A 57,406-nucleotide genomic window follows, 5' to 3' on the forward strand; every position below is an offset into this window, starting at 1 on the left:
CCACGGTGGCCGCGCCGAGCGCCAGCGCCACGGTCCGCGCGGGGCGGACCACCGCCGCGCCCGCAGGCGTCGCGTAGAGCGAGGCGGTGAGCCGCAGGTAGTACGCCAGGCCGATCACCGCGTTCAGCGCCACCACCAGCGCCAGCCAGCCCGCGTGCCCGGCCAGCAGCGCGCGTACCACTGTCACCTTGGCGAACAGCCCGGCCAGACCCGGGGGCAGGCCGGCCAGCCCGATCAGGGCCAGCGCGAACGCGCCGCCCACCCACGGGTGCCGCCGCGCCGCGCCGCGCAGGTCGGCCAGCGTGCCGCCGTCACCGTCCGCCGGGCGCAGCGCCACCACAGCGGCGAACGCCGCCAGCTCCAGCAGCACGAAGAAGATCGAGTACGCGACTGCTGCCGCGTACGCGGCCGCCCGCGCGTCGCCGGTGCGCCCAGCGGCCAGCGCCAGCGCGCCCAGCGGGGCCAGGATGTACCCCGCCTGGGCCACCGACGACCAGGCCAGCAACCGCACGGTACGCCGCTGACGCAGCGCCACCAGGTTGCCGACGGTCATGGTCAGCACCGCCAGCGCCGCCAGCACCGGGCCGGTCATGTCGCCCGGCAGCGCGCGCTGCACCACCGCCAGCAGCGCCACCACGCCACCGAGCTTCGAGGCAGTCGACAGGTACGCGGCCACCGGCAGCGGCGCGCCGTCGTACGTGGCGGGGGCCCACGCGTGGAACGGCACCGCGGCGACCTTGAACGCCAGCCCGGCCACCACGAGCGCCACCGCGACGCCGGTCAGCGGCAGGTCGGTCAGGTCGTCGCGGGCGGCCAGTGTGGCGCCGAGCCGGTCCAGGTGCAGCGTGCCGGCGACCGCGTAGAGCAGCGCCGCGCCGAGCAGCGTCACAGTGGTGGCGACCACGCTCACCACGAAGAACGTCACCGCCGCCTCGGCGCCGGCGAGGCTGCCCCGGCGCAGGCCGACCAGCACGTACAGCGGAAGCGTCAGCGTCTCCAGCGCCACGATCAGCGTGATCAGGTCACCTGCCGCGCCGAGCACGACGCCACCGGTCATCGCGCAGGCGAGCAGGAAGCAGTACTCGCCGACCGGGGTACGCCCGGCGCGCAGCAGCGGGCCGGACAGCGCCAGCACACCGAGCGTGAGCAGGGCGATCACGGCCCCGACCAGTGCGGCCCGGCCGTTCCACACCCAGGAGCAGTCGTCGCCGACGCAGAACGTGCGCCGCTCACCGGCCGCCCCGACCAGTGCCGCGCCGGCCGCGGTGCCGGTCGCGCCGAGCGCCGCCACGGCGACCGTGACGGCGGGACGCGCCACCAGCAGGTCGACCAGCAGCACCAGCACTGCGGTGCCGGCCGCCAGGTACGCCGGCAGCATCGCCAGGTTGTCGACAGGCTGCACCAGGCTCATGGGACGACCCCCAGCAGCGCCTCCACCGGGCCGGAGGCGTAGGACAGGACCAGTGCCGGGGCCAGGCCGACCGCGAGCGCGAGCAGCACCAGCGGCGCCCACGCGGTCAGTTCCGCGCCGGCCACGCCGGGTGCGAGACCGGCCACCGCCGGGCTGGGCCGCCCGTGCGAAACCCGGCGCAGCAGCCGCAGGAAGTACGCGGCGGTGAGCGCCCCGCCCAGCGCGGCCAGCACGGCGAGCGTCAGCCAGAGTGGGCCGCCCCGCTGCACGGCGGCCACCACGGCGAACGCCTCACCCCAGAACCCGGCCAGGCCGGGCAGCCCCAGCGAGGCGACGGCCGCGAAGCCGAGCAGCCCGGCCAGCCGGGGCGCGGTCTCCCGCAGCCCGGACAACTCGGCCAGCGAGCCGGTGTGCGCGCGGTCCTTGACGGCGCCGGCCAGGAAGAACAGCAGGGCGGTGATGACGCCGTGGGCGATGTTGCCGATCAGCGCGGCCTGGAGCCCGGTGGCGGTGAGCGTGGCGATCCCGAGCAGCACGAAGCCCATGTGCCCGACGCTGGAGTACGCGATCAGCCGCTTCAGGTCGTCCTGCGCCAGGCAGACCAGGCCACCGATCAGAATCGCGGCGACGGCGAGCACGCCGAGCACCGGCGCGGCCCAGCGGGCGCCCTCCGGGGCCACCCCCACGGCGACCCGGATCATGCCGTACGTGCCCATCTTGAGCAGCACCCCGGCGAGGATCACGCTGCCGACGGTTGGTGCCTGGGTGTGCGCGTCGGGCAGCCACGAGTGCAGCGGCCAGAGCGGGCTCTTGACCGCGAACGCGAGCGCCAGCAGCGTGAACGCGGCGAGCTGCGTGCCCCGGGACAGCCCGGCGCCGCCGGTGAGCGCGACCAGGTCGGCGGTGCCCGCGGCGGCCACCACCACGTAGACGCCGACCAGCAGCAGCACCGAGCCGAACAGCGTGTAGAGCGCGAACTTGCGGGCCGCCCGGCGACGGTCCGCGCCGCCCCAGCCGGCGATCACCGCGTACATCGGCAGCAGGACGACCTCGAAGAACAGGAAGAACAGCACCAGGTCGAGCGCGAGGAACGTGCCGAGTATGCCCACCTCGACCACCAGCAGCAACGCCACCAGCGCCCGCCCGCTGCCGCCGCCGGGCGGCACCCGCCACAGCGTGTACGCGCAGCACAGCAGCGTGAGCAGCGCGGTCAGCACCACGAGCGGCCAGGAGATGCCGTCCACGCCCAGGTGGAAGCGCAGGTCGAGCCCGGGCACCCACTGCTGGTCGACCTGGTGCCACGGCTGCACCGCCGGGCGGGGACCGTACCCGAACCAGCCGTGGTCGCCGCCGACCAGCGGCAGCGTCGCCAGCAGCGTCAACGCGGCGGCGACGGTGCCGACCACCCGGCCGGCCCGGTCGCCCGGCACCACCGCGGTGGCCAGCGCGCCGAGCGCCGGGAGCGCTACGACGGCGACCAGCAGGACCTGCCCGAACGTCATGACGTGACTCCGATCAGGGCGACCGCGAGGCCGATCAGCAGCGCGCCTGCCAGCACCCCGGCCGCCGCGCGCGGCAGCGCCGCCCGGTGCAGCGCGGCCAGCCCGCCGCCCACCTCGACCGCCGCCCGGCCGCTCCCCTCGACCAGCCCGTCCACGCCCAGCTCGTCACCGGTACGCACGACCCGCGCCAACGCGCCGGCCGGGCGTACGACAACGGCGTGCTGGACGTCGTCGAGCCGGAACGCCCGGGCGAACACCGGCCGCAGCGGACCCAGGAAGCGGGCCGGGTCGGCGGCCGGGTCGCGGCGCCAGCCCGCCCAGGCGACGCCCGCGCCGACGAGCAGCAGCAGGAACGGCAGGATCAGGTTCGGCGCCAGGTGCACCAGCTCGACGGCCTCGCCGCTGTCGTCGCCCGGCACGCGCAGGCGGTCGGCGAACCACTGCGCGAACGCGGCCAGGCCGAGCAGCGCGGCCGGGACCGTGAGCAGCAGCACCGGCCAGCGCAGCAGGCCCGGCGGGTCGTGCGGCCGCAACAGCGGCGTGCGGGTCGCGCCGAGGAACGTGCGCAGCAGCAGCCGGGTCGCGTACCAGGCGGTCACCGCCACGCCGAGCAGCCCGGCCAGCCAGACCAGCCAGCCCACCCAGGCCGCTGTCGGCCCCGCGCCGTCGAGCGCGGCCGCCTCCGCGGCAGCCAGCACGCCGTCCTTGCTCCAGAAACCGGAGAGCGGGGGTACGCCGGCGAGCGCGCCCAGGCCGACCACCATGCACCAGAACGTCACGGGCATGCCGGTACGCAGGCCGCCCATCCGGGACATCAGCGTGGTGCCGACGGCGTGGATCACCGCACCGGCGGCGAGGAACAGCAGCGCCTTGAACGCGGCATGGGTGAGCAGGTGGAACAGCGCGGCGGCAGGTGCGCCGACCGCCAGCGCGCCGGTCATGTAGCCGATCTGGGAGACCGTGGACCAGGCGAGCACGCGCTTGATGTCGTCCTGGGCGGTGGCGGCGAACGCGCCGAGCAGCATCGTGATCGCGGCCATCACGCCGAGTACGGCGAGCGCGGCCGGGGCGCGTTCGAACAGCGGGAACAGCCGGGCCACCGCGTACACGCCGGCGGCGACCATGGTGGCCGCGTGGATCAGCGCGGAGACCGGCGTCGGACCGGCCATCGCGTCCGGTAGCCAGGTGTGCAGCGGGAACTGGGCGCTCTTGCCGGCCACCCCGGCGAGCAGCAGCAGGCAGGCGGTGGTGAGCGTGGCCGTGCCGTAGTCGTGAGCCAGCACGTCGGCGATCCGGAAGCTGCCCGCGCCCACGCCGAGCAGCGCGATGCCGAGCAGGAACCCGACGTCACCCACCCGGGTGACCAGGAACGCCTTCACCGCCGCGCCGGGCGCCTCGGGCAGCCGCCGGTCGTGGGCGATGAGCAGGTACGAGCAGATGCCCATCACCTCCCAGCCGACCAGTAGCATGATCAGGTCACCGGACACCACCACCGTGAGCATGGCGGCGGTGAAGAGGCTGAGCTGAGCCGCGTACGGCGGGTAGCGGTGGTCGACGTCCACATCGTCGTGCGGGCCCCGGCGCAGGTAGCCGATCGAGTAGACCTGCACGGCCAGCGCGACAGCGGCGACCGCCGTGGCGACGAGCACCGCCACGCCGTCCAGCCGCAGGCCCAGCGTGACCCGCAGCCCGCCCAGGTCGACCCAGGTGGTGGACGCCTCGACCGGGGCGTCCACACGGACCAGCAGCGCCAGCGCGGCCAGCAGCGACACGGCTGCCCCGGCCACGCCCAGCGCGACCGCCAGCCGCCGGGCCGAGGCCCGGTCCTGGTGCGGAGCGGGCGGCAGCAGCAGGCCGAGCAGCCCGGCGACGAGCGGCGCGGCCGGCAGCACCGCCGCGAGCCACAGCGTCGGCGTGCTCACCGGACCGCTCCTTCCGCATCCGGCCGCCCGGACGCCGGGCCCGCCGCGACCGCGGGCGCCGGCTCGGCCAGCGGCACGTCGTCGACTGTGACGCTGGCACGCAGCCGGTAGAGCTGGAGCACGATGGCCAGTCCGACACCGATCTCGGCGGCGGCGAGCACGATCACGAACAGCGCGAACACCTGGCCGGAGTGCGGCAGCGCGGCCTTGACAGTGGTGTCGGCGGTGACCAGCACCAGGTTCACCGCGTTCAGCATCAACTCCACCGCCATCAGCACCAGGACGGCGTTACGGCGGCGCAGCACGCCGTACACGCCGAGGCCGAACAGCAGCGCGGCGGTGACGTACGGGATGACCGGCCTCACGGGCGTCCGCCCTCGTCGGCGGGCTGCGCGGCGTCGGCGGACCGGCTGCCGATGTCGGGGCGGGAGAGCACGATCGCGCCGACCAGCGCGGCCAGCAGCAGCACCGACAGCACCTCGAACGGCAGCACCCAGGAGCGGAACACCTGCTCGCCGATGCGCTCGGCGGTGCCCGCAGCGGGCAGGTCCACCCGGGACCAGCGGAACGCGTCGATGAGCAGCACCGCCAGGCCGAGTCCGCTGCCGCCGCCGACGAGCGCGGCGGCCCAGCCGGGCCGGTCCAGGTCGTCCGACGGGCCGATCGGGGCGCGGGTCAGCATCACCGCGAACAACAGCAGCACCACCACCGCGCCGACGTAGATGAGCACCTGCACCCAGGCCACCAGCTCGGCGGTGAGCACCAGGTAGTCACCCGCGAGCGCGCCCAGGCAGACCACCAGCCACAACCCGGCCCGGACCAGGTGCCGGGTGGCGACCACCAGCGCGCCAGCGCCCACCGCCACCGCGCCCAGCGCGAGCAGCAGCACGTCCGCACCGGTCATGAGGCAGCGCCTCCGCCCGGATCGGTGGCGGCGTCGGGGCGTACCCGGGAAGGAGCCGGACGGGCCGACGGACCCGCCGCCTTCCGGGCGGCGGTGGTCTCCTCCTTGGAGGGGTCGCCGAGCGGGTCGTGGGCCGGCGGCGGCGGGACGGTGGCCATCCACTCGCCCAGGTGGTCCTTGTCGTGCAGCAGGTCCTTGATGTCGTACTCGGCGTACTCGAACTCCGGCGACCAGTAGAGCGCGTCGAACGGGCAGACCTCGACGCAGATGCCGCAGTACATGCAGAGCGAGAAGTCGATGTCGAACTTGTCGAGCACGTTGCGCTGGCGGGGACGGGCGGCGCCGGGCACCGCCACCTCCTCCTTGTGCGAGTCGATGTAGATGCACCAGTCCGGGCACTCGCGGGCGCAGAGCATGCAGACAGTGCAGTTCTCCTCCAGCAGCGCGATCACGCCACGGGAGCGGGGCGGCAGCTCGGGCGCCACATCCGGGTACTGCTGGGTGGTCGAGCGGCGGGTCATCGTCTTCAACGTGACCGCCAGGCCCTTGACCAGACCCCCGCCGGGCACTCCACCGTGCTCGCTCATGCCGCCCATCCTGCCCTGTGGCCCGGGCGCGCGCGACCACCACCCGGCGCTTTGGCCCGGGCGTGCGGCCGGATCACGCCTCGCCGGGTGTGAGCGGAGGCAGCATCTCCACGCCGAGCTGCTGGAGCACCTGGAACAGCTCGTTGACGCTCCACACGTCCACGATCCGCCCGTCGTCGTCGAAGCGCAGGAACGTCGCGCCCGAGTAGCTGACCACCCGGCCGGTCGGCGGCACCGGGCCGAACTGGCCCGCCTGGGTGCCGGCGGCCCGCCAGCGCACCGCCACCCGCGTGCCGGTGGCCACCACATCGACGATCTTGTAGCGCAGGTCGGGGAACGACGCCCGCCGGTCCCGGTGCCAGGCCAGCATCGCCGCCGGTCCGGTGCCGCCCAGGCCCGGGCAACCCGCTGCCACCAGCTCGTACGCGCTCTCCTCGCGCCCGGCGTTCCACACGTCGGCGACGAAACGCCGGGCCGCCGTCTCCACATCGATCACGGCGGGCAGCCTATGCCCCTTTGTGACGCGCTCGACCTGCCGGGAGCCGCCCGAGCGACCATGATGGGAGCGAAAAGCGAACTCGGAGGTGGGCGTGGGCGGCAGCGACGACGAGGTCCTGGACCGAACCGGCGGCAAGTACGTGGAACCGGGTGGCGAGTTCACCCGGGACCAGCGCTACATCGCCACCCGGATCACCGCCGACGGGCGGGACGGCTGGCCGGTGGAGCCGGGCCGGTACCGGCTCGCGGTCAGCCGGGCCTGCCCCTGGGCGAACCGGCTGATCATCGTCCGGCGGCTGCTCGGGCTGGAGGACGCCATCTCGACGGCAGTGGCCGGGCCCACCCACGACAAGCGCAGCTGGACGTTCGACCTGGACCCGGACGGCAAGGACCCGGTACTCGGCATCGAGCGGCTGGCCGACGCGTACTTCGCCCGCTTCCCCGGCTACGAGCGCGGCATCACCGTGCCGGCGCTCGTCGACGTGCCCACCGGGCAGGTGGTGACGAACGACTACGCGCAGATGAGCCTGGACCTGACGACCGAGTGGACGGAGCACCACCGGCCGGGCGCGCCGGACCTCTACCCGGAACCGCTGCGCGCCGAGATCGACGAGGTGAACGCTGTCGTCTTCGCGGACGTCAACAACGGCGTCTACCGGTGCGGCTTCGCCGGCAGCCAGGAGGCGTACGACAAGGCGTACCACCGGCTGTTCGACCGGCTCGACTGGCTGAGCGAGCGGCTGGCCGGGCAGCGCTACCTGGTCGGCGACACGATCACCGAGGCGGACGTACGGCTGTTCACCACGCTCGTCCGCTTCGACCCGGTCTACCACGGGCACTTCAAGTGCAACCGGCAGAAGCTCAGCGAGATGCCGGTGCTGTGGGCGTACGCCCGGGACCTGTTCACCACGCCCGGGTTCGGCGACACCGTCGACTTCGACCACATCAAGCGGCACTACTACGAGGTCCACCTGGACATCAACCCGACGGGGATCGTGCCGCTCGGCCCCGACCTGAGCAACTGGCTCACCCCGCACGACCGGGAAAAGTTGGGCGGCCGCCCCTTCGGCAACGGCACCCCACCGCCACCCCCACCCCCGTCCGAGCGGGTGGACCCCGCCCACACCCCGCTCCCCTGACCCGCCCCGCCCGCCCTCTCCTCGTTGATCTTGTACTTCCGGCCCCGGAGCCGCGCAGATTGCGCCTTTTGCCGGGGCAGAAAGTGCAAGATCAGCGGGGAGAGGGGGCGCGGGCGGGGTCAGAGGGCCAGGCGGACTGCGGCGGTCAGGACGAGCTGGGCCAGGGCCAGGGGGACCAGGACCAGCCAGCAGAGGCGCTGGAGCTGGTCCTCGCGCAGCCTCGGGTAGCTCACCCGCAGCCAGATGATCACGAAGGCGACGGCGAACACCTTCAGCAGCGTCCACAGCCAGCCGAGCTGCGCGTCGGCGAACGGGCCCTGCCAGCCGCCGAGGAACAGCACAGTGGTCAGCGCCGCGATCACCACGATGCCGACGTACTCGGCGAGCAGGAAGAACGCGAACCGCAGGCCGGTGTACTCGGTCATGTAGCCGAAGACCAGCTCGGAGTCGGCCACCGGCATGTCGAACGGGGGACGGCGGATCTCCGCCAGCCCCGCCACGAAGAAGATCACCATGGCCGGCGCCTGCCACAGCAGCCACCACGGCTGCCACGCCTCGACGATGCCGGACAGGTTGAGCGTGCCCGCCGCCATCGCCACCGAAGCGGCGGCCAGCACCAGCGGCAGCTCGTAGCCGAGTAGCTGGGCGGCGCCGCGCAGCCCGCCGAGCAGGCTGTACTTGTTGGCCGACGCCCACGCGGACATGAGCACGGCCAGCACGCCGACGCCCACCACTGCGAGCACGAAGAACAGACCGATGTCCAGCGGCTGGGCGACCAGGTCACCCGGCCCGAGCGGGATCACCAGCAGCACCAGCAGATACGGCACCAGCGCCACCGCGGGCGCCAGCCGGAACACCTGCCGGTCCGCGTCGCGCGGGGTGACGTCCTCCTTCTGCACGAACTTGATGCCGTCGGCCACCAGTTGCGCCCAGCCGTGGAAGCCGCCCGCGTACATCGGGCCCAGCCGGCCCTGCATGTGGGCCATCACCTTGTGCTCGGCCTGGCCGACGATCAGCGGCAACGTGAGGAACGCGACGAGCACCCCTGCTACGCGCAGGATCAGCTCCAACCAGTCCGGCATCAGCTCTCCCCCGCCGCGTCGGGGTCCGGCTGCTGACGGGGCGGACCGGTCGGCCGTTCCCCTGGCAGCGGCCGACCGAGCGGACCCGCCTCATCGACCGCCGGAGCAGCATCGGACCCAGGCCCGGCCTCCCCGCCGACGGGCGTCTCCGGAGCCTCCCCGGAAGCGGGCCCGGCCGCGCCGGCAGCCGGCCGAGCCTGACGCTCGCCGGAAGCGGGCTGCGCCGGGCCCTCACCGGCCGAAGGACGGGCAGCACGCGCCGGACGCTCCCCCGGAGCGGGCCGCGCCGGGCGCTCCCGGGCCGGGCGGGCCGGCGTACCCCCGCGAGGGCCCTCACCGGCGCCCGCCGCACCGGCCGGCGTGGGCGTGGTGCCCCACTCCCCCGGCGCCGGCACGCCCGGCGGCCGGACCGGCCGTCGTCCGCCGCCGGCCGCCGACTCGCCCGGCTCCTTCGCGCCGGGCCACGGCTTGGCGACGCGGGAGGCCAGGACGAACTCCTTGCGCAGCGGGTGCCCCTCGAACTCCGGGGGCAGCAGCAGCGGCCGCAACTCGCCGTGGCCGGCGAAGTCGATGCCGAACATCTCGTGGGTCTCCCGCTCGTGCCAGGCCGCGCCGGGGAACAGGTCGACCACCGAGGCGACGACGGGCGCGTCGCGGGGGACCCGGGTGCGCAGCAGCAGCCCGTGCCGGCCCCGGACCGACCAGAGGTGCAGCACCACGTCGAAGCCGTCGGCCAGCTCGTCCACCGCGGAGAGCCAGTCGAGGAAGTCGAAACCCAGCTCGGCGTCGTCGCGCGCCGCACGCACCGCGTCCGCCCAGCTCGCCGGGGGTACGTCGACGGTGGCGCGGGCGTACCCCTGGCCGCCGGAGACCGACGCGGTGGCCTCCACGGGCGCGAGCAGCTCGACCACCCGCCGGCCGACCTCTTCCGGAGTCATGCGCTGATCCTATGGCCGACGGCTGCGGACCGGGTCGGGCCGCCCGGGCGGGATCGTCGCTTTGCCGGACGGGCGGCGGGAGCGCGCGGAAAGATGAGGTACGTGCGCGCTGTGACTGTGACCCCCGGTGTCCCGGACTCGCTGCGGCTGGTCAACGACTGGCCCGAGCCGGCGCCCGAGGAGGGCGCGATCCTGGTGGAGGCGCTGGCGGTGGGCGTCTGCGGCACCGATCACGAGATCGTCGCGGGCGAGTACGGCGAGGCGCCGCCGGGCCAGGAGCGGCTGGTGCTCGGGCACGAGTCGCTGGGCCGCGTGCTGGAGGATCCGACCGGCACGCTGCAACCCGGCGACCTGGTGGCGGGCGTGGTCCGCCACCCCGATCCGGTGCCCTGCGCGAACTGCGCGGTGGACGAGTGGGACATGTGCCGCAACGGGCGGTACACCGAGCACGGCATCAAAGGGCTGGCCGGTTTCGCCCGGGAGCGCTGGCGGCTGCAGCCCAAGTTCGCGGTCGGCCTGGACCCGGCCCTCGCGTCGGTGGGCATGCTGCTGGAGCCGGCCAGCGTGGTGGCGAAGGCGTGGGACCACATCGAGCGGATCGGGCTCCGCGCCGAGTGGAAGCCGAAGAGCGTGCTGATCACCGGAGCGGGGCCGATCGGTCTGCTCGCGGCGCTGCTCGGCAGCCAGCGTGAGCTGTCGGTGCACGTGCTGGACCGCAACACCTCAGGCCCGAAGCCGGACCTGGTCCGGGCGCTGGGCGCCACGTACCACACCTCGTCGGTGACCGAGCTGGACCTGAGCCCGGACGTGGTGATCGAGTGCACCGGCGCGCCCACAGTGGTGCTGGACGCCATGTGCAAGGCCGCGCCCACCGGGATCGTCTGCCTGACCGGCGTGTCCAGCGGCGGCCGGACCATCAACTTCGACGCCGGGGCGCTCAACCGGGAGCTGGTGCTGGAGAACAACGTGGTGTTCGGTTCGGTGAACGCCGGCCGGCGGCACTGGGACCTGGCCGCCGAGGCGCTCGCCCAGGCGGACCAGTCCTGGCTGACGTCGCTGATCACCCGCCGCGTACCGGTCTTGGACTACCGGGAGGCGTACGCCCGCACCGGCGAGGACATCAAGGCGGTGCTGGACTTCACGCAGTGAGGCGGGGCGCCGCAGCCGGCGCCCCGCGCCCTCAGATGCCGGGTAGCCGGCCGTTGCGGAACAGGTCCACGAAGAGCTGGTGGTCCTCGCGCGCCCGGATCCCGTACCGGTGGGCGAAGTCGACCAGGTAGTCGACGAACCCGTCCGGGTCGGCGTCGACAGCGGCGACTATCGCCTCCTCGGTGGAGTAGTCGACCAGGTCGTGGCTGGACTCGTCGTCGGCCACCGAGTGCATCCGGGCCACCGCACGTCCCAGGTCGGCGAGCACGCCGCCCAGTTCCTCCGGCTCGTTCACGTCGGCCCAGTCGAGGTCCGCCGCGTACGGGGAGACCTCGGCGACGAGCTGACCGACGCCGTCCAGCTCGGTGAAGCCCAGCCACGGGTCGGCGTGTGCCTGCAACGCGCGCTGCGACTCGGCGGTGCGGTGCCCCTGGTGCCGGAAGTACGACCGGACGCGCTCGTCGTCGACGTACCGCGCCACGGCCGGCACCTGCGCCTGCTTCATGTAGATGACGACGTCGTTCTCCAGCGCCTGGGTGTGCCCCTCCAGCAGCAGGTTGTACGACGGCAGCCCGGCCGAGCCGATGCCGACGCCCTTGCGCAGCACCACGTCCTTGATGCCGGTGGCCACCGGGCGCATCCGGGTGGTCGAGTCCGGCAGCGTGTGCAGGTAGTCGGCGAACGCGGCGCAGACCTTCTCCCGGGTCGCGGCGTCGATCTCGTGCACGCCGACGGCGAGCGAGAACCGGCGCTCGTAGTTGTCGACGGTGGTCTGCGCGGCGAGCAGGTCCACCCGGGTGTTCAGCCGCGCCTGCTGGAGCACCCGGCGCAGCACACCGTCGGCGTTGTCCAGCGTGATCGAGCCGATCGCGTCGTCCCCGCCGGCCGCGATGGCCCGCAGCTCGGCCAGGTACGACCGGGCGAAGCCGGTGACCAGCTCGCCGATCACCCGGTCGGAGAGGGCCTTGGCGTAGCCGATCAGCGCCACGCTCGCGGCGAGGCGCTTCAGGTCCCAGGTGAACGGCCCGACGTACGCCTCGTCGAAGTCGTTGACGTTGAACACGAGCTGCCCGGAGGCGTTCATGTAGGTGCCGAAATTCTCGGCGTGCAGGTCGCCGTGGATCCACACCCGGCTGGTCCGCTCGTCGAGGAACCGGTCGCTGCCGAAGTCGCCGCGCTGGTCGGCGTAGAACAGCGCCGCGCTGCCCCGGTAGAACGCGAACGGTGACGCCGCCATCTTGCGGAACTTGCGGCGGAACGCCGCCGGGTCGATCGCCATGGACGCGCCGAACTCCTCGGTCAGCACGCCGATGATGAAGGCGGAGCGCTTCTCCGCGAAGTCGGTCATGAGCCGCAGGCTAGACCGGCGGCGCCACCTGACGGCTCAGCCGAGCGGCGGACGTACCGGTGGCGCGGTCAGCGCCTCGACCGGCCGGGGGATGACGTCCGCCGGGGAGGCGAGCGCGTCGGGGCGGGGCACGCCGCCGACGCCGGACTGCTCGGCGGCGATCTTCTCCTGGAGGCGCAGGATGCCGTGCAGCAGCGCCTCCGGGCGGGGCGGGCAGCCGGGCACGTAGACGTCGACCGGAATGAGCTGGTCGACGCCCTTGGTCACCGAGTAGGAGTCCCAGTACGGGCCGCCGCAGTTGGAGCAGGCGCCGAACGAGATCACGTACTTCGGCTCGGGCATCTGGTCGTAGAGCCGCTTGATGGCCGGGGCCATCTTGTCGGTGACGGTCCCGCTGACCACCATCAGGTCGGCCTGCCGGGGGCCGTGGGCGAACGGGATCACGCCGAGGCGCATGAAGTCGTGCCGGCCCATGCTGGTCGCGATGAACTCGATGGCGCAGCAGGCCAGGCCGAAGTTGAACACCCAGAGCGAGTAGCGGCGGCCCCAGTTCAGCACGAACCGGATCGGCTCGCCGAGCACGCCCGGCAGCTGCATCTCCGACCTCCCCGCTGTCCGCGAACCCCGAGCAGACAGTCAACCACAGCGTTCCGGTGTCGTACCCACGACAGGGAACCCGCGCAACGGTCCCCGGCGCCGGCGGGTGTCACCACTGTCGGGCGGACGGAACGACCGCCGCCCACCACGGGGATCACGGAGGACCTGTCATGACCACACGCACGGCACGAGTCGCGACCGCGCTGCTCGCCGGGGCAGCAGCCCTGTTCGCGCTGGCCACCCCCGCTGCCGCCACGAGCGGCACCGCGGCGGCACGGCTGACCGTCGACACCGGGCCGCTGGTGCTGACGCCCACCGACCGGGGGTACGTCGGCACGCTGACCGCGACGATCAGCAACCGGGGCCGGGCCGACGGCGTCGCCGACCTGCTCATCACCGAGCCGGCCGGGGCCTCGTTCATCGGCCTGGACGACGGCACGCCGTGGTTCACCGAGGATCTGGTGGACAACCGCCGGGTCATCGGCAGCTTCGGCGGCCGGGTCGCGGCGGGCGACAGCCGGGCCCTCCGGCTCAACTTCCAGGTCTGGACCACCGCGCGCGCCTACCCGATGCTCACGCTGGGCGGCGCGATCGCGGTGGTGCCGGGCGGCGGCACCCGGGTGTCGGACCGCGACTCCTTCCCGACCGTGTTCCGGTCCACCTCGGGCAGCGTCCGCGCTCCGCGCGTCTACCGGCAGGCCACCGATACGGATCTGACCGTCAGCGGTGGCGACGTGACGCTGACCCGCCAGGCCGACGGGCGCCTGCTGGGCCGGATGCCGGTGACCGTGCGCTACGGCAACGACGCGCCGTCGTTCCGGCTCGCCGCGCGGGCGGTCCTGCCCGCCGGAGTCGAGGTGTGGAGCACCGACCCGCAGGACATGCCCAGCTTCCCGGACTCGTTCGACGTCCCGGGTGGCCGGTTCATGCCCGGCGAGGAGCGCACGTTCGACGTCGTCCTGCGGGCCCCGGCCGGAACGCCGGCCGGCGCGCTGGGCAGCGGCACGTTCACCGTCGAGGCCGTCTACGTGAACGAGCCGGTCGGGGACGTCGACCCGGCGGACAACACCACGACGTTCAGCGTCAGCGCGGCCGGCTGAGGCACCTGACGGCGCGGCCCGCCCGGTCTCCGGGCGGGCCGCGTCCACGTCACCAGGCCGGGCGCTGGAGCAACCCGACGAACTCGGCGAGCAGCCGCTCCCGCAGCCGGGCCGGCGCGGCGTCGAGCAGCGTGTTGACCACCGCCATCCGGTCCGGCACACCGGCGCCGCCGGCCAGGCCGAGCCCGTCCGCCAGCCCGGCCACCAGATCCGGGGTGAGCGACTCCGGGGTGAGGCTGCCGGCCAGCGCCAGCAGCTCCGGCGGCAGCACGACCGGTCCGGCGGCACGCGCCGCCGCGACCGCCTCGGCCAGCGCCGGGCCGAACTCGGCCACCCGGGGCGCCACCGCCGCGGTCACCGTGAGGTGCACGCTGGCCGGCAGATCGGCGTACGTGAGCTGGGGCTGGGTGTGCCAGCCACGCGCGGTCAGCTCGTCGACCAGCACGAACAGGTCGAGCCCGGGGTCGTCGGCGGTGAAGCAGACGACAGTGGTCTCCGGTTCGGTCATCAGCCGCAGGCCCGGGGTGGCCCGGATCGCGTCGGCGAGCCCGGCGACCGCGTCCCGGGTAGCGGCGGCCAGCCGCAGGTAGCCGTCCTCGCCGAGGTGGCGCAGCGTGGCGTACGCGGCAGCGATCGGCCCACCGGAGCGGGTCGAGGCGATCACCGGGTTGACCATCGTGTACCCGGGCCAGTCGGCGTACGCGAAGAACTGCGGGGCGCGCAGCGCCGGATCGCGGTGTAGCAGCACCGAGACGCCCTTCGGCGCGTACGCGTACTTGTGCAGGTCCACCGAGATCGAGGTGACCCCCGGCACGGCGAAGTCGAACGGCGGCACCGGTGCGCCGAGCCGGCGCAGCCAGGGCAGCGTCCAACCGCCGAAGCAGGCGTCCACGTGGCATCGCACCCCGGCCGCCTCGGCGACGGCGGCGATCTCCGCGACCGGGTCGACCACCCCGTGCGCGTACGACGGGGCGGACGCGACCACCAGCACGGTCTCCGGGCGGATCGCGGCGGCCACCGCTGCGACGTCCGGGCGCAGCGTCACCGGGTCGAGCGGCACCGTGTCGAGCGTGACCCGCAGGTAGTGCGCCGCCTTGGCGAACGCGGCGTGCGCGCTGGCCGGCGCCACGATCCGTGGCTCGGTCAGATCGGGGCGGGCGTCCCGGGCTGCCTTGACGGCGAGCAGCAGCGACTCGGTGCCGCCGCCGGTGACGCTGCCGACCACGTCCGGCGCGCCGGTGCCGGGGCCGCCGCCGAGCAGCCGGGCGGCGGCGCCGACGAGCGCGTTCTCCATCGCCAGCAGCGACGGGAACGCGGTCGGGTCGAGGCCGTTGACGTGGGCGCTCTGCCCGTACGCGGCCTGCGCCAGCTCGTCCAGGCCGCTCACGCCCGGGTCGTAGACGTACGCGAACAGTCGCCCGCCGTGCGTCGGCCGGTCGGCGTCCCGCAGCACGCGGATCTCGTCGAGTACGTCCGCCGCGGGCATCCCCTGTGCGGGCAGCGCGCCGGCGCCTGCCGTGTCGGTCATCGGGTGGTTCCTCTCCTGGACGGGCCGGGCGGACAGTGCGGTGCTCACGCCCGCGCGGTCGGGGCGGCGCCGTCGGCCTCGGACGCTGTGGTCCCAGGCGCGGTGGCGTCCGGGGCGGTGGCCAGCTGTGCCGGGGTCAGGGTGTAGCCGCGCAGCAGCACCAGCGGGATCGCCACCAGCAGCGCGGGCAGCACGGTGAAGCCGAGCAGGACGCCGAGACGTGCCGTGTCGGACTGGACGGCAGCGGTACCGGTGGACGAGGAGACGTAACCGGAGAGCTGGAGCACCAGCCCGTAGATGCCCGGCCCCAGCGCCAGCCCGAACGTCTCCCCTGCGGTCCACAGCCCGGTGAACACCCCGGCCTGCCGCCGCCCGGTGCGCACTGTGTCGTACGCGATGCAGTCCGGCAGCATGGCCAGCGCGAACACCTGCTGGCCCGCGTACCCGACGCCGATCACCGCGACCACCGCGTACGCCCCGGCGGCGGGCAGCGCGGGCGCGGCGACCAGGGTGAGCGCGCCCACCGCGAAGATCAGCGACGCGGCGACGAGCGATGCCCGCTTGCCGAGCCGGGCGCCGGCCCGCGACCACAGCGGCATGACCAGCAGCGCGGGCGCGACGAAGCAGGCGAACAGCAGCGTGGGGCCGCTGTCCGGCTCGCGCAGCACCTGGCCGGCGAAGTACTTCACCCCGGCCAGCACGGTGGCCACCCCGGCGGACTGGATCACGAAGCAGATCAGCAGCACCCGGAACGGCCGGTTGCGGGTGGCGACCGCGAGCTGGGCGCGCAGGCTCGGCTCGCTCTCCCCGACCGTCCCCGACGGCGCGGACCGGGTGCCGAGGAAGACGCCGACCGTGCCGACGACGATGAGCGCGGCGACGAACAGGCCCATCCACCGGTGACCTGGGACGCCGTCGCCGCCGGCGGTCACCACCGCCGGGGCCACCGCCCCGGAGACCAGGATGGCCAGCGCCAGCACCGCGATCCGCCAGGTCATCATCCGGGTACGCTCCGCCGGGTCGGCGGTCAACTCGGCCGGCATGGCCACGTACGGCACCTGGAAGAACGCGAACGCGGTGGCGGTGGCCAGGAACGCCAGCGCCACGTACGCGGCCGCGCCCGGACCGCTCGCGAACGGCGCGGCGAAGATCGACGCGAACAGCACCGCGAGCGCCAGCCCGCCGACGAGCAGGTACGGCCGGCGGGCGCCCCAGCGGGAGCGGGTCCGGTCGGAGATCCGCCCGGCGACCGGGTTGACCAGCACGTCCCACGCCTTCGGCAGGAGCACCAGCAGTGCGGCCAGCCCGGCGGCGACGCCGAGCGTGTCGGTGAGGTACGGCAGCAGGAGCAGCCCGGGCACGGTGCCGAACGCGCCGGTGACCAGGGAACCCAGCGCGTACCCGAGGTGCACCCGGCGGGGCAGGCCCGAAGCTGTCATGGAGCCGAATGCTACTCACGTTATGGCCCGCGTCACATCCCCTCGTCCGGCGACCACGACGCCGCCGCGAGGTCCACCCGGTCCCCGCGCAGCGGGCACCCCTCGGCGAGTAACCGCTCCCGGGCCTTGCGCTCGTGACCCGGCGGCAGCCGGCCGGCCGAGTTCACCACCCGGTGCCAGGGCACGCCACCCCCGTGCCGCGCCATGATCGAGCCGACCAGCCGCGGCGACGCCCGTCCCGAGCGGTCGGCGAGCGCGTCGGCCACCGCCCCGTACGACATCGCGCGCCCCGGCGGGATCCGCTCGACAAGTGCCAGCACCGCCTCGACGTACTCGTCAGGTGTCACGAGCTGCCACGATATGGGAACGCGCCGCGGCGTCACAGACCGCAGCGCGCAGAATGGTCGGGTGCGTGAAGCAGTCACCTCGGCCCGCCGGATCGTCGTCAAGATCGGTTCGTCCTCGCTGACCACCGCGACCGGCGGCCTGGACGACGCCCGGGTCGACGCGCTCGTCGACACGCTCGGCGAGCTGACCGCCGCCGGACGCGAGGTGGTGCTGGTCTCCTCCGGCGCGATCGCCGCCGGGCTCGCCCCGCTGCGGCTGCCCCGGCGCCCGCGCGACCTGGCCACCCAGCAGGCCGCCGCCAGCGTCGGCCAGGGCCTGCTGATCGGACGGTACGCGGCCGCGTTCGCCCGGCACGGCCGCACCGTCGGGCAGGTGCTGCTCACCGTGGACGACGTGACCCGGCGCGCGCACTACCGCAACGCGTACCGGACGCTGCGCAAGCTGCTCGACCTGCACGCCGTGCCGATCGTCAACGAAAACGACACGGTGGCGACCGAGGAGATCCGGTTCGGCGACAACGACCGCCTCGCCGCGCTCGTCGCCGCGCTCGTCGACGCCGACCTGCTGGTGCTGCTCTCCGACGTCGACGCGCTCTGGACCGGCAACCCGGCCCGCCCTGGCAGCACCCGCATCACCGAGGTGCACGGCGAGGGCGACCTCGCGGGCGTGGACATCGGCGGGGCCGGCCGGGCCGGGGTGGGCACCGGCGGCATGGTGACGAAGGTCGAGGCGGCCCGGATCGCCACCGGCTTCGGCATCCCGGTGGTGCTCACCGCCGCGCCGCTGGCCGGGCCGGCGCTGGCGGGCGAGCCGGTCGGCACGTACTTCCACCCGAGCAGCCGCCGTCCCGCCGCGCGCCTGTTCTGGCTCGCGCACGCCACCGCGCCCCGGGGCCGCCTGCACCTCGACCCGGGCGCGGTGCAGGCGGTGGTCGGCCGCCGCAAGTCGCTGCTGCCCGCCGGCATCACCGCCGTCGACGGCGCGTTCACCGCCGGGGACCCGGTCGACCTGGTCGACACCGCGGGCGCGCCGGTGGCCCGAGGGCTGGTCAACTACGACGCGGTGGAGCTGCCCGGCCTGCTCGGCCGGTCCACCTCCGAACTCGCCGCGGCGCTCGGCCCGGCGTACGAACGTGAGGTCGTCCACCGCGACGACCTGGTCCTGCTGTAAGCAAGGGCCCCTTCTTAACACCCGTCTGTTAATAAGGGGCCCCTCCTTAAAACACCTCCGAAGGAGTACGCACGATGAGCGTCGTCGAGCAGGCCCGGCGAGCCCGGGACGCGGCGGAAGCCCTGGCCACTGCCACCCGTACCGTCAAGGACGCCGCGCTGCACGCGATGGCCGACGCGCTCGTGGCGCGTACCCCCGAGGTTCTCGCGGCGAACGCGGCGGACCTGGCGGCCGGGCGCGACGCCGGGCTGTCCGCGGCCGTGCTGGACCGCCTCGCGCTCGACGAGGGCCGGGTGGCCGCCATCGCCGACGCGCTGCGCCAGATGGCCGCGCTGCCCGACCCGGTCGGCGAGGTGGTACGCGGCTCGACGCTGCCCAACGGCCTGGAGCTGCGCCAGATCCGGGTGCCGTTCGGGGTCGTCGGCATCGTCTACGAGGGCCGGCCGAACGTGACTGTCGACGCCGCCGGGATCTGCCTGAAGTCCGGCAACGCGGCGCTGCTGCGCGGCTCCTCGTCGGCCGCGCACTCCAACGCGGCGCTGGTGGCGGTGCTGCGCGACGCGGTCGCCGGCGCCGGGCTGCCGGCGGACGCGGTGCAGCTGCTCGACTCCAGCACCCGCGACTCGGTGAAGGAGCTGATGCGCGCCCGCGGCCTGGTCGACGTGCTGATCCCGCGCGGCGGGGCGTCGCTGATCCGCGCCGTGGTCGAGGAGTCGACCGTGCCGGTGATCGAGACCGGGGTGGGCAACTGCCACGTGTACGTCGATGCCGCCGCCGACCTCGGCAAGGCGCTGGCCGTCACGCTGAACGCCAAGACCCAGCGCCTGTCCACCTGCAACACCGCGGAGTCGCTGCTGGTGCACCGCGACGTCGCGGACGCCTTCCTGCCGGCGGTGCTCGCCGCGTTCGCCGACGCCGGGGTGACAGTGCACGGCACGCCCGAGGTCGCCGCCCACTCCGCCGCCGTGGTCCCGGCCACCGAGGAGGACTTCGGCACCGAGTACCTCTCCGCCGACATCTCCGTCGCCGTGGTCGACTCGCTCGACGCGGCGGTCGCGCACATCCGCCGGTACGGCACCGGGCACACCGAGGCGATCGTCACCGACTCGCAGCGCGCGGCCCGAGAGTTCGTGGCCCGGGTGGACTCCGCAGCGGTCATGGTCAACGCGTCGACCCGGTTCACCGACGGCGGCGAGTTCGGGTTCGGCGCGGAGATCGGCATCTCGACGCAGAAGCTGCACGCGCGCGGCCCGATGGGCCTGCCGGAGCTGACCAGCACCAAGTACGTGGTGACCGGGGACGGCCACCTGCGCTGATCAGCTGGCTTCTGATGCCGTCACCTCGCCGAACTGGTCGGGCGGCTCGCCAGCACGGGGAAGTGGTGCCATCCCAGCGCCTCCGATACCGCCACCTCCCCGAACTGGTCGGGCGGCTCGCCAGCACGGGGAAGTGGCGGCATCCCGGTGCTTCCGATGCCGCCACCTCCCCGAACTGGTGTTGATCATCGGCTAGCCGGGCTACGCGAGCTGGAGTGGATCACCGTCTGCCGGTGCGGCGGGGTCGACCGGTGGGGTGGTGCCGGGCTGCGGCAGCGCCGGGGCCGTGGGCGCCGGTGGCATGACCAGCGGAGGCAGCCCTCGGGACACCGGGGCGGCTGGTGGCACCGCAACCGCCGGAGGCAGGCCGGGCAGCACCGGGCCGGGTGCCAGGTCCGGCACCGGCTGCCCAGCAGGCCCGGTGCCCTCGTCGGGGAGCAGATCGGGCGTGACGACCCAGGCGGACCACGGACCCGGCCCACCGTCCGGACCGGCCGACATCACAGGGCCGGCCGACGGATCAGGCTCTGCCCCCGAACCAGACGCGGCATCGACCCGACGTCCGGACGGAACCACATGTGAGGCCCGAGGCCCTGGGCCGGAAACGAGTTCGGCGCGCCGTCCGTCCCCACCGACAGCGCGGGCGCGATCCCCGGTCCGGCTGACGTGTCAGTGCCGCGACCGGACGGCAGGTCAGGGCCGAAGCCCGCCGACGATTCGGGGCCGCGGCCGGACGAAGGCTCGGGGTCCCGGCGGGACGACGGGTCGGGGTCGGGACTCGCCGACGCGGCCGATGCCCCGGCCGGGCCCGTCAGCGGGCGAGTCAGGGCGGGGCGGCCCGGGGCGGGCAGCGGAGGCGCGGGGGCGGGCGCAGGCGCGGCGGTGGGCGCGGACGGCGGAGGCATGGAGGCGAACGGTGGAGGCGCGGCGGCGGACGGCGGAGACGCGGGCGCGGGCGGCGGAGGCGCGGGCGACGCAGGGGTGGAGGCGGGCGGCGGAGACGCCGATCCGGGGAGCCGGCGCGGGCGCGGGGCCGGCACCGCAGGCGGCGAGGGCAGCTCGGCGGGCCGCGGCGCCAAGAACGGCGCGCCGGACACCGGGGCCTCGGGCGCGTTCGGGCGGCACGCACGGATCGCCCGCAGCGTGGTGTGCACGTCGAACTGGTGCCCGTCGTCGCTGTCCCAGCCGCCGTCGCTGCGCTGGGTCTCGGCGAGCCGCCTGCGTGCGGAGACCAGCAGCCACTGCTCCTCGCCCACGTCGACCCGACGCAGCGTGGCGGCGAGCCAGGCCACGTCGGCCGGGGACATCTGCGGGATCCGGTCGGCCAGCACCGCCTGGATGCGCGCCGACTCGTAGTACATCTGCTGGCGGTGCAGCACCGCGGCGGCGAGCCAGCCGGCGGGCAGGAAGGACGGCCAGCTCCCGTCCGGCGCGAGCTGGGCGGCGAGCGCCTGCGCGGCCGCCTGCACCACACCGGCGTACGCGCCGCCGACCCGGTGGTCCAGCGGCCCGGCGGCCCGGGCGTCCAGCCCGGCCACCGTGAGCCAGAACCCGGCGTTCGCGGTCTGATAGAGCCGGGCCTCCGGATCGCCCGGGGTGGCCCATTCGGGGGCGAGGCCGGCCAGTGACGGGTCCTCGTCCCAGCCACCGTCGGGCAGTTGCCGGGCGGCGAGCCAGTCCAGCGCGTGCCGGGCCGCCGGCCGGCCGAGCGCGCCGAGGTCGTCCAGTTCGGCCAGGCGGAAGCAGGTCGCGTCGATCGAGGCGACTTCGCCGTCGAGCACGGCGGGCCAGCCGCCACCGGGCGCCTTCCCGGACTCGGCGGCGTCGAGCAGGCCGGGCGGCACCGGAGCGCCGGTGCGCAGCCGGGAGAGACGGGCGCGGTCCACCGCGTCTCCGTGTGCGACGACGAATCCGATCGCCGCGTCCAAGTCCACCACGGCCCTGACGGTACTGGCGCGGCCGAGGTTACGCCTCGGTAGCTCGGTCAGGGCCGGTACCGCCCACCGGTCGCCGAGGCCATCCACCTGCGGGTCGGGCGACCAGGCGTTTGTCCACGCCACGGGGCACGGAAAGCACGATGGGCCCGCCCGGGAACCGGGCGGGCCCATCGACGTGACTCAGTACGACGGCAGGGACGGGTCGATCTGCTTGACCCAGGAGAGCACACCGCCCTGGACGTGCACGGCGTCGGTGAAGCCGGCCGCCTTCAGCGCGGCGAGCGCCTCGGCCGAGCGGACGCCGGACTTGCAGTGCAGCACGATCTGCCGGTCCTGCGGGAACTTCGCCAGCGCCTCGCCGGAGAGGATCTCGCCCTTGGGGATGAGCGTCGAGCCGGGGATGCGGACGATCTCGTACTCGGCGGGCTCGCGGACGTCGACGAGGAAGACGTCCTTGCCCGAGTCCTGCCAGTCCTTCAGCTCCAGCGCGGTGATGGTCGAGTCGACCACCGCCTCCTGCGCCTCGTCGGAGACCGCGCCGCAGAAGTCCTCGTAGTCCTCCATGAGGTCGGTGAGGGTCGCGTTCTCGCCGCAGAGCACGCAGTTCGGGTCCTTGCGGACCTTGATCTTGCGGTAGCTCATCTCCAGGGCGTCGTAGACCATCAGCCGGCCGACCAGCGGCTCACCGATCCCGGCGAGCAGCTTGATCGCCTCGTTGACCTGGATCGACCCGATGGACGCGCAGAGCACGCCGAGCACGCCGCCCTCGGCGCAGGAGGGAACCATGCCGGGCGGCGGGGGCTCCGGGTAGAGGCAGCGGTAGCAGGGGCCGTGCTCGGCCCAGAACACCGACGCCTGGCCGTCGAAGCGGTAGATCGAACCCCAGACGTACGGCTTGCCGAGCAGCACCGCGGCGTCGTTGACCATGTACCGGGTGGCGAAGTTGTCGGTGCCGTCGACGATCAGGTCGTACCGGGAGAAGATGTCCCGGACGTTCTCCCGGTCCAGCGCGGTGTTGTGGATCTCCACGTTGACCAGTGGGTTGATCTCGCGGATCGACGCGGCGGCGGACTCGGCCTTGGAGCGGCCCACGTCGGAGACGCCGTGGATGACCTGGCGCTGAAGGTTCGACTCGTCGACGGTGTCGAAGTCGATGATGCCGAGCGTGCCGACACCGGCCGCGGCGAGGTACAGCAGGGCCGGCGAGCCGAGGCCGCCGGCGCCGACACAGAGCACCCGGGCGTTCTTCAGCCGCTTCTGCCCCTCCACCCCGACGTCCGGGATGATCAGGTGGCGCGAGTAGCGGCGGATCTCGTCTACGGTCAGCTCGGCGGCGGGTTCGACGAGCGGGGGCAACGACACGGTGGACTCCCCGGGATCGGCGGTGTGACCGCGCCATTGTCGCTCGCCCGGACGGGGATCGGCCATGATGAGGGACACTCGGCCCGAACTGCGGGACCGGGAATAACTCAGACGCCGTCGGTGGGCTCGCCGGAGTATCGGGCCCCGTCGACGTATGGCCAGGCGTTCGGCAGGCAGCCGTCCAGCCCGTACGTCTGCTGCTGCATCACCGGGGCGGGCGCGCCGGGCGCCGGGCATGCCTGGTGCAGCTCACCGAACTCGTGCCCGACCTCGTGGTTGATCACGTACGTCCGGTAGACCTCCAGCGGGGCGCCGTAGTCGGGCACCGCCGTCATCCACCGGGCCAGGTTCAGCACGACCCGGCCGGGCAGCCGGCAGGAGGTGTACCGGTCGGTGCGCAGGCCGCCCTCGGCGCACATCCGCTCGGAGGTGACCGGGGTGGCGAGGTAGACGGTGAAGTCGGCGGCGGCCACCTCGGGCACCCGCTGCACCCGCAGTTCCCCCGACGCGATCCAGCTGCGCGGGTCGCCGAGCACCGCGTCCACGGTGGTGGCGAAGCGGTCGGCGTCCTGCCCCGTACCGTGCTCGACCTCGACCCGGTAGCGGGTCAGCGGCCCGTCGTGTCCGCGTACCGGGGATCGCCCCTGGGCCACGGCGAACGTGCCGGGCCCGGCGGTGGGGTAGCCGGTCGGCGGCGCGGCCGGGACGTCGGCCTCGGCGGCGCCGCGGGCGAGCGACGGCTCGGCCGCGAGCGACGTCCCGCCGGGCCCGGGGGCGTTCAGCCGGGTGACGCCGACCGCTCCGCTGCCGGCGGCCAGCAGCATCGCCAGCAGCAGCACCGAACGGCGGCGACGACGTCGCATGCGGCGCAGGGTGGGCCGCTCGGCCGGGTGACCGGGCGGCGGTCGGCGGCGCGGCTCGGCAGGCATGTCGTAAGGGGACGACGACGTCATGACATCAGCGTGCCATGCAATTCGGGCATTTAGCTGCTTTTGCCGCCTATGCCGCGAATCTTCTTCACAACCGGCGCATCACAGGCTCGGCCCGGCGTACCGCTTCCCGCCCACGTAGGGCCAGGGGTTCGGGCGGCAGCCGTTGAGGAAGAGCGTCTGCTGCTGCATCACCGGCGCGGCCCGCCCCGCCCTCGGACACCCCTCATGCCGGTGCCCGAGCTGGTGGCCCACCTCGTGATTGATCACGTAGAGCCGGTAGTCGTCGAGCGTCATCCCGGCGGCGACCAGATGCGGCGCGGAGGTCCGCCACCGGTCCAGGTTGATCACCACCTTGCCCGGCACCCGGCAGGACGTGTACGGCACGCCGCCCACGCGGATGTCGATCCCGCCCGCGCCGCACAACCGCCGCGCGGTCTCCCGGGTCGCCAGGTGGATCGTGAAGTCGTACCCGCTGCCCGGCCCGACCCGCTGCAACCGCAGCCGGCCGCCGTCCACCCAGCTCCCCGGGCCCGCCAGGGCCCGCTGCACCGCCTCGCCGAAGTCGCGGACCTGCTCGCCCGAGCCGTTCTCGACCGCCACCCGGTACCGCTGAAGCGTCCCGGAGCGGCCCAGCACCCCGCCGGGCCGGTCGTCGTAGCCGAAGCTGCCCCGCCCTTTTGCCGGCCCCGGGTCGGACAGCGTCAGCACCGGCGGCGCCGGGGAACTGGGCGTCACCGGAGGCGGCGGGGCGACGCTCGGCGCCGACGACGGCGCCCTCGCGGGCGCCGGAGGCTGGGCGACGAACCCGTCGGTGACCCGCGTCCCCGCCCCCGCCGACGGCAGTTGCAGCGCCGCGCCGACGCCGACCGCGGCGACGGCGAGGAAGGCGCACACCACGAGGGCCGAGCGCCAGGCAGGACGAGCGGCGGCCCGGGACCGGGCGGTGCGGGGAGGGCGTGAGCTGGGCATCCGGCTCAGCCTGCCATGTCGCGCCCCGTTCCGCTCTCCCCCGCACCGGCCTCCGGCGACGACGGCGTCTCGCCGAGCAGTCCCAGCACCGCCCGCGCCACCGTCCGCGGGACCTCAAGCTGCGCCACGTGCCCGACGCCGTCGAGCATCAGCAACCGGCTGTCCGGGATCACGCGGGCCGCCTGCGGCGCCACCCGGACGTCGACCAGGCGGTCCTGCCGTCCGCCCACCACCAGCGTCGGCGCCCGCACCGCCGCCGCCTGCCGCCAGAGCGCGCCCTCCCCCGGCAGGTACGAGCGCAGGAAACTGCCGACCAGGCCCCGGAAGGTACGCACGTACGCGGCGGCATAGTGCGCGGCCTCGTACCGGACCCGGATCTCGTCGATCGCCTCCTGCCGGCGCTGCTCGCTGATCCGGGTCAGGTCCGCCACGCACGCCTCCATCACCTGCTGCGCCGTCACCTCGGGAGTGAACTGGGCCAGCCGCCAGGCAGCCAGCCGCTCGCCCTGGGGGATCGCCAGCAGTGGAAGCATCCGCCCCTGCAACGAACGCCGGAAGTCCAGGAACGGCAGGGCCGGCGAGATCAGGGTGAGCGTGCGGACCAGGTCCGGGCGCAGCGCCGCCACCCGGACCGAGATCGCGCCGCCGAGCGAGTTGCCGAACAGGTGCACCGGCCCCCGGTCGGTGTGCTCGATCCAGCGGATCACCCGCTCGGTGAAGGCCGGGATGGTGTAGCGCGGTCCGGGCTCGCTGCGCCCGAAGCCGGGCAGGTCGATCGCCTGGCCGTCGAGCCGGCCGGCGAGCAGGCCGGCCAGGTCGGTCCAGTTCTGCGCGGACCCGCCGAGGCCGTGCACGTACAGCGCCGGTTCCGCGCCGGGCCCGGTGGCCGGGGTCTCCCGGACGTGCACAAGCGTGCCGTCGATCCGGACGTGCCGGCCGGGCCAGGGCGGCGGGAGCTCGTGCGCGGGAAGGCTGTGCTCCGGCCAGAGTGCGGCGCGTTTCATGTCTCCAGTTTCCCCGCCCGCGCCGTACCGCACACCGTTCAGGTGAGCAGCGCCTCCAGCCGCCGGTTCACCGCCGCCAGCGTGGCCCGCACGACCGCCTGCCGGGGATCCCCGGCGACCAGGGCCGAACCGGCCAGTTGCTCCACCCAGCCGTCGCAGACCAGCAGCACGACCACGGTCGCCACCTCGCAGTTGCCGAACGGCACCACGGCGGCGTGCTCCACGAAGCACCGGCCGTGCTCGCCGGCCGGGACGCCCCGGTCGAGCAGCTCGTCCACCGCGGCGGCCGCGGCCACGGCGCACAGCCGCAGCACGTACCCGTCGACGGCCGGCCCGGTCGCGTGGCCCTCGGCCGTCCGGTCGCCCGCGACCAGGCGGACCTCCGTGGTGGCGTCCAGGCCGAACGTGCTCACCAGGACGTGCTCGATCACCACCCGGGGACCCGGCGCGCCACCGGTGTCGAGCGGTCGCGACGGCGCGGTCTCCGTCGTGGTCATCTGCCCGCCGGAGTACGAGGTGCCGAGCGTCACCGGGCTGCCGGTCGACATGCCGGTCGGCGCGGCAGCCAGCGACGTCTCGTCGACAGCGGCCCGGCCCCGGTGGGTGGCCTGCCGGCGGCGGCGCGGCGGCTCGTCGCCGTCGACCGGGGCGTCGGCCGGACGCGCGGCGCGGTCCGTCCCGCCGAACCGCCCCTCACCGGAGCGGTTCGCGGCCGGGCGCACCACACCGGTACGCGCCGGCGTCTCGTCCCCGGCCGGTCCGGGCTCGTCACCGTTGCGGGGCGCGGGCGCTGCCGTCCACGTCTCGTCCGGCAGGGCGCGGGCGTGAATCGGCCCGGGCGACCGGCCCTCGCCCGCGCGTGCCTCACCGGCGCGGTCCAGTCGGGCCGACCGCCGGCGCAGCTGGGCCGGCGGCGGCGCGCCCTGCGCGCCGGGCAGGTTCTGCGGCGCCGCGGCGAGGCCCATCCGTTCCTGGAGCAGCCGGGCCACCAGGCGGCTGACCTCGGCCGGGTCCGCGCCGTCGGCCAGGTCGAGCCGGAGGCTGTGCGCGCCGGCCGGGGTACGGCGCAGCGCGGCGTCGCGTACGCCGGCCACCTCGCGGACCGCGTCCAGGATCGCGTTGACGTCGAAGCCCTCCGGACGCTCACGCAGCGGCGCGGGCTCGTCGTCCCGGCGCAGGTGGGTGGCGATGCGGGCGAGTTCGGGGGTCTCGGCGGACGGTTCCACTGCCGGCGGCTCCGGCACGACTGGCACGTCGGGCTCGGCGGGGACGCGCTGCGGCAGCACCACGGGGGCCGGCTCCTCCGGTCGGGGCTCGGCGGCCGCGTCGGCGGCCGGTACCGGTTCGGGCGCGGACCGGCGGGCGGCGTAGGGAGGCGCGCTCGCCGGCTGGGGCGCGGTGGTGCGGTCGGCGTGCGCCGCGCCGCTCGTGGCGGGGGCGCCGGAGATCGGCCGGGCCGGCGCGCCGGAGGTGGGCTGGGCCGGGACGCCCGAGATCGGCCGGGCCGGGACGCCGGAGATCGGCTGCGCCGGAACGCCCGAGATCGGCCGGGCCGGGACGCCGGAGATCGGCTGCGCCGGAACGCCCGAGATCGGCCGGGCCGGGACGCCGGAGATCGGCTGCGCCGGAACGCCCGAGATCGGCCGGGCGGGGGCGGCCGGCGGCTGCCGGGGACCGTCGGCGGGCTCACCGGTGGCCCGGGTCGCGGGGTTGGCGACGGGGGCGGCGGTGGGCGGCGGCCCGGCGGGTGCGGCGGGGTACCCGGGGAACGTCGGGGTGTACCCGCCGGCCGGCGCGGGTGGCGCGCTCGCCGGCTCGGGACCGGCGCCCGGGTTCACCGGCGTGACCGGCACCGGCGGTCCGGCCCACGAGGGTCGCTCGTACCCCTGCGGCGGCTCGGCGTCACCCCGGGCCAGCCGGAACGGCCGGGTCGCCTCACGCGCCTGCTCCGGACCGGCGCCCGGCTCGTGCTGACGCCCCGGCTCGGACTCGTACGGGCGCGGCGGCTCCGGCGCGTACGGCCGGGTCGGTTCCGGTCCGGCGGCCGGCTCGGCGCGCAGCGGCTCGTACGGCCGTACCGGCTCGGGCCGGGGCGGCTCGTAGCCGGACGGCGGCTCGACGCGGGCCGGCATGTACGGCCGCACCGGCTCGGGCGCCCACTCGGCCGCGCGCTCGTCGCGGGCCGCACGGTCATCCCAGCTCGCGCGGTCGTCATGGCCCGCACGGTCGTCCCAGCTCGCGCGGTCGTCATGGCCCGCGCGGTCGTCATGGCCCGCGCGGCGGCCGGTGGTGTCGTCCTCCCGCTCGCGCCGGTCGGCGGGCTCTGCGGCCCGGCGCGCCGGTGGCTCGTCGGTGCGGGCCCACGGCGGGGCCCAGCCGTCGCCCCAGCTCGGGCGGTTCCAGGACGGTCCGGACCAGTCCGGTTCGCCGGCGCCCGGGTCGTCCGCGACCGGCTCCCGGGAGTCGGCGGCGGCCCGGGGCTCGGCGGGGCTCGGGGGCCCGTCCGGTGGACGGACGTCGCCCGCGGGCTGCGCAGAACGGCCGGCCGTGTCGGTGGACGGCTCGGCCGGTGGCCGGTCGGCCCAGCCACGGGAGAGCGACGGGGTGGACTCGGTGTTCGGCGCGTGGAAACCCGGTGGCACCTCGAAGCCGGAGGCGGCGGCGCCGACCGGCGGTACCTGCAGGGCCGGGGGCGCGGAGGCGGGACCGCTCTCGGCCCAGCGCGGCGCGGCGGCCGGGTCGTCGGCGGCGTGCCGGGACCCGGCGGCGTCCGCCGGGCTGACCTGCTGCTCGACCGCGGGCGCCGGTCGCGGGGCCGGTACGGCCAGCCGCTCGCCGTCGCTCTGCCGGGGCGGCTCGTCCGCCGGCGGGGCACTGACCGGCGCCTGGCGGGTCACGCGCGACTCCTCCCCGGCGTGATGTACGCCGTTGACGTGGCGGCCGTTCACCGGGCTCGGCTCCGGTTGGCCGGGTAGCGGAGCCGGCAGGTCACCGTGCCGTGGCGAGGAGGCGGCCCAGCCGCCGAGATCGCCGTAGGGCCAGCCGCCGGGCGCCGGAGCGCCACGGGACCAGCCGTTCGGCGGGGGCGCCCAACCGCCGCCGGTACGGGCTGGTTCATCCTGCCGGCCCGTCCCGTCGCCGTGCTCTCCCGGGGTGGCGGCTCCGGGTTGCCCTGTTTCACTCACCGCGCGCTCCTTGGTCGCCCCCGCTGAGGCTACCGTGTGGTGACAGTGGCGATAAGTTACAGCGGCGGGCCAATTCCGCGACGGGTTCACGAACCCGCACCGGTTCGGGTGATACGTGCCGGCTCGTACGCAGATACTCGGAGGATCCCATGACCGCAGTGGGGAACGGTGCACAGACCGCCGGCCGGCCCACCCGCCTGCCCCGCTCGGCGCGCCGTAAGCAGCTGCTCGCCGCTGCTCAGGAGGTGTTCGTCGCGCAGGGCTACCACGCCGCCGCGATGGACGACATCGCCGAGCGGGCCGGGGTCTCCAAGCCGGTGCTCTACCAACACTTCCCCGGGAAGATGGAGCTGTACCTGGCGCTGTTGGACACGCACTGTGACGCGATAGTGGCCAAGGTGCAGGACGCGATGAGCGGCACCAACGACAACAAGGAGCGGGTGAGCGCCGCGGTCCGCGCGTACTTCGACTTCGTCGACCACGAGAGCGAGGCGTTCCGGCTGGTCTTCGAGTCCGACCTGCGCAACGACCCGGCGGTACGGCAACGGGTGGAGCGGGTCGAGCAGGGCTGCATCGCGGCCATCACCGACACGATCATCTCGGACACCGGGGTCAGCCGGTCGCACGCCGAGCTGCTCGCCTCGGGCCTGGTCGGCGCCGCCGAGACGGCCGCCCAGTTCTGGCTCGCCGGCGGCCGGCAGGTGCCCAAGGCGGAGGCCGAGGCGCTGGTCGCGGCCCTGTCCTGGCGTGGCATCGCCAGCTTCCCGCTGCAAGGCGAGTCAGCCTGAACATCGGGCCACCGGATCGGATAGCCTTCCCACGGTGGCTTTTTCGCCCCAGTTGAGGAGGCACAGTGGAGGTCAAGATCGGCGTGCAGTACGCGCCGCGGGAGCTGGTCCTGGAGAGCGCGCAGTCGCCGGCCGAGATCGAGCAGATCGTGACCGACGCCTTCGCCAGGAGCGAGGGCACGCTCTCCCTGACCGACGAGAAGGGCCGGCGGGTCATCGTGCCGGTCGGCAAGGTCGCCTACGTCGAGATCGCCGAGGCCTCGCCTCGCGCGGTCGGGTTCACCGTTCGCTGATTTCCCGCGGCACCGGCCGCCGTGGCGGGCCTCCCGCCACGGCGGCTCAGTTGTTCAGCCCGACCGCCGTCATCCGCGCGGTGTGCGCCTCGGTCAGCCGGCGCAGCAGCCCCGGCACGTCCCCGCCGGTCCGGCCGATCAACGCGCCGAGCGCGCCCCGGTCGGCGGCGGCGACCCGTCCGGCCTGGGAGAGCGCCTCACCCAGCAGCCGCCGGGCCCACATGGAGAGCCGGCCGGCGGCCCGTGGATCGGCCTCGATCGCGGCCCGGATCTCGGCCGCGGCGAACTCGGCGTACCGGGAGTCGTGCAGCACGTCGAGCAGCAGCGCGCGCTCCGGCCCGGCCAGCCCGCCGGCGATCCCGCGTAGGAAGTCCTCGGTGATCGCGTCACCCACGTACGCCTTCGTCACCGCCTCCGCCCAGTCCCGCGGCTCGGTCGAGTCGTGGTACGCCCGCAGCGCCTCGACGTAGGGGGCCATCGCCTCCTCCGGGGTGACGCCCCACGCGGCGAGGCGGTCGGTCAGCCGGCGGTAGTGCGCGATCTCCGCGGCGGCCATCTCGCTGAGCGCGGCGCGGCGGCCCAGGTCGGGCGCGAGGCGAGCGTCGGCGGCGAGGCGGTCGAAGGCGAGCAGTTCGCCGTACGCGACGAGCCCGAACAGGCCGGTCGCGGCGGGATCGGGGGCGGTGGGACCAGCGGCGGCAGAGCCGGTCGCGGCGGGGTCGGGGGCGGCCACGAGCGCAGGCTACCGGCGCCAGAGCTGTGACTCAAGTCACATCAAGCCGCCCCGCGTGCACGGCCACCACCTGGGAATCGGGACGGCTCAGGGGCCGTTCAGGTAGGATGAGACAGTTGCCGTGGGCACCGATTCGGTCAGCTTCGCTGATCAAGGCCGGTCCCCGACGCGCGTGCGGCCCGGTCCGGCTCGGCGAAACGCCCCCGACCGCGTGGCCCGCGCCACACACCGAACGCGCCCTGAGGACATGAGGGGCGCACCACGAGAGGGCACCCCCACATCCACATGAGCGAGCAGATTTCCGGCCAGCCACTGGCCCCCACCGCTCCGGTCCCCCCGGAGGCACCCACGTTCTCCGCGCTCGGCGCGCGGCAGGAAACCGTCGAGGCGCTCGCCGCCGCCGGCATCACCCGCGCCTTCGCCATCCAGGAGTACGCGCTGCCGATCGCGCTGCGCGGCGTCGACCTGATCGGGCAGGCCCCGACCGGTACCGGCAAGACGCTCGGCTTCGGCATCCCGCTGCTGGAGCGGGTGTTCGCCCCGTCCGAGGGCAGCGACGGCGTCCCGCAGGCGCTCGTCGTCGTACCCACCCGCGAGCTGGGCATCCAGGTCGCCAAGGACCTCGACGCCGCCGGCCGCACCCGTGGCGTCCGGGTGCTGCCGATCTACGGCGGCGTGGCGTACGAGCCGCAGATCGAGGCGCTGCGCAAGGGCGTCGAGATCCTGGTCGGCACTCCCGGCCGCCTGATGGACCTGCAGAAGCAGAAGCACCTGCGGCTCGACCGGGTCCGCGCGCTGGTCCTCGACGAGGCCGACCGAATGCTCGACCTGGGCTTCCTGGACGACGTCGAGAAGATCCTGGCGATGCTGCCGGAGGACCGGCAGACCATGCTGTTCTCGGCCACCATGCCGGACCCGATCGTCGCGCTGTCGCGGCGGTTCCTGCGCCGGCCGGTGACGATCCACGCCGGGCACACCGCCGAGACCGGCCCGTCCCCGCAGACCACGCAGCTCGCGTACCGCACGCACTCGCTGAACAAGGTCGAGATCGTGGCGCGCATCCTCCAGGCGGAGGGCCGCGGCCTGACCATGATCTTCACCCGCACCAAGCGGGCCGCCGACCGGGTCGCCGAGGATCTCGACTTCCGTGGCTTCGCCGTGGCCGCCGTGCACGGCGACCTGGGCCAGGGCGCGCGGGAGCGGGCGCTGCGGGCGTTCCGCGCCGGCAAGATCGACACGTTGGTCGCCACCGACGTGGCGGCCCGGGGCATCGACGTCACGGGCGTCACGCACGTGATCAACTACGACTGCCCCGAGGACCAGGACACCTACACCCACCGCATCGGCCGTACCGGCCGGGCCGGGGCCACCGGTGTCGCGGTGACGTTCGTCGACTGGGACGACATGCCCCGCTGGCGGATCATCGACAAGACGCTCGGGCTGGACATGCCGGAGCCGCCGGAGACGTACCACACCTCCGCGCACCTCTACACCGACCTGGCCATCCCGACGGACGTCAGCGCCACGCTGCCGACCGCCGAGCGCACCCGTGCCGGCCTGTCCGCCGAGGTCGAGGAGGACCTGGGCGGCGGTGGCCGGGCACGCAGGGGCGCGCGGCGCGGCGACAGCCGGGGCCGCGAGCGCGGTGACCGTGACCGCGGTGACCGTGGTGACCGTGGTGACCGCGGTCGGAGCCGCGCGAGCGAGGGCGGGGACGCGCCCGCCGTGCAGGCCGAGGCCGAGGGCGGAGACGGCGACGCGAACCGTACGCCGCGTCGGCGGCGGCGTCGCCGGGCCGGCGAGGCGGTGGCCGGCGAGCCGACCGCGGTGATCAGCACCGAGGGCGCGGCCGAGGCCGCCGCACCGGCGACCGGGGAGGGCGAGGCGTCGACCAAGCCGCGTCGCCGTCGTCGCCGCCGTGGCGGCAGCGCCGGCGCGCCCGCCGAGGCCAGCAACGCCGACTGACCCACACCGACGGAAACGGCCTCCCGGACCACGGTCCCGGAGGCCGTACCCGTCCCACGACCGCCGAACCCATGCGGTGATCATGAAGTTGACGGCGCGACACGCCGTGCTCGCGTACGGCCAACCTCATGATCGTCCAGGTGGGCGGCGCGGGTGGGGTGGGAGGACTGGAGAGGCAGGTAGGGATGCCGGAGCCGTTGGACTCGGCGCTGTCGGAGGTACGGGCGCTGCTGCTCGCGCCAGGACTGACCCGGGCGGTGGCCGCCGGGCGGCGTCGTGGGCAGCGCCCCTCGGTGGTACGCGCGGAACTGCGCCCGGTCGCGCTCAAGGGCGGCCCCCGGTTGCAGATCGCCACCTCCGACGGGTCCCGGCCGCACACCCGAAATGTGGCGCCGGGAACCGAGGCCGACGCCGCAGTGGACGAACTGCTCGCCGAGCCGTTCGGCAACTGGCACGTCGAGACCACCGACGCCACACTCCAACTCCGGGTGACGAAGTCCGGTGAGGCGCAGGTGCACCGCGCGGCGGCCAGCCGTACCGTTGGCGAGCCGGAGCGGCACGACCGGGCCAAGGAGTGGCTGCTCGACCCGGGTGATCCCCTCTTCCGGGAGATCGGCGGCTCGGCAGCCAAGCGCCGGCAGGTCGACGCGTTCCTGCGCGCGCTGGCCGCGACACTGCCCGACGACCTCACCGGCCCGCTGCGGGTGGTCGACCTGGGCTGCGGCAACGCGTACCTGACCTTCGCCGCCTACCGCTACCTGGTCCGGCGCGGCCTGGACGTGACGCTCGTCGGGGTGGACGTGCGCGAGGACCAGCGCCGCCGCAACACCGAGCTGGCCGAGCGGCTGGGCTGGGCCGACCGGGTCAGCTTCGTGGCCGGCACCATCGCCGAGGCGCCCGTCGAACCGGCGCCGGACCTCGTGCTGGCGCTGCACGCCTGCGACACCGCCACCGACGAGGCGCTGGCCCGGGCGGTGCGCTGGGACGCCCGCTGGGTGCTCGCCGCGCCCTGCTGCCACCACGACCTGGCCGCCCAGCTCCGGGCGCGCCCGGCGCCGGAGCCGTACGAGCTGCTGACCCGGCAGGGCATCCTCCGGGAGCGGTTCGCCGACGTGCTGACCGATGCCCTGCGGGCCGGGCTGTTGCGCCTGCACGGATACCGCACCGAGGTGGTGGAGTTCGTCGACTCCCAGCACACGCCGCGCAACCTGCTCATCCGGGCACGCCGGACGGCCGGCGCGCCGACCGACGGGCAGCGTTCCGAGTATCGCGAGCTGGTCGGGCGGTGGGGCGTGACGCCCCGGCTGGAGACGCTGCTGGCCGAGCGGGCCTGAGGGCCGCGCTACCGCCCCCGGTCACCCCGGTTACGGTCGCCCCGGTCCAGCACCGACACGCGCTCACCGAGGCCGCGGTTGGCGGGCCGCTCGCCCTCCTCTGGCGCGGCCGGGAACGGCACCACCTTTCCGCCGGGGTGGTCGGCGTTGCCGGCGGCGGCGAAGGCGTTCCACGAGATGTCGACGAGCATCCGCTTCAGCTCGGCGTGCCGGGCGGCGGCGTTGCGCTGCAGCGCCATCCGCGCTCCCAGCACCACCGAGGCCAGCGTGGTGCAGACCGCGCCGGTCGCGGCGATCAGGTGTACGCCTGTCGCCTCGCTTCCCCGTACCGCCAGGACCAGCAGCCAGATCCAGAAGCCGAGAGCGAACAACGCGGCCTTGGCCACGAAGAAGAGGCTCACCGCGCCGGGGCGATGCGGTACGGGACGGTCCGGCTCGGCCATGCTTCTCCTCCATCGACTCTCAGGGTTCCCTCAGCCTATTACCCGAAGCGCATTACCCGAAGCAGGCTTCCGCAGTTGTCGAGTCTCGCCGACGAGATCTCCGGACCGATCAGTCAGTTACTTCTGCGCCCCGGCGTACTAGGCTCGACCGGCAGAGCCGGGCCACCGGCGAGAGGGGACAGATCCGGAGGGATGGGTTCGGCAGACGTTTCGCCGCAGATGGCCTTCGCACGCTTCGTACGCCGGGCCATCGACGACGCGCGCGAGGAACGCGGCTGGACGGTCACCGATCTGGCCACCCACACCGGAGTCGGCCGCTCGACGGTGTTCCGCTGGCTGGCCGGCGACTGGCAGGACTACCCCGAACTCGCCAAGGTGCGTGGTTTCTGCGCCGCTCTCGACCTGCCCGTGGCGGCCGCGTTCCGCGCGCTGGGCCTGCCCGACGCCGGCCCGGTGCCGCGCCGCCGGGGCGCCGAGGACGGTCCGGTCGAGGCCGACGTGCGGGTGATCCTGGATCGGCTGGCCGACCCGGGCGTGCCCGCCGAGGAGAAGCACCACATCCGCGACCTGCTCCGCTACCTGGCCCGCCGTCCGGTCCGCCGCGCCGGCTAGGCCACTGTCAGCGTGAACTCGGCGGTCCGCACCACGCCGCCGACCTGGAAGTCCAGGAACATCCGGTAGTTTCCCGGCCCCGGCGCGGTCAGCCAGAACGTCACCTCGTCGCCGTCACGCACCGGCTCCGGGTGTACGTGCAGGTAGCCGAGGTCGCCCTCGCGCAGCGCCACCAGGTGCCCGTACGCGCCGAGGTACGGCTCCAGCGGCGCCGTCGCGCCGTCCGCGCCGGCGATCCGGAACCGCAGCGGCACCGAGCGCCCCACCTCCGGCGTGCCCGTGTAGGCGGCGGTGAACTCGTCGACAGTGGCCGACGTGGCGGCGGCGGGCAACGGCCGGGGCCGGTACGCGCCGGGCGCGGCCAGGTCGGCGCCGAGCACCACGGCGACCTGGCCGCCGTCGTCGGCGACAGCGGTGAAGTCCGCGTACATCCGCCAGGCTCCCGGGTCGAGCGGCCCGAGCGGCACCGACCAGGTGCCGTCGGCGGCCATCGTGGGGTGCAGGTGCAGGTAGCCGCTCAGGTCACGGCGCACCACGATCACGTGCATCGGCTTGTCGTGCACCACGGCGAACCGGGTCACCGCGCGACGCTTGTCGTCGCGGATCTGGAAGCGCAGCTCACCGGCGCGACCGGCGGCCAGCTCGGTGCTCGACGGGACCAGCGTGTAACCGGCCGAGGTGACGGACAGCCCGGCCGCGCCGTCGCCGCCGCCCTGGGTGACGGTGGCGCCGTCGTGGGTATGCGCGCCGGTGCCGGGCGCGTGGGCGTGCATGCCGCCGTCGCCCGCGGTGGTCCCGCTCGCCGTGGGGCCGCCGGACCGGGCCGGGGCAGCCGGCGCGTTCAGCCGGCCGAGCCCGAAGCCGAGCAGCACGGCGAGCACGAGGCCGCCCACCACCAGGGCCAGCCGCAGCGTCTCCCGATCCACGGCGACCGGGCCGGCCGCAGCCGCCCCGGCACGATCGGCCGCGCCGCCACCGGGCCGCGCCTCGTCCCCGTCCGGCGCCGCGGTCTCGGACCGCGCCGCATCCCCGGGCCACGCCGCGTCCTCCTCGGCCAGCGCCGCGTCCCCGGGCCGGGCAGCGTCGCCGGACCGCGCGGCGTGGCCGGGCGGTGTCGCGGGAACGTCGGAGCCGGCCCTGGCGTCGTCGGGGACGACGTCGGGGCCGGACGTGACGGACGGCGACTCAGGCACCGCCGCCGACCAGCTCGTAACCCGCCTCGTCCACGGCGGCGCGGACCGACTCGACCGGCAGCGGGACGTCGCTGGTGACGGTGGCCGTGCCACCGGCCAGGTCGATCCGGACCTCCTCGACGCCGGGCAGCGCGGACAGCTCCTCGGTCACCGCCCGGACGCAGTGTTCGCAGGTCATCCCGGTCACGGTGTACGTCTGGACGACGGGTAGCTGCTCGGTCATGACCCCACGGTACCGCCGGTCACGGGCCGGTCCGCCGACGGTCCGCCGGCGGTGGCGACGCTCGCATTCCGGCCGGGCCGGGAACTATTCGCGACGCGACCGCCGGGACTGTCCGCGAGGCGACGGCCGGGAGCTGCCGCGCGGCCGCGACGGCTCAGGCGGCCACGGCGAGCGCCAGCGGCAGCACGTCCGGCGCGCCGGCCCGGCGCAGCAGCCGCGCCACCATGGCCATGGTCCAGCCCGAGTCGACCAGGTCGTCCACCAGCAGCACCGGCCCGTCCAGCCCTGGCAGCGCGTCGGCCAGCTCGTCCGGCAGGCGGAAGGCGTCGTGCAGCACGCGTACCCGCTGGGCGCTGTTGCCGCGCGGCCCGCCACCGCCGGACGGTCCGGTCGGGACGACCTGGCCGAGCAGCGGCAGCCGGCCCACGGCGGCGATCCGCTCGGCGAGCGAGCCGACCAGCAGCGGCCGCGTCCGGGAGCCGACCGCGACCACGCCCACCGGCCGCCGGGGCCACGGGTCGTCGCCGTGCGCCCACGCCTTCAGCACCTCGACCACGGCCGCCACCACGTCGTCGGGCACCGGGCCGTCGGGTGCCTCCGGCCCGACCAGCCCGCGCAACCGCCCGCCCCAGCCCAGGTCGGAGAGGCGTCCCACGGCCCGGCCGGGCAGCGCCTGCTCGGCCGGGGGGATGCGGCCCTTCAGGGGTACGCCCACCGCGTCCAACCCGGTCGGCCAGAGCTTCTTCGGCGGGATCGTCACGCCGGGGCGCCCGAGGAACGTCTGCGCGGCGGTGAGCGCCTCGTCGGAGACGGCTGCGTCGAACAGCGGTCCGGCGCAGTTGTCGCACCGCCCGCAGTCGGCCGCCCCGGTGTCGTCCAGCCCTTCCCGCAGGTAGCGCATCCGGCAGCCGGACGTCGAGGCGTACTCCCGCATGGCCCGCTGCTCGGCGGCGCGCGCGTCGGCGACGCGCCGCAACCGGGCCTCGTCGTAGACCCAGGGCTCGCCGGTGGCGAGCCAGCCGCCGCGCACCCGGCGGACCGCGCCGTCCACGTCGAGCACCTTGAGCATCAGCTCCAGCCGGGCCCGGCGCAGGTCGACCACCGGTTCCAGGGCCTGGGTGGAGATCGGCCGCTCAGTGTCCAGCGCGGCGAGCACGGCGCGGACCTGCTCCTCGGGCGGGAAGGCGAGCGAGGCGAAGTACCGCCAGATGGCCGCGTCCTCCACACCGGGCAGCAGCAGCACCTCGGCGTGCTCGACGGCCCGGCCGGCGCGGCCGACCTGCTGGTAGTAGGCGATCGGCGAGGGCGGCGCGCCCAGGTGCACCACGAAGCCGAGGTCGGGTTTGTCGAAGCCCATGCCGAGCGCGCTGGTGGCGACAAGCGCCTTGATCTTGTTGTCGAGCAGGTCCTGTTCGGCGGCCCGCCGGTCGGCGTCCTCGGCCTGCCCGGTGTAGGAGGCGACCGACCAGCCCCGGCCGCGCAGGAAGTCGGCCGTCTCGGTGGCCGCCGCCACGGTGAGCGTGTAGACGATCCCCGAGCCGGGGAGCCGGTCCAGGTGGTCGGCCAGCCAGGCCAGGCGGTGCGCCGGGCTCGGCAGATCGAGTACGCCAAGGCGCAGCGACTCCCGGTCGAGCGTTCCCCGCAGCACCAGCGCGTCACCCAGTTGCTCGGCCACGTCCTGGGTGACCCGGGCGTTGGCGGTGGCGGTGGTGGCGAGCACCGGCGTGCGCTCGGGCAGGTTCGCCAGGAACGTCCGCAGCCGCCGGTAGTCGGGCCGGAAGTCGTGCCCCCAGTCGGAGACGCAGTGCGCCTCGTCCACCACCAGCAGCCCGGTGGTGGCGGCCAGCTTCGGCAGTACGCCGTCGCGGAAGTCCGGGTTGTTCAGCCGCTCCGGGCTGATCAGCAGCACGTCGACGGCTCCGGCGTGGATCTCGGCGGTGATCTCGTCCCACTCGTCGAGGTTCGCCGAGTTGATGGTGCGGGCCCGGATGCCGGCGCGGGCGGCGGACTCGACCTGGTTGCGCATCAGCGCCAGCAGCGGCGAGACGATCACCGTCGGCCCGTGCTGGTTCCCCTCGCGCAGCAGCGCTGTGGCCACGAAGTAGACGGCCGACTTGCCCCAGCCGGTGCGCTGCACGCAGAGCACCCGCCGCCGGTCGATCACGAGCGCCTCGATGGCCCGCCACTGGTCCTCGCGCAGCCGGGCGTGGTCACCCGCCAGCCGTCGCAGTACCGCTTCGGCGCGTTCCCGTACGGCTGTCCGATCCTGGCTCATCCGGCATTTCTACCAGGAGCGGCGAGGGCTACCCCCTTTCGCGTGTGTCAGCGGCCGAGGACGGAACCGCCGTTGACGCCGAGCACCTGCCCGGTGACGTACCCGGCGGACGGGCCGACCAGGTAGCGCACGGCCGCCGCGATGTCGTCCGGCACACCGGCCCGGCCGACGAGCGTGGCGGCGACGCGCCTGGCGTGCCCCTCGGGCGTCATCCGGTCGCCGAAGAACTCGGTCTCGGCCACGTAGCCAGGGCTCACCACGTTCACGGTGATCTGGTCCGGGCCGAGCTGGGCGGCCAGGTCGTACGCCCAGCCGTGCAGCGCGGCCTTCGCCGCCGAGTACGGCCCGGCGCCACCGCGCTGCGCGGCGATCGAGCTGAGCAGGACCACCCGGCCGCCGGGGCGGCGCAGGGCGGGCAGCAGCGCCTCGGTGAGCAGTACGGCGGTGAGCACGTTGGCGCCCAGGTTGGCCCGCCACCAGTCCGCCACCCCGGCGAGCGAGTCGGTCGACCCGCCGAGGTAGCCACCGGCGTTGTTGACGACCGCGTCCACGGCGCGCTCCCCGACGGCGTCCACCACCGCGCCGACCTGACCGGGGTCGGTCAGGTCGGCGGCGACAGCGGTGACCGCCCCGTCCCGCCCGGCCTCGGCACAGATCCGCCGCGCAGCGGAGTCGAGCACGTCACCCCGCCGCCCCACCACGATCACGTCGAACCCGTCGTCGACGAGCCCTCGCGCCACCGAGGCCCCGATCCCGGTCCCACCCCCACTGACCACAGCCAGCCGCCGCTGCTCCCCCATGCCCGCTCCCCTTCCCCGCATCCCGCTTCCCGCTCCCCCGTTGATCAAGGAGTTTGCGTCATCCTAATCGCGGAATCAGGACACAAACTCCTTGATCAACGGGCGGAGAGAGGGCCAGGGAGAGGGAGAGTGGCGGGTCAGCGGGGGCGGCGGAGGGCCGTCAGGAGGGGGGTTACGCGGGAGCGCAGGCTGGCCAGGCCGCCGGGGAAGAAGTAGACCGCCAGGATGAACACGGTGCCCAGGACGAACAAGGGCTGGCTCAGCGGGTGGCTGAGGAACGCGGGCAGGCTGTTCACCGCCTCGCTGCTGCCGAACGCGGTGAGCCGGTGGTCCAGGTACATGTATAGGACGCCGCCCAGCACCGGGCCCCATCGCGTGCCGGGACCGCCGAGCACCACCATGACCAGCAGCGACAGCGTCAGCTCCGACGAGGTGATGTGCGGGCTGGCGCCGCCGACGATCAGCACGTAGACCACCCCGCCGGCCGAGGCGAGGCCGCCGGCGAGCGTGAACGCGACGAGCTTGAACCGGTACGGATCCAGCCCCAGCACCCCGATGCGCCGCTCGTCGTCGCGCAGCCCTGCGAGCACGCGCCCGGTCGGCGAGGCGCTGACCCGGTGCACGACCAGGACCACGATCGCCAGGTACGCCAGCGCCAGCCAGTACAGGTTCACCGTGTTGGTGACGCCCACCAGCGCCGACGGCAGCCCTGAGACGTCCAGCGGCAAGCCCTCCTCGCCGCCGGTGAGGCCGCCGAAGTCGCGGGCCACCAGAATCGCCCCGACCTGCGCGAACGCCAGCGTCACCATGGCGAACGCAATGCCGACCGTGCGCAGCGCCACCGCGCCGAGCAGCGCGGCGAGCGTCGTCCCGCCGATCACCGTGAGCACGGCGGCCTGCCACAGCGGCAGCCCGGCCTTGGTGACCAGGATGTCCGTGCCGTACACGCCGGCGGCGAAGTAGAGGGCGTGGCCGAAGGAGAGCATTCCGGTACGCCCGAACAGCAGGTCGTAGCCGGCCGCGAGCCCGCCGAAGACCAGGCAGATGGCGAGCAGTTGCAGCGTTCCCGGCGAGTTCAGCGGCCCCTCGAAGATCCCCGGCAGGTGCAGTGTGGAGTACGGCAGGATCGCCGCCACCACCAGCGCCACGAGCGGCAGGTACGGGCGCAGCCCGTGCCAGCGGGCGCGGCTGGGGGTCAGCTCGTCCGGCACCGCGGCCGGGGGTGCGGGCGCCTCGGCGCTCTTGACCTCGGTCATGCGTGAGCCACCTTTCCGGCCAGGCCCTGCGGACGCAGCAGCAGCACCACGGCGAGCAGACCGACCACGCACAGGTCGCCCAGCCCGGACGTGCCGTAGTAGTTGACGAACTGTTGCAGCAGCCCCACCGCGACCGCCGCGTACGCGGACCCGACCACCGAGCCCATCCCGCCGATCACCACCACGATGAAGGCGAAGATCAGCAGCGAGCCGCCCTGCCCCGGCGAGACGGTGCCGAAGTAGACGCCGCCGAGCGCGCCGGCCAGCGCGGCGGCGGCCCCGCCGATCGCGAAGACGAGCGTGAACGCCTTGCGCACGTCGATGCCGAGCGCCGTCACCATCTCCCGGTTCTCCACGCCGGCCCGGATGATCAGGCCGTACCGGGTCCAGCGCAGGAACGCCAGCAGCGCGCCGAGCACCACGACGGCGGCGACGATCAGCAGCAGCCCGGCGTTCGGCACCTGGGCGCCGAGCACAGATGTGACGTCCCGGCTCCAGTCCGGGCGCGGGAACGGCCGCGGGTCGGCGCCCCAGGTGGCCTGGAGCAGCGCCACCCCGGCGAGCGACAGGCCGACGGTGACGAGCACCTGCTCGATGGTGCGGGAGTAGAGCGGCCGGATCAGCACCAGCTCGACCAGCACCGCGACGAGCGAACCGGCCAGCACGCCGAAGACGACAGCCAGCACGAAGCCGAACCCGTCCGGCCCGGCGCCGGGCAGGTTGCCCGACGCCCACCAGGTCGCGTACGCGCCGACGCCGAGGAACAGCCCGTGCGCGAAGTTGAGCACGTCGGCGAGGCCGAAGACCAGGGACAGGCCGGAGGCGACCAGGAAGTACAGCGCCGCCAGGCCCAGCCCGGTCAGCGTCAGCAGGACCACTGTGTTCACGAGTGCACCTCCGCCGAACCGACACCGAGCAGCGACTTCGTCAGCGCCGTCTCCAGCAGCAACTCCTGGGCGTCGCCGGTCCAGGCGACCTTCCCGGCGGAGAGCACCACCGCGTCGGTCGCCAGCCGCCGTACCACCGCCAGGTTCTGCTCGACCAGCAGCACCGGCACGGATTCCGCCACCCGTTCCAGCACCTCGGCCACCTCGGTCACCACCTTCGGCGCCAGCCCTTTCGTCGGCTCGTCGACCAGCAGCAGCCGGTTGTCGTTGAGCAGCACCCGGCCGATCGCGAGCATCTGCTGCTGCCCGCCGGACAGCGAGCCGGCCCGTTGCCGTCCGCGCCGCTCCAGCTCCGGGAAGAGCGCGAAGACCTTGTCGTACGCGGGCGCGACGCCCCGCCGTTCGGCAAGCCGCAGGTTCTCCGCGACGGTGAGCCCGGCGAAGACGCAGCGGTCCTCCGGCACGTAGCCGAGGCCGTCGCGGACCAGCCGGTGGGTGGGGCGGGCCAGCAGGCTGCGCGCCCCCATGCGTACGCTGCCGCGCACCTCGCCACCGCGCGGCGTCAGCCCGACGATCGCGCGCAACGTGGTGGTCTTGCCGACGCCGTTGCGCCCGAGCAACACCGTCACGCCGGTGGGCGCGACCTCGAACGACACGCCCTGGAGGATGTGCAGCCCGGCGATCCGCACGGACAGGTCCGCCACGGACAGGACAGGTTCCGCCATTAGAGGGCCTCCCCCAGGTACGCCTCCTGCACGGTGGCGTTCGCCATCACGGTCTCCGGGGTGTCGCACGCCAGCAGCGCGCCGTGGTGCATCACGGCGATCCGGTCGGCCAGCTCCAGGATCACGTCCATGTGGTGTTCCACCATGAGGACCGCCCGGCCGCTGTCGCCGGTCAGCGACTTGATCACGCTGACCAGTTCGGGCACGTCCTCGGCGCTCACCCCGGCCATCGGCTCGTCCAGCAGCATCACGCGGGGCTCCCCGGCGAGCAGCAGCGCGATCTCCAGCTTGCGCTTCTCGCCGTGGGCCAGGGTGCCGGCGAGCGCCGTACCCCTGTGGTGCAGACCGACCCGGTCGAGCGCCGCGTCGGCGGCGGCGGCCACCTCCCGGTCGGCCGCCGCCCGCCGCCACAGCTTCATCGAGCCACCCCGGTGTGCCTGTACGGCCAGCCGGACGTTCTCCCGCACGGTCAGCGAGCCGAAGACCGAGGACGCCTGGAAGGTACGCCCCAGTCCGAGCCGGGCACGCCGGTGCGGCGCAAGCGCGGTGATGTCCGCGCCGTCCAGCAGGACCGTGCCCTCGGTGGGCCGGCGCAGGCCGGTGATCAGGTTGAACAGGGAGGTCTTGCCGGCGCCGTTGGGCCCGATCACGCCGAGGAACTCCCCCGGCGCCAGATCGAGGTAGACGGAGTCGACGATGGCGACCTCACCGATCCGCCAGGTCAGACCGCGGGTGGCGAGCACGGGTCAGCCCTTCATCTGCGCGACCGGCGGCGCGCTCTCGTCACCGGTGAGCGACTTCTGCGCGCTGGCCGTGAAGGTGGTGCCGCTGCCGGAGAGCTTGGCCTGGTACATCGGCTGGAGCAGGGCGTGGTCCTCGGCGCGGATCTTCATGGTGCCCTTGACGCCCTCGAACTCCCAGCCCTCAAGCGCCTTGACCATCTTCTCCACGTCGTCGCCGCCCTCCTGCACGGCCCGGACGACCATCTGCGCCGCGGCGAACCCGTCCGGGTGGAACAGGTCGAGCGTGCCGCCCGGCACCTTCGCCTTCGCGGCCTTCGCGGCCTCGGTGTCGCTCGCGCCGTCGAAGTAGTGCGACAGGAACGAGATCTTGCTGCCGGCCGCGCCGAACGTCGGCCAGGAGGCGCGGATGTCCAGGCCGGTGACGACAGTGGTGGAGGCGAGGACGCCCTGCTGGTCGAGCGTCTGCCACATGGCCCCGGCGGTGGTGCCGGCCCAGGCGACGAAGAGCAGGTCCGGCTTGGCGGCCTTGATCTGGCTGGCGAACGGCGTGAACTCGGTGGCGCTGGCCGGGGCCCGCACGCTGCTCACGTTCGCGCCGGCGCCGCCGATCACGGCCTTGACGGCGGCCTCGTTCGCGTCGCCGAACGCGCCGTCCTGCGCGAACACGACGACCTTCTTGCCCCCCGCGTCGCCGATGAACGACCGGGCGGTCACCACGTCCTGCCAGGACTGCCGGCCGGAGCGGAACGTGTACTTGTTCGCGCCGGTCACCGCGTCGGTGGCGGCCGGACCGGAGATGAACAGCACCTTGTTCTGCGCGGCGATCGGCGCGACCTGGAGCGCCACCCCGGAGGAGGTGGACCCGGCGATGATCTTCGTACCTTTGCCGATCAGGTCCTTCGCGGCGGACACGGCCTTGGCCGGGTCGCCCGCGTCGTCGGCCTCGGTCACCTCGATCGTGCGGTCACCGACCTTGCCGGTGCCCTTGGTGGCGAAGTCGAGGCCCGCCTTGAAGCCCTCGATGTACTGCTTGCCGTAGCTGGCCAGCGGGCCGGACTGGGAGTAGACCAGACCGACCTTGACCGGGGCGGCGTCGTCGCCGCCGCCGGATGCGGTGTCCTGCGGGCTGCCACAGGCCGTGGCGGCCAGAGCGACCGCCACCGAGGTGGCGGCGGTAAGGAACACCCGTCGCGTGTGCCGGATCGTCATTGCGACTCCAGGTGAGGACAGGAGGAATGTCAGTTGTCGGCTCACGCTAGAAGTGACGTCACCCACGGGCTATGTGGTCGGCGCACACAAGTGCCCGGGACGGGGTGGCCGCTCGTTACAACGCCGGACATCGACACGTAACCGCACCGACCCGGGATGGCCGCACCCACCACGCGCACCCCGCCGGGAATGTCGGCCCAAGCCATCGCGCGCCGTGTCGCAGCGCCCGTGCAGGCAGGACGGGGTCGGGTTCGCCGACTCCGAGCTGATCAACTCCACTACGCCGAAGTGGCGGCATCATCGCGCCCGGAAGCAGCCACTTCCCCGAAGTGGCGCCAGCGGTTCGTGAGGTGCCACAACTCCAAGATCGGCGAGGAGGCTACTCGACGGCCTGGGCGGCCACGGCCGGCACCACCACAGCGGCCGCCGCGAGCAGCGCGCCGGCCACGCCGAGGGCGGAAAGGGTACGTCGCAACGCCGTCTCCTGTCGTCGATGGGTACGCACAGCAGACCGGGCGTGGTTGACCTCCAGTTGGTCTGTTCCTGACCTGCCGGTGAATCTCCGGACGGAAGATGACGGGGTGCGCCGTCTGCTCCGGAAGCCCGTACGGCTGGTGCCGTTGGGGTTCCTGGCGGTGATCCTGGTCGGCACCGGTCTGCTCATGCTGCCCTGGGCGACGAGCCAGCAGCGGTACACCCCGTTCGTCACCGCGCTGTTCACGTCCACGTCGGCGGTGTCGGTGACCGGGATGGCGGTGACCGACACGCCGAACTACTGGAACGGCTTCGGGCTCGTGATGATCACCGTGCTGACGCAGCTCGGCGGTCTGGGCATCCTGACCGGGGCGTCGCTGGTGATCCTGGCGGTCTCCCGCCAGCTGGGCCTGCGTAACCGGCTGCTCGTGCAGGCGGAGACGGCCGAGTTCGGCCTCGGCGACGTACGCCGCCTGCTGTTGCGCATCGCGGCCACCGTCTTCGTCACCGAAACCCTGATGACGGCGGTGATCGCCGCGCGCCTGTTCCTGGCGTACGACTACCGGCCGGGCCGGGCTCTCTGGTCCGCGGTGTTCCACTCGGTCCAGGCGTTCAACAACGGCGGGTTCGCGCTCTACTCCGACGGCCTGATCGCGTTCTCCCGCGACGGCTGGGTGGCGCTGCCGCTCAGCGTCGGCGCGATCATCGGCGGGCTGGGTTTCCCGGCGTTGTTCGAGGCGGTACGCGAGTGGCGGCAGCCGGCACGCTGGGCGGTCGCCACGAAGCTGACCATCTGGGGCAGCGTGGTGCTGACCGTCTTCGGCGTCGCCTACCTGCTGATGGCCGAGTGGACCAACCCGTTCACGATCGGCACCTACGACGTGCCGGGCAAGCTGCTGGCGTCGTTCACCCAGATCGCGTTGAGCCGTACCGGCGGCTTCGACGTCGTCAACGTCGGGCGGCTCACCGACGAGAGCTACCCCATGTTGATCGGCCTGATGTTCATCGGCGGCGGCAGCGCCAGCACCGCGGGCGGCATCAAGGTCTCCACGTTCTTCCTGCTCGGCTTCGCCATCTGGGCAGAGCTGCGGGGCGAGCCGGACACCACTGTCGGGCACCGCCGGGTGGCGGCGGCGAGCCAGCGGCAGGCGCTGACGGTGGCGCTGCTGAGCGTGGCGCTCGTGGCCGGCGGGACGGTCGGCCTGATCGCGTTGACCTCGCAGGTGTCGTTCGCCGCCGCGTTGTTCGAGGTCACCTCCGCGTTCAGCACCACCGGCCTGACCGTCGGGGTGTCCGGGCAGCTCTCCCCGCCCGGCCAGTACGTGCTGACCGCGCTCATGTACATCGGCCGGATCGGGCCGCTCACGCTCGGCTCGGCCATCGCGTTGAACACCCGTCGACGGCTGTACCGCTACCCGGAGGAGCAACCCATTGTCGGCTAGACATCCGGAGGAGACCGGCATCGCGGTGATCGGCCTGGGCCGGTTCGGCTCGCGCCTGGCCGAGTCCCTGTCCCGGCTCGGTTACGAGGTGCTGGCGATCGACCACGACCCGAACCGGGTGCAGCACTGGTCGGCGGACCTGGACCGGGTGGTGCAGGCGGACACCACCGAGGAGGTGGTGCTGCGCCAGCTCGGGCTGGCGGACTTCGGCCGGGTGGTGGTCGCGATCGGGGCGTCGCTGGAGGCGAGTGTGCTCACCGTACTGGCGCTGGCCGAGCTGGGGATCGAGCAGATCTGGGCGCGGGCCACGTCGGAGAAGCACGCGAAGATCCTGCACTCGGTCGGCGCGCACCACGTGGTCTTCCCCGAGCAGGAGACCGGCGAGCGGGTGGCGCACCTGATCGTCAGCCGGATGCTCGACTTCATCGAGTTCGACGACGACTTCGCCATCGCCAAGATCAAGGTGCCGGCGCCGCTGGTCGGGCGGGCGCTGCGCGACATCGCGCCGCGGGACCGCTACGGCGTGATGGTGGTGGGCGAAAAGCAGGCCGGGGAACCGTTCCGGTACGTCGGACCGGACACGGTGCTGACGGCGGACAGCGTGCTCATCGTGGAGGGCGGCATCTCCCAGGTGCAGCGCTTCTCCGCGCTGACCTGACCGCCGTGCCGACCTGACCGCCGTGCCGACCTGAAACGGTCAGCCCTTCTTCGGACCCTTGCCCTTGCCGGGCCCACCCCCCTTCGGCCGGTCTACTGTGCTTTTCCCTTCGGACCTTCCTTGCCCTTGGGCTTCGGCGCGGCCTTGGGCTTCGATTTCGGCGGCGCCGGCTTCGCCTTCGCCGGCCCGCTCTTGGCGGTGGACTTGGTGGGCGGCTTGACCGGCGTCTTCACCGGCGGCGCGGTGGTGGGCGCCGAGCCGGCGATCCCGGACACCTGCACGCCGCAGCTCTTTCCGCCGACGGTGAACTCCACAGGCAGCGTGTTGCTCCCGGTGTAGCGGCCGGCCAGCGTGAGCTTCGCCGACGCGCCGGGGGCCAGCGCCGGGGTCGCGGTGGGCGCGGGAATCGACACGGTACGCCCCTCCTGCCGCGCCGGCGGCTTGGCCGTGGTGACCGTCTGCTTGCCGGGGAACGTGAAGTTCATGGTCCAGCCCTGCATCTCGCGGTCACTGGTGTTGGTGAGCGTCACTTCGGCGGAGAACTCCTTGCCGGTGTCGCGGCGCAGCGAGTAGTCGACAGCGCAGAGCGTCGGCTCGGGCAGGCTCATCCGCGCCTCGGTCGGCTCGACGCCGCCGCTGGCCGGGCTCCGGGACGTCAGCCCCCACAGCGTGGCGGTGACCGCGACCAGCCCGAGGGCGGCCACCCCGGCCTCGACCTTGCGCCGCCGCGCCACCGCCCGCCGGGTGCGGGTGCGGACCACCGAGAACGGCAGCGCGTCTGTCTCCGCCGACCAGGGCAGGATCGTGGTGCCCGCGTTCTCCACGAGCGCCGGGTCCATCCGGCCGAACGCCGGTGACACCGGCACGACGGCCGCGATCCCGGCCGCCTCGGCGAGCGTACGGGCCACCTCGGTCGTGGCCGGGCGGTCCTCGGGCCGCTTGGCCAGGCACCGCTGCACCAGCGCGGCGACCGGCTCGGGCAGGCCCGGCACCGACGGCATCGGGTCCGGGTCGCGGTACATGTGCGCGCGCAGCATCTCGGTGGTGGTGCTGGCCTGCCACGGCAGACGGCCGGTGAGCATCCGGTACAGCAGCAGCCCGACCGCGTACACGTCGGTGGCGGGCGAGACGTGGCCGTTGTCCAGCCGTTCCGGCGCCAGGTAGGCGGGCGTGCCGAGCAGCGCGCCGTCCGGCCCCTTGTCGCTCTCCCCCACCAGCGCCGAGATGCCGAAGTCGACGACTTTCACACCGGTCGGGGTGAGCATCACGTTGCCCGGGGTCACGTCCCGGTGGACCACGCCACGGGCGTGCGCCGCGGCGAGCGCCGAGGCGACCTCCGCGCCGATGGTCATCGCCTCCCGCCAGGGAAGCTGCCCGTCCCGGCCGAGCCGGCCGCTGAGCGGACCGCCGTCGACCAGCTCCATGACCACGTACGGCACGGTCAGCCCGACCTGGACCGACTCGCCGTAGTCGTACACGTTGGTGATGTTGGGGTGGCACAGCCGCGCGGCGGCCTGCGCCTCCACCCGGATCCGGTGCCGGAACGCCTTGTCGCTGGCCAGCCGCGAGGCCAGCACCTTGACCGCCACCTGCCGGCCCAGCACCTCGTCGTAGCCGCGCCAGACGACCGACATGCCGCCCGCACCCAACTGCTCGACCAGCCGGTATCGCTCGCCGAGCAGTTGCACGCCGTTCCTGACCGGTCCACCCATGGTCGGTCCTGTTGCCCGAAGTGGGCCCGGGTACACCTCAGCGGTCGGAATCGGTCAGGAAAGTCACCCGTTCAGGCGGTCGCCAGGAGTTGGTCCACCGGCGCGTAGTCGTCGGTGAGCACCATCGCGTCGCCCACCCATTCGGTCACCTGCGCCTCGTTCATCAGCTCGGCCCGCTCCGGCAGCAGTTTCAGCCCGGGCGGGATCGCGTCCAGCGGCAGCGGCGCGTCCGAGGCGACGATCACGAAGTTGGCGCCCTGCTCCCCGTCGATCGCGCCGGGCGGCGCGATCAGCGCGACGTGCGCGAACTCGGCCTTCACAGTGGCCAGCTCGGCCCGGATGAACCGGCCCGGCGGGTAGTCGATGACGTTCTGCACGTAGATCCCGTCCGGGCGCAGCACCCGCCGGATGTCGGCGGCCATCTCCCGGGTGGCCAGGTGCCACGGCACCACCAGGTGACCGAACGCGTCGCCGACGATGAAGTCGCGGCTGTCGGTCGGCTCGTCACGCAGCAGCACCCGCGCGTCGCCCACCTCGGCGCGCATCAGCGGGCCGGTGCGCAGGCCCAGCTCCCGCCGGTCCAGCTCGACCAGCCCGCCGTCGAGCTCGAACACCAGGTTGTCGGTGCCGGGCCGGGTCGCCGCCAGGTAGTTCGGCACGGTGAAGCCACCGCCGCCCAGGTGCAGCGCGTCCATCGGCTGCTTCGCCGGCCGCGCCACGTCCGCGACCAGGCCGATCCACTGCGTGTACGCGTACTTCAGGTGGTTCGGCTCGTTCAGGTCGACGTAGGAGTGCTCGGCCGAGTTGAGGTAGAGCGTGCGCCCCTGCGGCCACGACGGGTCCACCTCGACCCGGGCGCAGTGGTAGGCGGTCTCCACGTCGCACGGGTTCGGGGCCGCCGCGGTGAGCCCCGCCGCGGCGAGGCCGAGCAACGCCAGCGCGGCCTTGACCCGGCCCGGCGTGGACGGCCCGCCGGCGCCCGCCTGCCGTCGTAGCCAGACGCCGAGCGCCAGCCCGGTCACCCCGAGCGCGGCAGCAAGCCCCAGCACGATGACGGAGCTGGACAGCGCGGCCACCAGGACGAAGCCGGTGCCGAGCGTGGCGGTGATGCCGCCGAGCGTGCCGATGCTGGACAGCTTGCCCACCACCTGGCCGGTGCGGCGCAGGTCGGCGAGCTGAAGCTTCACCACGAGCGGGGTGATCCCGGCCAGCAGAGCCGCCGGCAGCACCACCGTCAGCGCGGTCAGCAGGAGCACCGCGCTCGCCGCGCCGCCGCGCAGCACCTCACCGGCGTACCTGACGATCGGCAGGGTGACCGCGGTGGCGATGCCGGCCAGCACCAGCGCCGGGGCGAGCAGGGTGCGCGGGTCACGCCGGTCGGCGAGCCACCCGCCGAACCACGCCCCGTACGCGATGGCGGCCAGCGCCATGCCGATGACCGAGCTGGTCACCTGGAGCGTCACCCCGACGTACGGGCCGACCAGGCGCAACGAGACGGTCTCCAGCACCAGCACCGCGCCGCTGGAGAAGAAGACGAGGAACGCGGCGAGCCCGTTGGGGAGGGCCCGCGGCGGAACCGGGGCGTCGGCCGCCGGTTCCGCCATGACGTCGGACGATGTGCTGCTCACCGTGGCGATGGTACGCAGCGCCCCCGGCGGGCCGCGTCAATACATCGAGATGTGAACATGGTTTGTGTGGTCCGCAGCCGGGCTGCCGCCGCCGCTGTACGCCCGCCAGCCGGTGTTCGGCATCCAGATCTGCCGATACCAGATGACGTACATGATGCCGAGCCGGTTCGCGTTGTTCTTCGCCCAGGCGGCGAGGCTGTCGCCGTACGCCTTGTCGCCACCGGTGGCGGTCTTGTCCTCGAACCCGCCGCTGGCGGCGGAGAAGTCGCAGGCCCGGCCCTTGGGGTGCTCGCCGCCGCCGCCGCTGCGGTGACACGAGGCGTACCGCTTGAAGTTGGCCGCCTTGGCCTGCTGAAGCATGTGCAGCGTGCGGGGCGTGATGCAGCCGGACGCCGGCGTCGGGTCGTCCACCGAGCAGGACTCCGACGGCCACGAGCCGTCCGAGTTGCGCGGCGCGGGCCTCGCCGACGAGGAGGTGCCGTTGAACCCGGACCCGGCGCCGGAGCTGACCTTCGCCAGCGCCACCTCCGCGTCCTTCTTCTTGCGGGCCTGCACCGCGACCTGCTTGGCCTGCTCCCGCACCTCGGCGTCGAGGGCGAGCTTCGCCTCGGCCGCCTCGGCCTTCGCGTCGGCCAGCTCACGCAGCCGCTTGCTGTCCCGCTGGGCCATCACGTCCAGCTCGGCGGCCCGCTTGAGGAAGTCGTTCGGGTCGGCGCTGGCCAGCAGCATCGACGTCGCGGTCAGCCGGCCCATCCGGTACGACTGCGCGGCCACCTCGCCGGCCTGCGCGCTGAGCCCGACGAGGCGTACCTCGATGTCCTTGAGCTGGGTGTCGAGCGCCTTCTGCCGGCGCTTGGAGTTCTCCAGCTTGTTCTGGGCCTCGATGTGGCCCTTCGCCGCGGCCTCGAGCGCCGCCCGCAGCTGCTTGCTGCCGCCCTCGTTCGGGGCGTTCGGGCTGGGTACGGCGGCGGCCGGCCCGGCAGCCACGCCGGAGCCGAGCAGCACGGCCAGCGCGGCGAGCGCGGCGAGCAGCGACCGCCGGGCGCGCCGGGCGGTAGAGCTGGTCCTGGGCACGTGATGGTCCTTCCGTCGACCGCCGGCCCCCGTACACCGAGCGGCGTCTCCGCCGGCGCCGGGCGGCGGCCTGCTGGCGGAGACCGCCGGTCACGATACCGGAACACGCGCGACTCGCCAGGCCGGCGACCGCGAACGGCGGCTGACGTCGACGCAGCGTGCTGCGGCCGTCGCACAGCGCCGCTCAACCGCCCAGCAGGGCGGCGCTCACCTCGTCCCAGACCTCCGGACTCGCCGCCACGAGCAGTCCCGTGCCCTCGTCGGTCGGGTGGTAGTCGGCGCCGTCGAACCGGCGGGCCACGCCGCCGGCCTCCCGCACCAGCAGCGCGCCGGGGGTGTGGTCCCACGGCAGGGTGCGCCAGAACAGCACGAACTGCTGCGCGCCGGTGAGTATGTCCAGGTACTCCCGGCCGGCGCAGTGCTGACCGGGCAGCAGCTCACCGATCCGGCGCCCGCCCTCCTCCACGCGGCGGCGGAAGTCCGGCGGCAGGAACTTCGTCGCCGCGGTGCCGCGCAACGCGCCCACCCGGGGCTCCGCCTGCGGCGTCCGCAGCGTCGCCCCGTCCAGCCGCGTGCCCGCGCCGAGCCGGCCCGCAGCCATCGTGCCGTCCAGCGGGTCGTACACCCAGGAGGCGACCGGTGCGCCGTCGGTGAGCAGCGCCGCCATCAGCGCGAACGGCCGCCGCCCGGCGGCGAAGTTGGAGGTGCCGTCGACCGGGTCGACGAGCCAGACGTCACCGCTGCCGCGCAGGTGCCGCAGCAGGTCCGGGTCCTCGGCGACCGCTTCCTCGCCGACCACCACCGAGCCGGGAAGCAACTGACGCAGACCCTCGGAGATGAGCGCCTCGGCCTCGCGGTCGGCGACCGTCACCACCTCGCCGGGCGCCTTCTCGGAGATGTCGGCCGCGTCGAGCCGGCGGAACAACGGCACGACGACCTTGGCCGCCGCCTCTTTCAGCAGCGCGCCGACATCGTCCAGCAGCGGGTCAGCCACGCGGAGGCAGCTTGACCACGCTGACGAAGAACTCGTCGATCTGGCGGACCACCGAGATGAAGCGCTCGAAGTCCACCGGCTTGGTCACGTAGGCGTTGGCGTGCAGCTGGTAGCTACGCAGGATGTCCTCGTCGGCCTGCGACGTGGTGAGCACCACGACCGGGATCCGGCGCAGTTCCTCGTCCTTTTTGATCTCCTCCAGCACCTCCCGGCCGTCCCGGCGGGGCAGGTTCAGGTCGAGCAGGATCAGGTCGGGCGTCACCGCGTCCGCGTACTGGCCCTCGCGGCGCAGGTACGCGAGCGCCTCGGTGCCGTCGGAGACGACGGTGAGGCGGTTGCGGAGCTTGTGCTCCTCGAACGCCTCCTGGGTCATCAGCACGTCGCCCGGATCGTCCTCGACGAGCAGGACCTCGATCGGGCTCTTGCCGTCCGCGGGCGCGGTCATCCCACCGTCTCCTTCATGCCACCGTTTGTACCGTGTCGGTCCGCCTCCGCGGGCGGCTCTTCGCGTGCCTCGCCGTCCGGCTGCCGCCCGACGGCCGCCGGGTCACCCTCGGCGGCCGGCGCCTCGACCGGCTCCGCGGCGTCCTGCCCGTCCTCGTCCGCCGCCTCCGCCGCCCGGGCGGCCTCGATGTCGGCGTCCAGCGCGGGCAGCGTGAACCGGATCGTGGTGCCCTCGCCGGCGTCGGTGTCCACCCAGACCCGGCCGCCGTGATACTCCACGATCTTCTTGACGATGGCCAGCCCGATGCCGGTGCCCGGGTACGCGTCCTTCGAGTGCAGCCGCTGGAAGATCACGAAGATCTTGTCGGCGAACTCCGGCTCGATCCCGATGCCGTTGTCCTGGCAGCTGATCTCCCACTCGCCGTCCAGCAGCCGCGCCGACACGTGCACCTTCGGCGGCACGTCGGGGCGGCGGAACTTCACCGAGTTGCTGACCAGGTTGACGAGCAGGTTGGTCAGCAGCGGCTCCTCGCCGCGGATGGTCGGCATCTCGCCCCAGGTCAGCTCCGCGTCGGCGTACTGCACGGCCGCCTCGGTCTGCCCCGCCACGTCGCCCATCACCTTGTTCAGGTCGACCTCGGTGAAGCCGGTGGTCAACCGCCCGATCCGGGAGAACGCCAGCAGGTCGTTGATCAGCCGCTGCATGCGCTGCGCGCCGTCCACCGCGAACGCGATGTACTGGTCGGCGCGCTCGTCCAACTGCCCGGCGTAGCGCCGCTGGAGGAGCTGGCAGAAGCTGGCCACCTTGCGCAGCGGCTCCTGCAGGTCGTGCGACGCGACGTAGGCGAACTGCTCCAGGTCACGGTTGGAGCGGGTCAGCTCCTCGGCCTGCTTCTGCAACTGGCTGTTGACCCACTCGATCCGCTCCCGCGCCTCGCGTACCTCGTCCAGCTCCCGGGCGATCTTCATCCGCATCTGGTCGATGTCCTCGGCGAGGCGGCGGAACTCCGGGGGCCCGGACCCCTCGATGTGGTGCCGGTAGTCGCCGTCGGCCACCTCGCGCACCTGGCTCACCAGGGCGGCCAGCGGGCGGATCAGGATCCGGTCCAGCGAGAGCAGCATGACCACGCCGGCCGTCGTCACCACCAGCGCGGCGATGATCAGCAGCACGACCAGCGTGTTGCTCGTCGCGTTGACCCGCTCCGCGGTCTCCTCCCGGACGGTGAGGATCTCGTCCTGGAGCGTGTTCACCGACGAGCGGATGCCGTCGAACTGCTGCCGTGTCGCGTCCGTGATCAGCGCCTGGCCCGCCTCCGCGCCGTCCCGCTCGACCGTGGTGATCACCGGCTCGGCCACCTGGCTCCGCCACTGCGCGGTCTGCTGCTCCACCACGTCCAGCGACCGGCGCACGTCCGGGTAGTCGGCGGAGAGGTCCCGGATCGAGGTGACGAGGCTCTGCTCCCGCCGCACACCCTCCTGGTACGGCTCCAGGTCGCTGCGGTCACCGTTCACCGCGTACCCGCGCACCGAGGTCTCCTGGTCGAGCAGCGCGCTCATCAGCTCCTGCGCGTGCACCCGCAGCGGACCGGTCTTGAGCAGCACCGCGTCGATGTTCTGGCGGTTCTGCGCGGCGACCGCCGCCTCCGCGCCGGCCAGCCCGAGCAGCAGCACCACGACCACGCCGAGCAGCGCGGCCACCCGCCGCCGCAGGGTCCACCCCTGCTGGTACGCCTTCACCGGTTCCTCCCCGTCCCCGTTCACCGACCGCTACCGCGGGTCACCAGCAACATCGCCACGTCGTCGGCCAGCGGGCCACCGTTAATCTGCTCGGCGCGCCCCACCAGCCAGGCGGGCAGCTCGGACAGCGGCACCGCCCGGTTGGCCGGGTCGGCGAGCAGGTCGGTCAGACCGGGCACGTCGAGTCGTTCGTCACCGCCGTTCACCCGGCCCTCGATGAGGCCGTCGGTGTACATCAGCAGGGACCAGTCGTCGGTGTCGAACTCCAGGTCGAAGGCGATCGGGCGCCGCGGCCGTACGCCCAGCAGCAGCCCGCCCTTGGCCGGCACCGGCGCGACAGTGCCGCCGCTGAGCAGCAGCGGCGGCGGGTGACCGGCGAGGCGTACGGTGGCCCGCGCCGACGCCAGGTCGAGCCGGGTGGTGGCCACCGTCGCGAAGATCTCCTGAAGGCGGCGCTCACTCATCAGCACCTGCTCCAGCGCGGGCAGCACCTCGTCGTCCGGCACCCCGGCCAGCACCAGCGCCCGCCAGGCCACGCGCAGCTCGACACCGAGCGCCGCCTCGTCCACGCCGTGCCCGCAGACGTCGCCGACGATCAGGTCGATTCGGTCCGGCTGGGTCTGCACCACGTCGTAGAAGTCGCCGCCGATGAGCGCGGCGTGCCGGCCGGGCCGGTAGAACGTGTGCACCGACACCTCGTCGGTGGTCATCAGCGGCTGCGGCAGCAGGCCGCGCTCCAGGCGGGCGGACTCGGCCTGGCGCAGCTCCACCTCGCGCAGCCGGCGGGCGTTCTCGTCGGCCCGCTTGCGCTCCACCGCGTAGCGCAGCGCCCGGGTCAGCAGGACCCCGTCGACCTGGCCCTTGACCAGGTAGTCCTGGGCCCCTTCGGCGACCGCGACGATGCCCAGGTGCTCGTCGGAGCGGCCGGTCAGCACGCAGACCGCCGCGCCGCTGGCCATCTCCAGCACCCGGCGCAGCCCGTCCAGCCCCTGCGCGTCGGGCAGGCCCAGGTCGAGCAGGACGCAGTCCACGCCCATCACCCGCTGCCGGGCCTCGCTGAGACTGGTTGCCACCAGCAGGTCGATCATCGAGTTGGTCTCGGCGAGCAGCTCGCCGACCAGGAAGGCGTCGCCCTCGTCGTCCTCGACCAGCAGCACCCGCAGCCGCTCACCCGGCGGCACGCCACGGTGCAGCCCTGCCCCGGCCGACGGCACGTAGGCGGCGCCCGACGCGCCGGAACCCCGCTGCGGTCGGGTCACCGCCGCGAGTCGGGGGAGTTCGCTGGTGATGTCGGGCTCCTTCCGAATGCCCTGCTGATCCTGACTCAGACAACAGTCGCACACAACGCGAACGTCGCCGGTGCGGCGGAGCGTGTGACCGGTCCACTTCCATAGCGGCCCGGTCGACAAACGATGTTACGCGGCAACCGTTGTCGCACCGGCGGCGCACCGACGGGGAGTGCCGCCGGGGCCCTCGGGGGTGCAGGATGATGCCCACCCCGTTGATCCACCCCGAGGAGTCCCCGTGGGCGCACCCCCCACCCGCCCCGCCGACCGGGCGCTCACCAAACCCCGCCGCCGACTGACCAGCGCCGTCGCCGCGCTGGCCGCGCTGCTCGCCGTCGGGGCGGGCGTCCTGGTCGGCCTCTCCACCCCGGCGCCGCGCCCGGCGGACGCGTCGGCCGGAGAGTTCAGCGCCGCCCGGGCGTACCGGAACGTCGAGGTGATCGCGGCCGAGCCGCACGTGGCAGGCAGCGCCGCCAACGACCGGGTACGCGAGCACCTGGTCGGGACGCTGCGCGGGCTGGGCCTGGAGACCGAGGTGCAGGACGCCGTCGCTCCCGAGGCCGGTCAGCTCAGTGGCGCGGCCGGCGGGGCGACGCTGGCCCGGGTCCGCAACGTGGTGGCCCGCCTGCCCGGCACCGATCCGACCGGAAAGGTGTTCCTGGTCTCCCACTACGACTCGGTGCAGACCGGGCCGGGCGGCAACGACGACGCCGCCGGCACCGCCGCGATCCTGGAGGTGGCCCGGGCGCTCACCACCGGCCCGCGTCCCCGCAACGACATCGTCTTCGTGCTCACCGACGCGGAGGAGGCGTGCCTGTGCGGGGCCGCCGGGTTCGCCGCCGACCACCCGCTCGCCCGCGACGGCGGGGTGGTGCTCAACCTGGAGGCGCGCGGCTCCACCGGCCCGGTGATCATGTTCGAGACCTCCCGGAACAACGCCAAGCTCGTAGAGGTGTTCGGCAAGGCCGCGCCGCACCCGGTAGGCACCTCGTTCGCGGTGGAGATCTACCGGGCGCTGCCGAACGACACCGACTTCACCGCGTTCCTCGACCGTAAGTTCGTGGGCCTGAACTCGGCGTACATCGACGGCGGCGCGATCTACCACACCCCG

At 74.0% G+C, this 57,406-nt stretch carries 50 protein-coding genes and 1 pseudogene (2 of these 51 running past the window's edge); 13 read left to right on the forward strand and 38 right to left on the reverse strand.

What is annotated here, in order from left to right; translation table 11 throughout:
* The 7 genes from FHU28_RS31150 to FHU28_RS31180 all read right to left on the reverse strand — a co-directional run.
* A protein-coding gene (locus tag FHU28_RS31150) for an NADH-quinone oxidoreductase subunit N (protein WP_184688670.1) crosses the window boundary here: on the reverse strand, window positions 1-1,411 show its 5' portion. Its footprint begins 56 nt before the window's first position; only the first 1,411 of its 1,467 coding nucleotides appear in the window; it begins with the start codon at window positions 1,409-1,411; its stop codon lies beyond the left edge, outside the window.
* On the reverse strand, window positions 1,408-2,913 hold the full coding sequence (locus FHU28_RS31155) for a complex I subunit 4 family protein (protein ID WP_184688672.1): 1,506 nt from the start codon (window positions 2,911-2,913) through the stop codon (window positions 1,408-1,410). Before FHU28_RS31155 ends, FHU28_RS31150 begins: the two co-directional genes overlap by 4 nt.
* Window positions 2,910-4,835, reverse strand: coding sequence for an NADH-quinone oxidoreductase subunit 5 family protein (locus tag FHU28_RS31160; protein WP_184688674.1), 1,926 nt, complete (start codon window positions 4,833-4,835; stop codon window positions 2,910-2,912). Before FHU28_RS31160 ends, FHU28_RS31155 begins: the two co-directional genes overlap by 4 nt.
* Complete coding sequence (gene nuoK, locus FHU28_RS31165; RefSeq protein WP_184688676.1) at window positions 4,832-5,200, reverse strand: NADH-quinone oxidoreductase subunit NuoK; 369 nt, start codon at window positions 5,198-5,200, stop codon at window positions 4,832-4,834. Before nuoK ends, FHU28_RS31160 begins: the two co-directional genes overlap by 4 nt.
* Window positions 5,197-5,739 carry an NADH-quinone oxidoreductase subunit J family protein gene (locus FHU28_RS31170; protein ID WP_116508741.1) on the reverse strand — a complete coding sequence of 181 codons (543 nt, stop codon included), beginning with the start codon at window positions 5,737-5,739 and terminating at the stop codon, window positions 5,197-5,199. Before FHU28_RS31170 ends, nuoK begins: the two co-directional genes overlap by 4 nt.
* Window positions 5,736-6,326, reverse strand: a complete 591-nt coding sequence (locus FHU28_RS31175) for a NuoI/complex I 23 kDa subunit family protein (RefSeq protein WP_116508743.1) — start codon at window positions 6,324-6,326, stop codon at window positions 5,736-5,738. Before FHU28_RS31175 ends, FHU28_RS31170 begins: the two co-directional genes overlap by 4 nt.
* Window positions 6,327-6,399: 73 nt before the next feature.
* A complete protein-coding gene (locus tag FHU28_RS31180; protein WP_184688678.1) occupies window positions 6,400-6,822 on the reverse strand; it encodes an ester cyclase in 423 nt (140 codons plus the stop codon).
* A gap of 94 nt (window positions 6,823-6,916) precedes the next feature.
* On the opposite strand from FHU28_RS31180, the gene FHU28_RS31185 reads away from it, so the two are divergent.
* Complete coding sequence (locus FHU28_RS31185) at window positions 6,917-7,963, forward strand: glutathione S-transferase family protein (RefSeq protein WP_376700854.1); 1,047 nt, start codon at window positions 6,917-6,919, stop codon at window positions 7,961-7,963.
* A 119-nt stretch (window positions 7,964-8,082) separates the two neighbouring features.
* Here FHU28_RS31185 and nuoH read toward each other — a convergent pair whose 3' ends face one another.
* The gene (gene nuoH, locus FHU28_RS31190; protein WP_184688682.1) at window positions 8,083-9,045 is read right to left on the reverse strand and encodes an NADH-quinone oxidoreductase subunit NuoH; all 963 of its coding nucleotides are present in this window, start codon (window positions 9,043-9,045) and stop codon (window positions 8,083-8,085) included.
* Window positions 9,045-9,983 (reverse strand): NADH-quinone oxidoreductase subunit C, encoded by a 939-nt coding sequence (locus FHU28_RS33300; RefSeq protein WP_184688684.1) that lies wholly within the window; start codon window positions 9,981-9,983, stop codon window positions 9,045-9,047. Before FHU28_RS33300 ends, nuoH begins: the two co-directional genes overlap by 1 nt.
* Window positions 9,984-10,085: 102 nt before the next feature.
* Between FHU28_RS33300 and FHU28_RS31200 the strand changes: the two genes are divergently transcribed.
* Window positions 10,086-11,132, forward strand: coding sequence for a glucose 1-dehydrogenase (locus FHU28_RS31200; protein ID WP_184688686.1), 1,047 nt, complete (start codon window positions 10,086-10,088; stop codon window positions 11,130-11,132).
* Between the two features lie 31 nt (window positions 11,133-11,163).
* Here FHU28_RS31200 and FHU28_RS31205 read toward each other — a convergent pair whose 3' ends face one another.
* Window positions 11,164-12,480, reverse strand: a complete 1,317-nt coding sequence (locus FHU28_RS31205) for a DUF2252 domain-containing protein (RefSeq protein WP_184688688.1) — start codon at window positions 12,478-12,480, stop codon at window positions 11,164-11,166.
* 36 nt (window positions 12,481-12,516) lie between these two features.
* Complete coding sequence (locus FHU28_RS31210) at window positions 12,517-13,077, reverse strand: NADH-quinone oxidoreductase subunit B (RefSeq protein ID WP_184688689.1); 561 nt, start codon at window positions 13,075-13,077, stop codon at window positions 12,517-12,519.
* 170 nt (window positions 13,078-13,247) lie between these two features.
* On the opposite strand from FHU28_RS31210, the gene FHU28_RS31215 reads away from it, so the two are divergent.
* The gene (locus tag FHU28_RS31215; RefSeq protein ID WP_184688691.1) at window positions 13,248-14,177 is read left to right on the forward strand and encodes a hypothetical protein; all 930 of its coding nucleotides are present in this window, start codon (window positions 13,248-13,250) and stop codon (window positions 14,175-14,177) included.
* Between the two features lie 49 nt (window positions 14,178-14,226).
* Here the strand turns inward: FHU28_RS31215 and FHU28_RS31220 are convergent, their stop codons facing one another.
* Genes FHU28_RS31220 through FHU28_RS31230 form a run of 3 tightly spaced genes read right to left on the reverse strand, consistent with a single transcriptional unit; the run spans window position 14,227 to window position 17,491 of the window.
* Window positions 14,227-15,705, reverse strand: a complete 1,479-nt coding sequence (locus tag FHU28_RS31220; protein WP_184688694.1) for a pyridoxal phosphate-dependent decarboxylase family protein — start codon at window positions 15,703-15,705, stop codon at window positions 14,227-14,229.
* A gap of 44 nt (window positions 15,706-15,749) precedes the next feature.
* Window positions 15,750-17,144: an MFS transporter gene (locus FHU28_RS31225; RefSeq protein ID WP_221453343.1), complete on the reverse strand. Its 1,395-nt coding sequence runs from the start codon at window positions 17,142-17,144 to the stop codon at window positions 15,750-15,752.
* A 32-nt stretch (window positions 17,145-17,176) separates the two neighbouring features.
* Window positions 17,177-17,491 (reverse strand): MGMT family protein, encoded by a 315-nt coding sequence (locus tag FHU28_RS31230; RefSeq protein WP_073828986.1) that lies wholly within the window; start codon window positions 17,489-17,491, stop codon window positions 17,177-17,179.
* A 13-nt stretch (window positions 17,492-17,504) separates the two neighbouring features.
* On the opposite strand from FHU28_RS31230, the gene proB reads away from it, so the two are divergent.
* Window positions 17,505-18,662 (forward strand): glutamate 5-kinase, encoded by a 1,158-nt coding sequence (proB, locus tag FHU28_RS31235; RefSeq protein WP_184688696.1) that lies wholly within the window; start codon window positions 17,505-17,507, stop codon window positions 18,660-18,662.
* Window positions 18,663-18,736: 74 nt separating this feature from the next.
* Window positions 18,737-19,978, forward strand: coding sequence for a glutamate-5-semialdehyde dehydrogenase (locus FHU28_RS31240; protein ID WP_184688699.1), 1,242 nt, complete (start codon window positions 18,737-18,739; stop codon window positions 19,976-19,978).
* 1,118 nt (window positions 19,979-21,096) lie between these two features.
* Here FHU28_RS31240 and FHU28_RS33170 read toward each other — a convergent pair.
* From FHU28_RS33170 to FHU28_RS33175, 6 genes and pseudogenes are all read right to left on the reverse strand, one after another.
* A pseudogene (locus FHU28_RS33170) lies at window positions 21,097-21,966 on the reverse strand (hypothetical protein); the annotation flags it as partial.
* Window positions 21,967-22,095: 129 nt separating this feature from the next.
* Entirely contained in the window at window positions 22,096-23,343 is a 1,248-nt protein-coding gene (gene moeZ / locus FHU28_RS31250) for an adenylyltransferase/sulfurtransferase MoeZ (protein WP_184688702.1), read from the reverse strand.
* A 41-nt stretch (window positions 23,344-23,384) separates the two neighbouring features.
* Entirely contained in the window at window positions 23,385-24,230 is an 846-nt protein-coding gene (locus tag FHU28_RS31255) for a DUF3152 domain-containing protein (protein WP_184688705.1), read from the reverse strand.
* Between the two features lie 78 nt (window positions 24,231-24,308).
* Window positions 24,309-25,178 (reverse strand): DUF3152 domain-containing protein, encoded by an 870-nt coding sequence (locus FHU28_RS31260; protein WP_116508771.1) that lies wholly within the window; start codon window positions 25,176-25,178, stop codon window positions 24,309-24,311.
* A 5-nt stretch (window positions 25,179-25,183) separates the two neighbouring features.
* Complete coding sequence (locus tag FHU28_RS31265; RefSeq protein ID WP_184688707.1) at window positions 25,184-26,182, reverse strand: alpha/beta fold hydrolase; 999 nt, start codon at window positions 26,180-26,182, stop codon at window positions 25,184-25,186.
* A gap of 38 nt (window positions 26,183-26,220) precedes the next feature.
* A complete protein-coding gene (locus FHU28_RS33175; RefSeq protein WP_311773681.1) occupies window positions 26,221-29,079 on the reverse strand; it encodes a hypothetical protein in 2,859 nt (952 codons plus the stop codon).
* A gap of 437 nt (window positions 29,080-29,516) precedes the next feature.
* Here FHU28_RS33175 and FHU28_RS31280 point away from each other — a divergent pair, with 437 nt between their 5' ends.
* Window positions 29,517-30,155 (forward strand): TetR/AcrR family transcriptional regulator, encoded by a 639-nt coding sequence (locus tag FHU28_RS31280; RefSeq protein ID WP_073828993.1) that lies wholly within the window; start codon window positions 29,517-29,519, stop codon window positions 30,153-30,155.
* Between the two features lie 65 nt (window positions 30,156-30,220).
* Complete coding sequence (locus tag FHU28_RS31285; protein ID WP_030502928.1) at window positions 30,221-30,448, forward strand: DUF3107 domain-containing protein; 228 nt, start codon at window positions 30,221-30,223, stop codon at window positions 30,446-30,448.
* A 46-nt stretch (window positions 30,449-30,494) separates the two neighbouring features.
* Here FHU28_RS31285 and FHU28_RS31290 read toward each other — a convergent pair whose 3' ends face one another.
* Window positions 30,495-31,181 (reverse strand): ferritin-like fold-containing protein, encoded by a 687-nt coding sequence (locus FHU28_RS31290; RefSeq protein WP_184688710.1) that lies wholly within the window; start codon window positions 31,179-31,181, stop codon window positions 30,495-30,497.
* A gap of 285 nt (window positions 31,182-31,466) precedes the next feature.
* On the opposite strand from FHU28_RS31290, the gene FHU28_RS31295 reads away from it, so the two are divergent.
* Together FHU28_RS31295 and FHU28_RS31300 are read left to right on the forward strand one after the other, a co-directional pair.
* Window positions 31,467-33,146: a DEAD/DEAH box helicase gene (locus tag FHU28_RS31295; RefSeq protein WP_184688713.1), complete on the forward strand. Its 1,680-nt coding sequence runs from the start codon at window positions 31,467-31,469 to the stop codon at window positions 33,144-33,146.
* A gap of 185 nt (window positions 33,147-33,331) precedes the next feature.
* A complete protein-coding gene (locus tag FHU28_RS31300) occupies window positions 33,332-34,480 on the forward strand; it encodes a class I SAM-dependent methyltransferase (protein WP_184688716.1) in 1,149 nt (382 codons plus the stop codon).
* Window positions 34,481-34,488: 8 nt separating this feature from the next.
* Here the strand turns inward: FHU28_RS31300 and FHU28_RS31305 are convergent, their stop codons facing one another.
* On the reverse strand, window positions 34,489-34,923 hold the full coding sequence (locus tag FHU28_RS31305; RefSeq protein WP_184688718.1) for a hypothetical protein: 435 nt from the start codon (window positions 34,921-34,923) through the stop codon (window positions 34,489-34,491).
* 192 nt (window positions 34,924-35,115) lie between these two features.
* Between FHU28_RS31305 and FHU28_RS31310 the strand changes: the two genes are divergently transcribed.
* Window positions 35,116-35,535 (forward strand): helix-turn-helix domain-containing protein, encoded by a 420-nt coding sequence (locus FHU28_RS31310; protein ID WP_184688720.1) that lies wholly within the window; start codon window positions 35,116-35,118, stop codon window positions 35,533-35,535.
* Here the strand turns inward: FHU28_RS31310 and FHU28_RS31315 are convergent.
* The 9 genes from FHU28_RS31315 to FHU28_RS31355 form a co-directional block, all read right to left on the reverse strand.
* A complete protein-coding gene (locus FHU28_RS31315; RefSeq protein WP_184688722.1) occupies window positions 35,532-36,728 on the reverse strand; it encodes a hypothetical protein in 1,197 nt (398 codons plus the stop codon). The genes FHU28_RS31310 and FHU28_RS31315 overlap by 4 nt on opposite strands.
* A complete protein-coding gene (locus FHU28_RS31320) occupies window positions 36,721-36,951 on the reverse strand; it encodes a heavy-metal-associated domain-containing protein (protein ID WP_184688724.1) in 231 nt (76 codons plus the stop codon). Before FHU28_RS31320 ends, FHU28_RS31315 begins: the two co-directional genes overlap by 8 nt.
* 154 nt (window positions 36,952-37,105) lie before the next feature.
* Entirely contained in the window at window positions 37,106-39,226 is a 2,121-nt protein-coding gene (locus FHU28_RS31325; RefSeq protein WP_184688726.1) for a RecQ family ATP-dependent DNA helicase, read from the reverse strand.
* A gap of 47 nt (window positions 39,227-39,273) precedes the next feature.
* Window positions 39,274-40,026 carry an SDR family NAD(P)-dependent oxidoreductase gene (locus FHU28_RS31330; RefSeq protein ID WP_184688728.1) on the reverse strand — a complete coding sequence of 251 codons (753 nt, stop codon included), beginning with the start codon at window positions 40,024-40,026 and terminating at the stop codon, window positions 39,274-39,276.
* A 137-nt stretch (window positions 40,027-40,163) separates the two neighbouring features.
* A complete protein-coding gene (locus FHU28_RS31335; RefSeq protein WP_184688730.1) occupies window positions 40,164-41,282 on the reverse strand; it encodes a branched-chain amino acid ABC transporter permease in 1,119 nt (372 codons plus the stop codon).
* Complete coding sequence (locus FHU28_RS31340; RefSeq protein ID WP_116508786.1) at window positions 41,279-42,169, reverse strand: branched-chain amino acid ABC transporter permease; 891 nt, start codon at window positions 42,167-42,169, stop codon at window positions 41,279-41,281. The genes FHU28_RS31335 and FHU28_RS31340 overlap by 4 nt, the downstream gene beginning before the upstream one ends.
* Complete coding sequence (locus FHU28_RS31345) at window positions 42,166-42,894, reverse strand: ABC transporter ATP-binding protein (protein WP_184688732.1); 729 nt, start codon at window positions 42,892-42,894, stop codon at window positions 42,166-42,168. The genes FHU28_RS31340 and FHU28_RS31345 overlap by 4 nt, the downstream gene beginning before the upstream one ends.
* Window positions 42,894-43,637, reverse strand: a complete 744-nt coding sequence (locus FHU28_RS31350) for an ABC transporter ATP-binding protein (protein WP_184688734.1) — start codon at window positions 43,635-43,637, stop codon at window positions 42,894-42,896. The genes FHU28_RS31345 and FHU28_RS31350 overlap by 1 nt, the downstream gene beginning before the upstream one ends.
* A gap of 3 nt (window positions 43,638-43,640) precedes the next feature.
* Entirely contained in the window at window positions 43,641-44,846 is a 1,206-nt protein-coding gene (locus FHU28_RS31355; protein WP_184688736.1) for a substrate-binding domain-containing protein, read from the reverse strand.
* A gap of 581 nt (window positions 44,847-45,427) precedes the next feature.
* Between FHU28_RS31355 and FHU28_RS31360 the strand changes: the two genes are divergently transcribed.
* Together FHU28_RS31360 and FHU28_RS31365 are read left to right on the forward strand one after the other, a co-directional pair.
* A complete protein-coding gene (locus FHU28_RS31360; protein WP_184688738.1) occupies window positions 45,428-46,762 on the forward strand; it encodes a TrkH family potassium uptake protein in 1,335 nt (444 codons plus the stop codon).
* Window positions 46,752-47,420 (forward strand): potassium channel family protein, encoded by a 669-nt coding sequence (locus FHU28_RS31365; RefSeq protein ID WP_184688740.1) that lies wholly within the window; start codon window positions 46,752-46,754, stop codon window positions 47,418-47,420. The genes FHU28_RS31360 and FHU28_RS31365 overlap by 11 nt, the downstream gene beginning before the upstream one ends.
* 92 nt (window positions 47,421-47,512) lie before the next feature.
* On the opposite strand, the gene FHU28_RS31370 is transcribed toward FHU28_RS31365, so the two are convergent.
* The 7 genes from FHU28_RS31370 to FHU28_RS31400 all read right to left on the reverse strand — a co-directional run bounded on the left by FHU28_RS31370 (window position 47,513) and on the right by FHU28_RS31400 (window position 56,268).
* Entirely contained in the window at window positions 47,513-49,132 is a 1,620-nt protein-coding gene (locus FHU28_RS31370; RefSeq protein WP_184688743.1) for a serine/threonine-protein kinase, read from the reverse strand.
* A gap of 71 nt (window positions 49,133-49,203) precedes the next feature.
* Window positions 49,204-50,736, reverse strand: coding sequence for a fused MFS/spermidine synthase (locus tag FHU28_RS31375; RefSeq protein WP_184690070.1), 1,533 nt, complete (start codon window positions 50,734-50,736; stop codon window positions 49,204-49,206).
* A gap of 60 nt (window positions 50,737-50,796) precedes the next feature.
* The gene (locus tag FHU28_RS31380; RefSeq protein WP_184688745.1) at window positions 50,797-51,834 is read right to left on the reverse strand and encodes a VldE C-terminal domain-containing protein; all 1,038 of its coding nucleotides are present in this window, start codon (window positions 51,832-51,834) and stop codon (window positions 50,797-50,799) included.
* Between the two features lie 184 nt (window positions 51,835-52,018).
* Window positions 52,019-52,828, reverse strand: coding sequence for an inositol monophosphatase family protein (locus tag FHU28_RS31385; RefSeq protein ID WP_184688747.1), 810 nt, complete (start codon window positions 52,826-52,828; stop codon window positions 52,019-52,021).
* Window positions 52,821-53,273, reverse strand: a complete 453-nt coding sequence (locus FHU28_RS31390) for a response regulator (protein ID WP_184688749.1) — start codon at window positions 53,271-53,273, stop codon at window positions 52,821-52,823. The genes FHU28_RS31385 and FHU28_RS31390 overlap by 8 nt, the downstream gene beginning before the upstream one ends.
* Window positions 53,270-55,009, reverse strand: coding sequence for a sensor histidine kinase (locus FHU28_RS31395; RefSeq protein WP_184690071.1), 1,740 nt, complete (start codon window positions 55,007-55,009; stop codon window positions 53,270-53,272). The genes FHU28_RS31390 and FHU28_RS31395 overlap by 4 nt, the downstream gene beginning before the upstream one ends.
* A gap of 20 nt (window positions 55,010-55,029) precedes the next feature.
* Window positions 55,030-56,268: a PP2C family protein-serine/threonine phosphatase gene (locus tag FHU28_RS31400; RefSeq protein WP_184688751.1), complete on the reverse strand. Its 1,239-nt coding sequence runs from the start codon at window positions 56,266-56,268 to the stop codon at window positions 55,030-55,032.
* Between the two features lie 265 nt (window positions 56,269-56,533).
* Here FHU28_RS31400 and FHU28_RS31405 point away from each other — a divergent pair, with 265 nt between their 5' ends.
* A protein-coding gene (locus FHU28_RS31405) for a M28 family peptidase (RefSeq protein WP_184688753.1) crosses the window boundary here: on the forward strand, window positions 56,534-57,406 show its 5' portion. The gene runs 1,524 nt beyond the window's last position; only the first 873 of its 2,397 coding nucleotides appear in the window; it begins with the start codon at window positions 56,534-56,536; its stop codon lies off the right edge, out of view.

It is taken from the genome of Micromonospora echinospora (genome assembly GCF_014203425.1).
GTDB lineage: Bacteria > Actinomycetota > Actinomycetes > Mycobacteriales > Micromonosporaceae > Micromonospora > Micromonospora echinospora_A.

Bases quoted from the DNA above. Each gene is read 5' to 3' on its own strand.
- FHU28_RS31155 (WP_184688672.1), bottom strand. From the start codon at position 2,913: ATGACGTTCGGGCAGGTCCTGCTGGTCGCCGTCGTAGCGCTCCCGGCG.
- FHU28_RS31170 (WP_116508741.1), bottom strand. From the start codon at position 5,739: ATGACCGGTGCGGACGTGCTGCTGCTCGCGCTGGGCGCGGTGGCGGTG.
- FHU28_RS31175 (WP_116508743.1), bottom strand. From the start codon at position 6,326: ATGAGCGAGCACGGTGGAGTGCCCGGCGGGGGTCTGGTCAAGGGCCTG.
- nuoH (WP_184688682.1), bottom strand. From the start codon at position 9,045: ATGCCGGACTGGTTGGAGCTGATCCTGCGCGTAGCAGGGGTGCTCGTC.
- FHU28_RS33300 (WP_184688684.1), bottom strand. From the start codon at position 9,983: ATGACTCCGGAAGAGGTCGGCCGGCGGGTGGTCGAGCTGCTCGCGCCC.
- FHU28_RS31205 (WP_184688688.1), bottom strand. From the start codon at position 12,480: ATGACCGACTTCGCGGAGAAGCGCTCCGCCTTCATCATCGGCGTGCTG.
- FHU28_RS31210 (WP_184688689.1), bottom strand. From the start codon at position 13,077: ATGCAGCTGCCGGGCGTGCTCGGCGAGCCGATCCGGTTCGTGCTGAAC.
- FHU28_RS31215 (WP_184688691.1), top strand. From the start codon at position 13,248: ATGACCACACGCACGGCACGAGTCGCGACCGCGCTGCTCGCCGGGGCA.
- FHU28_RS31220 (WP_184688694.1), bottom strand. From the start codon at position 15,705: ATGACCGACACGGCAGGCGCCGGCGCGCTGCCCGCACAGGGGATGCCC.
- FHU28_RS31225 (WP_221453343.1), bottom strand. From the start codon at position 17,144: ATGACAGCTTCGGGCCTGCCCCGCCGGGTGCACCTCGGGTACGCGCTG.
- proB (WP_184688696.1), top strand. From the start codon at position 17,505: ATGGGAACGCGCCGCGGCGTCACAGACCGCAGCGCGCAGAATGGTCGG.
- FHU28_RS31240 (WP_184688699.1), top strand. From the start codon at position 18,737: ATGAGCGTCGTCGAGCAGGCCCGGCGAGCCCGGGACGCGGCGGAAGCC.
- moeZ (WP_184688702.1), bottom strand. From the start codon at position 23,343: ATGGCCGATCCCCGTCCGGGCGAGCGACAATGGCGCGGTCACACCGCC.
- FHU28_RS31255 (WP_184688705.1), bottom strand. From the start codon at position 24,230: ATGACGTCGTCGTCCCCTTACGACATGCCTGCCGAGCCGCGCCGCCGA.
- FHU28_RS31260 (WP_116508771.1), bottom strand. From the start codon at position 25,178: ATGCCCAGCTCACGCCCTCCCCGCACCGCCCGGTCCCGGGCCGCCGCT.
- FHU28_RS31265 (WP_184688707.1), bottom strand. From the start codon at position 26,182: ATGAAACGCGCCGCACTCTGGCCGGAGCACAGCCTTCCCGCGCACGAG.
- FHU28_RS31280 (WP_073828993.1), top strand. From the start codon at position 29,517: ATGACCGCAGTGGGGAACGGTGCACAGACCGCCGGCCGGCCCACCCGC.
- FHU28_RS31295 (WP_184688713.1), top strand. From the start codon at position 31,467: ATGAGCGAGCAGATTTCCGGCCAGCCACTGGCCCCCACCGCTCCGGTC.
- FHU28_RS31300 (WP_184688716.1), top strand. From the start codon at position 33,332: ATGCCGGAGCCGTTGGACTCGGCGCTGTCGGAGGTACGGGCGCTGCTG.
- FHU28_RS31305 (WP_184688718.1), bottom strand. From the start codon at position 34,923: ATGGCCGAGCCGGACCGTCCCGTACCGCATCGCCCCGGCGCGGTGAGC.
- FHU28_RS31310 (WP_184688720.1), top strand. From the start codon at position 35,116: ATGGGTTCGGCAGACGTTTCGCCGCAGATGGCCTTCGCACGCTTCGTA.
- FHU28_RS31320 (WP_184688724.1), bottom strand. From the start codon at position 36,951: ATGACCGAGCAGCTACCCGTCGTCCAGACGTACACCGTGACCGGGATG.
- FHU28_RS31325 (WP_184688726.1), bottom strand. From the start codon at position 39,226: ATGAGCCAGGATCGGACAGCCGTACGGGAACGCGCCGAAGCGGTACTG.
- FHU28_RS31330 (WP_184688728.1), bottom strand. From the start codon at position 40,026: ATGGGGGAGCAGCGGCGGCTGGCTGTGGTCAGTGGGGGTGGGACCGGG.
- FHU28_RS31335 (WP_184688730.1), bottom strand. From the start codon at position 41,282: ATGACCGAGGTCAAGAGCGCCGAGGCGCCCGCACCCCCGGCCGCGGTG.
- FHU28_RS31345 (WP_184688732.1), bottom strand. From the start codon at position 42,894: ATGGCGGAACCTGTCCTGTCCGTGGCGGACCTGTCCGTGCGGATCGCC.
- FHU28_RS31355 (WP_184688736.1), bottom strand. From the start codon at position 44,846: ATGACGATCCGGCACACGCGACGGGTGTTCCTTACCGCCGCCACCTCG.
- FHU28_RS31370 (WP_184688743.1), bottom strand. From the start codon at position 49,132: ATGGGTGGACCGGTCAGGAACGGCGTGCAACTGCTCGGCGAGCGATAC.
- FHU28_RS31375 (WP_184690070.1), bottom strand. From the start codon at position 50,736: ATGGCGGAACCGGCGGCCGACGCCCCGGTTCCGCCGCGGGCCCTCCCC.
- FHU28_RS31390 (WP_184688749.1), bottom strand. From the start codon at position 53,273: ATGACCGCGCCCGCGGACGGCAAGAGCCCGATCGAGGTCCTGCTCGTC.